Annotated in this window: 64 protein-coding genes (1 of these 64 running past the window's edge); 17 read left to right on the top strand and 47 right to left on the bottom strand. The window is 41.2% G+C overall.

All coding sequences use genetic code 11. The features are described from left to right. The 3 genes from B5X77_RS12585 to B5X77_RS12575 form a co-directional block, all read right to left on the bottom strand. Nucleotides 1-1525: the 5' portion of an acyl-CoA carboxylase subunit beta gene (locus B5X77_RS12585; protein WP_079508336.1), read on the bottom strand. Its footprint begins 17 nt before the window's first position; the window shows 1525 of its 1542 coding nt (coding positions 1-1525); the start codon lies at nt 1523-1525; the stop codon falls past the left edge of the window. 234 nt (nt 1526-1759) lie between these two features. Then, on the bottom strand, nt 1760-1972 hold the full coding sequence (locus B5X77_RS12580) for an acetyl-CoA carboxylase biotin carboxyl carrier protein subunit (protein WP_079508335.1): 213 nt from the start codon (nt 1970-1972) through the stop codon (nt 1760-1762). A 12-nt stretch (nt 1973-1984) separates the two neighbouring features. Further along, nucleotides 1985-3328, bottom strand: coding sequence for an acetyl-CoA carboxylase biotin carboxylase subunit (locus B5X77_RS12575; protein WP_079508334.1), 1344 nt, complete (start codon nt 3326-3328; stop codon nt 1985-1987). Nucleotides 3329-3573: 245 nt separating this feature from the next. Between B5X77_RS12575 and B5X77_RS12570 the strand changes: the two genes are divergently transcribed. Beyond that, a complete protein-coding gene (locus B5X77_RS12570; RefSeq protein ID WP_079508333.1) occupies nt 3574-4047 on the top strand; it encodes an N-acetyltransferase in 474 nt (157 codons plus the stop codon). 50 nt (nt 4048-4097) lie between these two features. Here B5X77_RS12570 and B5X77_RS12565 read toward each other — a convergent pair whose 3' ends face one another. From B5X77_RS12565 to B5X77_RS12550, 4 genes are all read right to left on the bottom strand, one after another. Continuing rightward, complete coding sequence (locus tag B5X77_RS12565; protein WP_079508332.1) at nt 4098-4718, bottom strand: RsfA family transcriptional regulator; 621 nt, start codon at nt 4716-4718, stop codon at nt 4098-4100. 78 nt (nt 4719-4796) lie between these two features. Further along, nucleotides 4797-5564 carry an enoyl-CoA hydratase/isomerase family protein gene (locus tag B5X77_RS12560; protein ID WP_079508331.1) on the bottom strand — a complete coding sequence of 256 codons (768 nt, stop codon included), beginning with the start codon at nt 5562-5564 and terminating at the stop codon, nt 4797-4799. 130 nt (nt 5565-5694) lie between these two features. After that, nucleotides 5695-5868, bottom strand: coding sequence for a 50S ribosomal protein L32 (rpmF, locus tag B5X77_RS12555; protein ID WP_023615018.1), 174 nt, complete (start codon nt 5866-5868; stop codon nt 5695-5697). 80 nt (nt 5869-5948) lie between these two features. Next, on the bottom strand, nt 5949-6473 hold the full coding sequence (locus B5X77_RS12550; protein WP_079508330.1) for a YceD family protein: 525 nt from the start codon (nt 6471-6473) through the stop codon (nt 5949-5951). A 146-nt stretch (nt 6474-6619) separates the two neighbouring features. Here B5X77_RS12550 and B5X77_RS12545 point away from each other — a divergent pair, with 146 nt between their 5' ends. Then, nucleotides 6620-7837, top strand: coding sequence for a nucleotidyltransferase (locus tag B5X77_RS12545; RefSeq protein WP_079508329.1), 1218 nt, complete (start codon nt 6620-6622; stop codon nt 7835-7837). Nucleotides 7838-7852: 15 nt separating this feature from the next. On the opposite strand, the gene B5X77_RS12540 is transcribed toward B5X77_RS12545, so the two are convergent. Beyond that, nucleotides 7853-8878, bottom strand: a complete 1026-nt coding sequence (locus B5X77_RS12540) for a SepM family pheromone-processing serine protease (RefSeq protein WP_079508328.1) — start codon at nt 8876-8878, stop codon at nt 7853-7855. Continuing rightward, a complete protein-coding gene (locus B5X77_RS12535) occupies nt 8875-9690 on the bottom strand; it encodes a patatin-like phospholipase family protein (RefSeq protein WP_079508327.1) in 816 nt (271 codons plus the stop codon). The genes B5X77_RS12540 and B5X77_RS12535 overlap by 4 nt, the downstream gene beginning before the upstream one ends. A gap of 282 nt (nt 9691-9972) precedes the next feature. Between B5X77_RS12535 and ylbJ the strand changes: the two genes are divergently transcribed. Next, nucleotides 9973-11199, top strand: a complete 1227-nt coding sequence (gene ylbJ / locus B5X77_RS12530; RefSeq protein WP_079508326.1) for a sporulation integral membrane protein YlbJ — start codon at nt 9973-9975, stop codon at nt 11197-11199. A gap of 16 nt (nt 11200-11215) precedes the next feature. Here ylbJ and coaD read toward each other — a convergent pair whose 3' ends face one another. The 3 genes from coaD to B5X77_RS12515 all read right to left on the bottom strand — a co-directional run bounded on the left by coaD (nt 11216) and on the right by B5X77_RS12515 (nt 14243). After that, nucleotides 11216-11707: a pantetheine-phosphate adenylyltransferase gene (gene coaD / locus B5X77_RS12525; protein WP_079508325.1), complete on the bottom strand. Its 492-nt coding sequence runs from the start codon at nt 11705-11707 to the stop codon at nt 11216-11218. Next, a complete protein-coding gene (rsmD, locus tag B5X77_RS12520; RefSeq protein ID WP_079508324.1) occupies nt 11708-12280 on the bottom strand; it encodes a 16S rRNA (guanine(966)-N(2))-methyltransferase RsmD in 573 nt (190 codons plus the stop codon). Between the two features lie 571 nt (nt 12281-12851). Next, nucleotides 12852-14243, bottom strand: coding sequence for a hypothetical protein (locus tag B5X77_RS12515; RefSeq protein WP_079508323.1), 1392 nt, complete (start codon nt 14241-14243; stop codon nt 12852-12854). A 158-nt stretch (nt 14244-14401) separates the two neighbouring features. On the opposite strand from B5X77_RS12515, the gene B5X77_RS12510 reads away from it, so the two are divergent. Continuing rightward, nucleotides 14402-14791 carry a DUF7147 family protein gene (locus tag B5X77_RS12510; protein WP_079510225.1) on the top strand — a complete coding sequence of 130 codons (390 nt, stop codon included), beginning with the start codon at nt 14402-14404 and terminating at the stop codon, nt 14789-14791. Nucleotides 14792-14843: 52 nt separating this feature from the next. On the opposite strand, the gene B5X77_RS12505 is transcribed toward B5X77_RS12510, so the two are convergent. From B5X77_RS12505 to B5X77_RS12490, 4 genes are all read right to left on the bottom strand, one after another. Next, nucleotides 14844-15119: a YlbG family protein gene (locus tag B5X77_RS12505; protein ID WP_079508322.1), complete on the bottom strand. Its 276-nt coding sequence runs from the start codon at nt 15117-15119 to the stop codon at nt 14844-14846. Between the two features lie 467 nt (nt 15120-15586). Further along, a complete protein-coding gene (locus B5X77_RS12500; protein WP_079508321.1) occupies nt 15587-16054 on the bottom strand; it encodes a YlbF/YmcA family competence regulator in 468 nt (155 codons plus the stop codon). Nucleotides 16055-16161: 107 nt separating this feature from the next. Then, nucleotides 16162-16401, bottom strand: a complete 240-nt coding sequence (locus B5X77_RS12495; RefSeq protein WP_079508320.1) for a YlbE-like family protein — start codon at nt 16399-16401, stop codon at nt 16162-16164. Nucleotides 16402-16414: 13 nt separating this feature from the next. Then, nucleotides 16415-16816: a YlbD family protein gene (locus B5X77_RS12490; RefSeq protein ID WP_079508319.1), complete on the bottom strand. Its 402-nt coding sequence runs from the start codon at nt 16814-16816 to the stop codon at nt 16415-16417. Nucleotides 16817-17021: 205 nt separating this feature from the next. Here B5X77_RS12490 and B5X77_RS12485 point away from each other — a divergent pair, with 205 nt between their 5' ends. Further along, nucleotides 17022-17513: a PaaI family thioesterase gene (locus tag B5X77_RS12485; protein WP_079508318.1), complete on the top strand. Its 492-nt coding sequence runs from the start codon at nt 17022-17024 to the stop codon at nt 17511-17513. 11 nt (nt 17514-17524) lie between these two features. Further along, entirely contained in the window at nt 17525-17890 is a 366-nt protein-coding gene (locus B5X77_RS12480) for a hypothetical protein (RefSeq protein ID WP_079508317.1), read from the top strand. 48 nt (nt 17891-17938) lie between these two features. Here B5X77_RS12480 and B5X77_RS12475 read toward each other — a convergent pair whose 3' ends face one another. Beyond that, nucleotides 17939-18952 (bottom strand): CAP domain-containing protein, encoded by a 1014-nt coding sequence (locus B5X77_RS12475; RefSeq protein ID WP_257391805.1) that lies wholly within the window; start codon nt 18950-18952, stop codon nt 17939-17941. A gap of 383 nt (nt 18953-19335) precedes the next feature. Continuing rightward, nucleotides 19336-19764: a CBS domain-containing protein gene (locus B5X77_RS12470; protein ID WP_139378350.1), complete on the bottom strand. Its 429-nt coding sequence runs from the start codon at nt 19762-19764 to the stop codon at nt 19336-19338. A 246-nt stretch (nt 19765-20010) separates the two neighbouring features. On the opposite strand from B5X77_RS12470, the gene B5X77_RS12465 reads away from it, so the two are divergent. Next, nucleotides 20011-20370 (top strand): YugN family protein, encoded by a 360-nt coding sequence (locus B5X77_RS12465; RefSeq protein WP_079508316.1) that lies wholly within the window; start codon nt 20011-20013, stop codon nt 20368-20370. 20 nt (nt 20371-20390) lie between these two features. Here B5X77_RS12465 and B5X77_RS12460 read toward each other — a convergent pair whose 3' ends face one another. Continuing rightward, nucleotides 20391-20747 carry an Asp23/Gls24 family envelope stress response protein gene (locus B5X77_RS12460; RefSeq protein ID WP_079508315.1) on the bottom strand — a complete coding sequence of 119 codons (357 nt, stop codon included), beginning with the start codon at nt 20745-20747 and terminating at the stop codon, nt 20391-20393. Between the two features lie 348 nt (nt 20748-21095). Between B5X77_RS12460 and ytvI the strand changes: the two genes are divergently transcribed. After that, the gene (gene ytvI / locus B5X77_RS12455) at nt 21096-22154 is read left to right on the top strand and encodes a sporulation integral membrane protein YtvI (RefSeq protein WP_079508314.1); all 1059 of its coding nucleotides are present in this window, start codon (nt 21096-21098) and stop codon (nt 22152-22154) included. Nucleotides 22155-22210: 56 nt separating this feature from the next. On the opposite strand, the gene B5X77_RS12450 is transcribed toward ytvI, so the two are convergent. The 8 genes from B5X77_RS12450 to cyoE all read right to left on the bottom strand — a co-directional run bounded on the left by B5X77_RS12450 (nt 22211) and on the right by cyoE (nt 30358). After that, nucleotides 22211-23389, bottom strand: coding sequence for a GNAT family N-acetyltransferase (locus tag B5X77_RS12450; RefSeq protein WP_079508313.1), 1179 nt, complete (start codon nt 23387-23389; stop codon nt 22211-22213). A 158-nt stretch (nt 23390-23547) separates the two neighbouring features. Next, nucleotides 23548-24012, bottom strand: coding sequence for a DUF420 domain-containing protein (locus B5X77_RS12445; RefSeq protein WP_079508312.1), 465 nt, complete (start codon nt 24010-24012; stop codon nt 23548-23550). Between the two features lie 304 nt (nt 24013-24316). Beyond that, nucleotides 24317-25228 (bottom strand): cytochrome c oxidase assembly factor CtaG, encoded by a 912-nt coding sequence (gene ctaG, locus B5X77_RS12440; RefSeq protein WP_079508311.1) that lies wholly within the window; start codon nt 25226-25228, stop codon nt 24317-24319. 156 nt (nt 25229-25384) lie between these two features. Next, on the bottom strand, nt 25385-25720 hold the full coding sequence (gene ctaF / locus B5X77_RS12435; protein WP_079508310.1) for a cytochrome c oxidase subunit IVB: 336 nt from the start codon (nt 25718-25720) through the stop codon (nt 25385-25387). Between the two features lie 4 nt (nt 25721-25724). Continuing rightward, nucleotides 25725-26354 (bottom strand): cytochrome (ubi)quinol oxidase subunit III, encoded by a 630-nt coding sequence (locus B5X77_RS12430; protein WP_079508309.1) that lies wholly within the window; start codon nt 26352-26354, stop codon nt 25725-25727. After that, entirely contained in the window at nt 26354-28225 is a 1872-nt protein-coding gene (gene ctaD / locus B5X77_RS12425) for a cytochrome c oxidase subunit I (RefSeq protein WP_079508308.1), read from the bottom strand. Before ctaD ends, B5X77_RS12430 begins: the two co-directional genes overlap by 1 nt. 32 nt (nt 28226-28257) lie before the next feature. Beyond that, on the bottom strand, nt 28258-29331 hold the full coding sequence (gene coxB, locus B5X77_RS12420) for a cytochrome c oxidase subunit II (RefSeq protein ID WP_079508307.1): 1074 nt from the start codon (nt 29329-29331) through the stop codon (nt 28258-28260). Between the two features lie 100 nt (nt 29332-29431). Then, nucleotides 29432-30358 (bottom strand): heme o synthase, encoded by a 927-nt coding sequence (gene cyoE / locus B5X77_RS12415; protein WP_079508306.1) that lies wholly within the window; start codon nt 30356-30358, stop codon nt 29432-29434. 614 nt (nt 30359-30972) lie between these two features. Between cyoE and B5X77_RS12410 the strand changes: the two genes are divergently transcribed. Next, nucleotides 30973-31929, top strand: coding sequence for a COX15/CtaA family protein (locus B5X77_RS12410; RefSeq protein WP_079508305.1), 957 nt, complete (start codon nt 30973-30975; stop codon nt 31927-31929). A 39-nt stretch (nt 31930-31968) separates the two neighbouring features. On the opposite strand, the gene B5X77_RS12405 is transcribed toward B5X77_RS12410, so the two are convergent. Together B5X77_RS12405 and B5X77_RS12400 are read right to left on the bottom strand one after the other, a co-directional pair. Next, nucleotides 31969-33177, bottom strand: coding sequence for an FtsW/RodA/SpoVE family cell cycle protein (locus B5X77_RS12405; RefSeq protein ID WP_079508304.1), 1209 nt, complete (start codon nt 33175-33177; stop codon nt 31969-31971). 180 nt (nt 33178-33357) lie between these two features. Further along, nucleotides 33358-33639 carry an Fpa/YlaN family protein gene (locus B5X77_RS12400; protein WP_079508303.1) on the bottom strand — a complete coding sequence of 94 codons (282 nt, stop codon included), beginning with the start codon at nt 33637-33639 and terminating at the stop codon, nt 33358-33360. Between the two features lie 188 nt (nt 33640-33827). Between B5X77_RS12400 and B5X77_RS12395 the strand changes: the two genes are divergently transcribed. Continuing rightward, nucleotides 33828-34328, top strand: coding sequence for a molybdopterin-binding protein (locus tag B5X77_RS12395; protein WP_079508302.1), 501 nt, complete (start codon nt 33828-33830; stop codon nt 34326-34328). Nucleotides 34329-34417: 89 nt separating this feature from the next. Here B5X77_RS12395 and B5X77_RS12390 read toward each other — a convergent pair whose 3' ends face one another. After that, the gene (locus B5X77_RS12390) at nt 34418-35758 is read right to left on the bottom strand and encodes a PhoH family protein (protein WP_079508301.1); all 1341 of its coding nucleotides are present in this window, start codon (nt 35756-35758) and stop codon (nt 34418-34420) included. Nucleotides 35759-35953: 195 nt separating this feature from the next. Between B5X77_RS12390 and B5X77_RS12385 the strand changes: the two genes are divergently transcribed. Beyond that, nucleotides 35954-36538 carry a YhcN/YlaJ family sporulation lipoprotein gene (locus B5X77_RS12385; RefSeq protein WP_079508300.1) on the top strand — a complete coding sequence of 195 codons (585 nt, stop codon included), beginning with the start codon at nt 35954-35956 and terminating at the stop codon, nt 36536-36538. A 29-nt stretch (nt 36539-36567) separates the two neighbouring features. Here B5X77_RS12385 and B5X77_RS12380 read toward each other — a convergent pair whose 3' ends face one another. After that, the gene (locus tag B5X77_RS12380) at nt 36568-37023 is read right to left on the bottom strand and encodes a pyridoxamine 5'-phosphate oxidase family protein (RefSeq protein WP_079508299.1); all 456 of its coding nucleotides are present in this window, start codon (nt 37021-37023) and stop codon (nt 36568-36570) included. A gap of 154 nt (nt 37024-37177) precedes the next feature. Here B5X77_RS12380 and B5X77_RS12375 point away from each other — a divergent pair, with 154 nt between their 5' ends. Further along, nucleotides 37178-37378, top strand: a complete 201-nt coding sequence (locus B5X77_RS12375) for a YlaI family protein (RefSeq protein WP_079508298.1) — start codon at nt 37178-37180, stop codon at nt 37376-37378. 434 nt (nt 37379-37812) lie between these two features. Here B5X77_RS12375 and B5X77_RS12370 read toward each other — a convergent pair whose 3' ends face one another. The 3 genes from B5X77_RS12370 to typA are packed head-to-tail and all read right to left on the bottom strand — an operon-like array spanning nt 37813 to nt 40287. After that, the gene (locus tag B5X77_RS12370) at nt 37813-38106 is read right to left on the bottom strand and encodes a hypothetical protein (protein WP_079508297.1); all 294 of its coding nucleotides are present in this window, start codon (nt 38104-38106) and stop codon (nt 37813-37815) included. An 11-nt stretch (nt 38107-38117) separates the two neighbouring features. Continuing rightward, on the bottom strand, nt 38118-38432 hold the full coding sequence (locus B5X77_RS12365; protein ID WP_079508296.1) for a YlaH-like family protein: 315 nt from the start codon (nt 38430-38432) through the stop codon (nt 38118-38120). 19 nt (nt 38433-38451) lie between these two features. Beyond that, entirely contained in the window at nt 38452-40287 is a 1836-nt protein-coding gene (typA, locus tag B5X77_RS12360; RefSeq protein WP_079508295.1) for a translational GTPase TypA, read from the bottom strand. Between the two features lie 152 nt (nt 40288-40439). Between typA and B5X77_RS12355 the strand changes: the two genes are divergently transcribed. After that, entirely contained in the window at nt 40440-40625 is a 186-nt protein-coding gene (locus B5X77_RS12355; RefSeq protein ID WP_079508294.1) for a YlaF family protein, read from the top strand. A 34-nt stretch (nt 40626-40659) separates the two neighbouring features. Here the strand turns inward: B5X77_RS12355 and B5X77_RS12350 are convergent, their stop codons facing one another. The 3 genes from B5X77_RS12350 to B5X77_RS12340 all read right to left on the bottom strand — a co-directional run bounded on the left by B5X77_RS12350 (nt 40660) and on the right by B5X77_RS12340 (nt 42374). Continuing rightward, nucleotides 40660-41121, bottom strand: a complete 462-nt coding sequence (locus B5X77_RS12350) for a hypothetical protein (protein ID WP_079508293.1) — start codon at nt 41119-41121, stop codon at nt 40660-40662. Further along, nucleotides 41115-41918, bottom strand: coding sequence for an inositol monophosphatase family protein (locus tag B5X77_RS12345; protein ID WP_079508292.1), 804 nt, complete (start codon nt 41916-41918; stop codon nt 41115-41117). Before B5X77_RS12345 ends, B5X77_RS12350 begins: the two co-directional genes overlap by 7 nt. Before the next feature lie 261 nt (nt 41919-42179). After that, on the bottom strand, nt 42180-42374 hold the full coding sequence (locus B5X77_RS12340) for a hypothetical protein (protein ID WP_079508291.1): 195 nt from the start codon (nt 42372-42374) through the stop codon (nt 42180-42182). Nucleotides 42375-42541: 167 nt separating this feature from the next. On the opposite strand from B5X77_RS12340, the gene B5X77_RS12335 reads away from it, so the two are divergent. Beyond that, entirely contained in the window at nt 42542-43162 is a 621-nt protein-coding gene (locus tag B5X77_RS12335) for a YktB family protein (RefSeq protein WP_079508290.1), read from the top strand. A gap of 347 nt (nt 43163-43509) precedes the next feature. On the opposite strand, the gene B5X77_RS12330 is transcribed toward B5X77_RS12335, so the two are convergent. After that, nucleotides 43510-43800: a UPF0223 family protein gene (locus B5X77_RS12330; RefSeq protein WP_079508288.1), complete on the bottom strand. Its 291-nt coding sequence runs from the start codon at nt 43798-43800 to the stop codon at nt 43510-43512. Nucleotides 43801-43904: 104 nt separating this feature from the next. Further along, a complete protein-coding gene (locus B5X77_RS12325; protein ID WP_079508286.1) occupies nt 43905-44864 on the bottom strand; it encodes an NAD(P)H-dependent flavin oxidoreductase in 960 nt (319 codons plus the stop codon). Between the two features lie 213 nt (nt 44865-45077). Here B5X77_RS12325 and B5X77_RS12320 point away from each other — a divergent pair, with 213 nt between their 5' ends. Then, nucleotides 45078-46547, top strand: a complete 1470-nt coding sequence (locus B5X77_RS12320) for an aminotransferase class I/II-fold pyridoxal phosphate-dependent enzyme (RefSeq protein ID WP_079508285.1) — start codon at nt 45078-45080, stop codon at nt 46545-46547. A 38-nt stretch (nt 46548-46585) separates the two neighbouring features. Here the strand turns inward: B5X77_RS12320 and B5X77_RS12315 are convergent, their stop codons facing one another. Then, nucleotides 46586-46708, bottom strand: a complete 123-nt coding sequence (locus B5X77_RS12315; RefSeq protein WP_079508283.1) for a GapA-binding peptide SR1P — start codon at nt 46706-46708, stop codon at nt 46586-46588. Nucleotides 46709-46979: 271 nt separating this feature from the next. Then, on the bottom strand, nt 46980-47279 hold the full coding sequence (locus B5X77_RS12310; protein ID WP_079508282.1) for a DUF3055 domain-containing protein: 300 nt from the start codon (nt 47277-47279) through the stop codon (nt 46980-46982). A 157-nt stretch (nt 47280-47436) separates the two neighbouring features. Between B5X77_RS12310 and B5X77_RS12305 the strand changes: the two genes are divergently transcribed. Then, nucleotides 47437-47871, top strand: a complete 435-nt coding sequence (locus B5X77_RS12305; RefSeq protein ID WP_079508281.1) for a DUF1885 family protein — start codon at nt 47437-47439, stop codon at nt 47869-47871. A 26-nt stretch (nt 47872-47897) separates the two neighbouring features. Here B5X77_RS12305 and B5X77_RS12300 read toward each other — a convergent pair whose 3' ends face one another. After that, entirely contained in the window at nt 47898-48767 is an 870-nt protein-coding gene (locus B5X77_RS12300) for a polysaccharide deacetylase family protein (RefSeq protein WP_079508280.1), read from the bottom strand. A gap of 531 nt (nt 48768-49298) precedes the next feature. On the opposite strand from B5X77_RS12300, the gene B5X77_RS12290 reads away from it, so the two are divergent. Continuing rightward, entirely contained in the window at nt 49299-49676 is a 378-nt protein-coding gene (locus B5X77_RS12290; RefSeq protein WP_257391804.1) for a small peptidoglycan-associated lipoprotein, read from the top strand. Between the two features lie 37 nt (nt 49677-49713). On the opposite strand, the gene lpdA is transcribed toward B5X77_RS12290, so the two are convergent. The 5 genes from lpdA to B5X77_RS12265 all read right to left on the bottom strand — a co-directional run bounded on the left by lpdA (nt 49714) and on the right by B5X77_RS12265 (nt 55874). Next, nucleotides 49714-51123: a dihydrolipoyl dehydrogenase gene (gene lpdA, locus B5X77_RS12285; protein WP_079508277.1), complete on the bottom strand. Its 1410-nt coding sequence runs from the start codon at nt 51121-51123 to the stop codon at nt 49714-49716. 3 nt (nt 51124-51126) lie between these two features. Beyond that, nucleotides 51127-52494 carry a dihydrolipoamide acetyltransferase family protein gene (locus tag B5X77_RS12280; RefSeq protein WP_079508276.1) on the bottom strand — a complete coding sequence of 456 codons (1368 nt, stop codon included), beginning with the start codon at nt 52492-52494 and terminating at the stop codon, nt 51127-51129. Between the two features lie 43 nt (nt 52495-52537). Then, nucleotides 52538-53515: an alpha-ketoacid dehydrogenase subunit beta gene (locus B5X77_RS12275; RefSeq protein WP_079508275.1), complete on the bottom strand. Its 978-nt coding sequence runs from the start codon at nt 53513-53515 to the stop codon at nt 52538-52540. Nucleotides 53516-53518: 3 nt separating this feature from the next. Beyond that, nucleotides 53519-54634 carry a pyruvate dehydrogenase (acetyl-transferring) E1 component subunit alpha gene (pdhA, locus tag B5X77_RS12270; RefSeq protein ID WP_079508274.1) on the bottom strand — a complete coding sequence of 372 codons (1116 nt, stop codon included), beginning with the start codon at nt 54632-54634 and terminating at the stop codon, nt 53519-53521. 565 nt (nt 54635-55199) lie between these two features. Then, entirely contained in the window at nt 55200-55874 is a 675-nt protein-coding gene (locus B5X77_RS12265) for a YkyA family protein (RefSeq protein ID WP_257391803.1), read from the bottom strand. Nucleotides 55875-56084 lie beyond the last annotated feature (210 nt).

Raw genomic sequence — 56084 nt, 5'->3', positions numbered from 1 at the left:
GGTGTTTCCTAACGCTGAATTCCATGTCTTTTGTTTCATATAATTTGAATCGATCAATCAGAGCATTCCTCAAATCGTTTGCTGCGACTATATCATCTACGATTAGTTCGGACGCCAGCTTATAAATATCAATGCTCTCTTTATATTCCTGGTGCTTCTGCTGGACAAAAGCGATTTTTTCTTTCTGGTCTTCGATTTGATTGATTTTATTCGAGTATACCGCGTTCACTGCGGCTTCTGGTCCCATGACCGCAATCTGAGCAGTTGGAAGGGCAATACAGCAATCTGGTTCGAACGCTGGACCTGCCATCGCATACAAACCTGCTCCGTATGCCTTTCTGACAATAACCGAAATTTTTGGTACAGTAGCTGAACTCATCGCAGCAATCAGCTTTGCGCCATGACGGATGATACCAGCCCTTTCAACTTTTGTGCCAATCATGAAGCCCGGTACATCAGCCAGGAAGAGCAAAGGAATATGGAAGGCATCGCAGAGTGTAATGAATTTTGCCGCCTTATCGGCTGAATCTACAAACAAGACTCCGCCTTTCACCTTTGGCTGGTTTGCAATGATTCCTACCGCCCGGCCATCAATGCGGGCCAGGCCGGTGATAATTTCAGGAGCGAAAAGCTTCTTGATTTCAAAGAAACTGCCTTCATCAATCAACGCATCGATTCCTTCATACATGTCGAAAGGAGCGTTCTGGTTCAACGGGACAATCTCTTCAAGGCTTCTTCCTATTTTTGGAGCCACGCCTTCGATGACTTCCGTCCTGGATTGGAAGTTGGAAGGGAAATAACTCAAATAACGTTTCGCTGCTTCGATGGCTTCTTGCTCACTATATACAAGCATATCCCCAACACCGCTTACAGAGCAATGCATGCGTGCGCCGCCCATTTCTTCTAAGGTTACTTTTTCACCAATTACTTTTTCCGCCATCCTAGGAGATCCAAGGTACATTGAAGCATTTTGGTCCACCATGATAACGATATCGCAGAATGCAGGGATATATGCCCCGCCGGCTGCGGATGGCCCGAATAGAAGACAGATCTGCGGGATTACCCCGGATAATTTAACCTGATTGTAAAATATCTTTCCAGCGCCCCTTCTGTTCGGGAACATATCTAGCTGATCTGTAATACGGGCACCTGCTGAATCGACTAGATACAATAAAGGCACTTTCAGCTTTTCGGCAGTTTCCTGGATCCTGATAATCTTTTCGACCGTTCTTGCGCCCCATGAGCCAGCTTTTACTGTTGAATCATTCGCCATGACACAAACAGTCTGGCCGCCGATCTTACCTATAGCTGTCACCACGCCATCAGCAGGCAGATCCCCAGCCTGGAAATTGGCGAACTTTCCATCTTCCTCGTAGGTTCCGCCGTCAAACAAAAGATTCAAACGATCGCGCACGAACATTTTATTTTGCTCAGCCAGCTTGTCATGATATTTCTGTTGGCCGCCAGCTTCGATTTGCTGAACTTTCTCTTGTAATGTATCCGTTAAAGTCTTTGCAGTAGTCATTGTTCCCCTCCTAAAAACTATTTGATCATGGCCTTTTCCCTTTTAAAAGGGTTCATTTAACATTAATTGCCCCCTTATGCTGCTTTGCTGCTCTTCATAAGGGTCCTTTTCGACACTTATTGCGCCCTTATATGGCCTTGCTCCTCTTCATAAGGGTCCTTTTCTACCCTTATTGCACCCTTATGCAGCCTTGCTGCTCTTCATAAGGGTCCTTTTCGGCATCAGTTTGGGTTATTATTCTAGTACCAGCAGTACGTCGCCTTCATTCACGAAGTCGCCGATGTTAACCTTTACTTCAGCAACCTGGCCTGCCCCCTGGCTTTCAACAGGGATTTCCATCTTCATCGATTCAAGCATCATTACTTCCTGGCCTTCTGTAATTGAATCTCCAGCAGATACCATTACGTTGAGTACTGTTCCTGCCATATTTGCTGTAATTTCTTTCATGTTCGTTTCCTCCTATTTAGATGTTAATTTTCTTTCTGTTAAATATGCAGTTGTATAATTACCAGATTTAAAGCCGTCTTCACTTAGGATTTCTGCAAACAATGGAGCATTCGATTTTATTCCCTCTAGCTTCAGGCTTCCGAAAAATTCCTGAGCGATCTGGATGGCTTCTTCTCGGTTACTTCCTGCAACGATGCATTTCGCAACCATTGGGTCATAGAAAGGTGTTACAGTAGAACCCGATTCATAGCCGCCATCGACTCGTACTCCTTCTCTACCCTCCCATGAAAACTCCTTGATTTTACCTGGTGAAGGAAGGAATCTGACAGGGTCTTCAGCATAGAGTCGGAATTCAATGGCCCACCCCTTTTTCTCAATTTCATCCTGGAGCAAAGGCAGTTTTTCACCTCGAGCAGCTAGAATTTGCCACTTCACCAGGTCCAGGCCTGTAATTGTTTCGGTGACCGGATGTTCCACTTGTAATCTGGTATTCATTTCAAGAAAATAGAAATTTTCGTTTTCATCTACAATGAATTCCACAGTTCCCGCGTTCACATAATCCACAGCCCTGGCTGCTGTTACTGCTGTTTCATACATTTTCTGCCGCGCTTCATCTCTTAAGAAGGGTGAAGGTGCCTCTTCAATCACTTTTTGGTGGCGGCGCTGGATGGAGCAATCACGTTCAAACATATGCACATGATTGCCATGGGTATCGCCAAAAATCTGGACCTCGACATGGCGGGCATTTTTGATGTACTTTTCAATAAAAACCTCATCCGAACCAAAATAGGCTTTTGCTCTGCCTTTGGTAGAATCAAAATTCTTAGCGAGCGCTTGCTCATTTTCACAAAGCACCATGCCAATGCCGCCCCCGCCGCCGCTAGCCTTCAGCATGATAGGGTAGCCAATTTCACCAGCAAGTTCGATGGCATCCTCAAGTGTCTTTAAACCCTGGTGACTACCCGGGACGACAGGTACCCCTGCTTCTTCCATCGTTGTTCTCGCGACAATTTTGTCTCCCATTTTTTCAATCGTTTCGGGTGTTGGTCCGATGAATGTCAAACCTGCTTCATTCACTTTACGGGCAAACTCTGCGTTTTCCGATAAAAAGCCATAACCAGGATGAATTCCATCTACATTTTCTTCTTTTGCAATTCTTAAAATTTCATCTGAATTAAGATAAGATTTTTGAACAGGCGGCTCACCAATTCTGAAAGCACTGTCAGCTTCTTTAACAAATGGCAGCTCCTGATCAGCATCAGAATAGACCGCCACCGTTTCAATCCCAAGCTCACGGCAAGTGCGGATAATGCGAAGCGCTATTTCCCCTCTGTTTGCAACTAATATTTTTTGCACGCTTTTTCCCCTTTCCCGTAAAAAATACGCTCACTATATCAAATTCTACAATATTCTGTATATTTCCTGCAAAAATTGGAACCGCTTTCTAAAATTCAAATGCAGAATTTTTCATGTTTTTATAATATAATAAAAACAGAAGGGATAATACACATAATTTTCAGCTGCCTTTTTTATATCTAAAGGGCTTAGGAAAAGAATCATGAATAAAATATTGATTTGCGGCATGATAGGGGGAGTGTTTTATGGTGAAAAAAGTGGAGAAACTGAAAATCAATTATAAGACATTAGAAGAATTCAAGAAGTTCAAGGAATACGGCCACCAGGAGCTTTCTATGCTGGAGGATTTAGAAGCGAATATTGTGGAGAATGATAGTGATTCACCATTCTACGGTATTTATTTTGGCGACAAGCTTGTTGCAAGGATGAGCCTTTATCAGGTAAAAAAACAGTTTGACCGCTATTTCGAGCCTCCTCAGGATTATCTGGAACTCTGGAAACTTGAAGTACTTCCAGATTATCAGGGCAAGGGCTATGGGAAGGCGCTTGTTGAATTTGCAAAGAGCTTTGGCCTGCCAATCAAGACAAATCCAAGGGTAAAATCCCAGGACTTCTGGGACAGGATGGACTTCACACCTGTTCATTATGATGTGGAGAGAGACCGCGGTGAAAATCCGCTTGTCTGGTATCCTGCTGGTGTTACCGAACAGTTGCAATAACCTCAATAAATTAGCGCCTCCCGGGGGGTCCGGCAGGCGCTTCTTATTGTTTATTTTTCAACCTTCTCCAGGTTCCCTTTTCCTTCAACCTGGAAATTAATTTTATGCTGTTTTTCTTCGTCTTTAGGCCCTACTCTTTTTTTTGCCCGCTCCATGATATCGATCAATGCTCGATAGTCTTCTTCCATTGAACGCAATTTTGTCTCCAATTTTTCATTTTCAGCAGACAAGTAATAGATTTGTTTTTCCAGTCCGCGTATTTTCTCTTTATGTTTATCTTGGCTTGTGAGCGCTCCCGCTTTTTCATAGAGGTCATCAAGATATTGTTTTACGGCTTCTATGCTCAGATTTGAGCGTAGTTCCTGGTTTTCCCTCGCTGTGCTTTGCGCTTCGTTAACTTGTGTTTGGGACGCTTCTGTTTTCTCTTGTGACTTTGCCTGTTTCTTTGCTTCTTTTCTTTGTTTCTTTGCCAGTTCTATACCTGATTTATATTGCTTCCTTACATAGGAATTCCAGCGAAAACCGCAGGCAGCACCTGTTCTGGACAGTTGTTTGCCTACCTCTTCAAAAGCTTTTAATTGAGTACCGCCTTCACGGATATTACGCAATACTACTTCAGCAAGTAACAAGTCTTCGTCCTGTGACCATGCATCCTGACGGGTAAGTGGCATCAGAAAACCCCTCCTATTGTTTTTTATTCATTCTTATGCATCTAATAGGAAAGATAGACTGATATCATCCAATCACGGTCAATTATTTTTATTTTTTTTGCTCATGAATTCGTCCACTTTTTTGTGATGGGCATCATCTTCCCATAGCACAGCACATCTTGCCGCTTCTGCTTCCATCCTTTCTTTCATTGATAATAACTCCCATTTTTTGTTCATTAATGATTTATAAGCTTCTAATACGGACGTCTCTTTTTTCAAACTTTCATTCATGAATGAGAGACAGGCATCAATAGGGTCTTCTTTATAAATATAGTTCAGGAATCCAAGTTCCAAAAGTTCTTCTGCAGAATGGACTTTTGCATCCATCAACATTTTCATCGCGGCATGAGGAAGCCTTTCCAGGAGAATGGAGCCGCCTCCCCAGCCAGTGGTGATCGCCAGGTTTGCCTGAACGAATCCGGCTTTCATTCCCGCCCTTCCAATCCTGAAATCGCAAGAAGTAGCTATTTCACAACCTCCTCCTACAGCAGAACCATTCAGGATTGCAATGGTTGGTTTCTGCAGGGTCAGCAGCTTATATAAAATACCCGCCATCCTTGAAAGCATCCCATATGCCTGTTCTTCTGTCTTCAATTGATGAAAGGCAGACAGATCGCCACCAGAGCAGAAAGCCTGGTCACCTGCCCCAGTAATGGCCAAAATTTTAACATCGTGGTTCTCAGCCATCCCGATTGCTTTTTCCAGTCCTTCCATTACCTCAAAATTAATTGCATTTCTTCTATCAGGCCTGTTGATTATAAAAAACAGTATCCCGTTTTTTTCTTTTGAAATTATGTAAGAATCCATTATGCTCCTCCTAAAATACTAGTCCTATGAATTGTATCAATTTTCTGTATAAGGCATCAAATTTTCAAAAATGAGTACAAAAAAAAGCACAGGGACGCATTTGCATCCTGTGCTTTCTTCTGATAGAAAATTAGTCGTTAACAACTTCTTTTCCTTTGTATGTTCCGCAAGCTTTGCACACACGGTGAGCAAGTTTCATTTCACCGCAGTTAGGGCATGCTACCATACCCGGAACTTGTAATTTAAAATGAGTACGGCGTTTTCTTTTCGCAGTTTTAGATGTTCTTCTAAATGGTACAGCCATTCTTCCCACCTCCTTAAAAGGAATAAGAAAGTTTATGAAGGCCAGTCCTTTTCTGGACCTCCACGCTCTTTTTTAATCAATTAGTCAGAGGAATCCTTGGAATCCTCAAAGAATTTTGCAAGTCCGGCAAGTCGGGGATCAAGTTTTTCGGATTTCTCCTGTTCCTCGATTACTTCCCAATCCTTACCTGACTGGGGTGCGCCTTCTTGGCCAGCGCTATCATCACAGAATACTTGCATCGGCACTTCCACTAGCAAGATCTCCCTGATGATGGGTTCAAGATCAATGACATCGCCTGTTACTTGATGAACTTCCTCATCAGCCTCATAGTCATGGCTGTTTAACATGAAAGTTTCAGTTGTTTCCACATCAATCGGATATTTTACATCAACCAGTGTCCGTGAACAAGGAAGGATTAAATGACCGTCAATCCTGACATGGAATGTCACTCGTGTAGCGCTGATGTCAGCCCTTCCAGTAAGATGGATGGGAGATACCTCACGGATTGTCGGATCAATTTCCTTAATCGAATCCATTCGGACAAACTCGTCAATCAGAAAGTCCTTGTTTCGATGTTTTTGTATCTGACTTATTGTCCATTTCATAGAATCACCCCAAGGCAACAAAGGTAATTATAGACCTTCGCATAATCATTTGTCAATATTTTTTCTTTACACTATAATTTACATAAATACATTAATCTAAACTTCCAAACAATGCAATATACATCTTAACACGAAGGGGTACAAGAATGAAAGCTGTTGGTGTCGTCGTTGAATATAATCCTTTCCACAATGGACATCTATTCCATGTCCAGCAGGCCAAAAAACAATCTGGTGCTGATATAGCCATTGCAGCAATGAGCGGAAACTTCCTTCAGCGGGGAGAACCTGCGCTCGTCTCCAAATGGGCCAGGACAAAGATGGCTCTTGAGGCGGGTGTAGATATTGTGTTTGAGCTTCCCTACCGGTACGCGACACAGCATGCTGAAATTTTTGCTGAAGGTGCTGTTTCAATCCTGTCTGCAGCCAGGGCAGACATTCTCTGTTTCGGAAGTGAATCAGGAGATCTGGAAGCTTTCAAACGAACGATTGCCTATCTTGCAGATAACAATGATCGATTCCAGGAAAATATCAGGTCATTTACAGCGGAAGGAAATAGCTACCCTAAATCAATTGCCCTTGCCTTTCAATCCCTTTCACCTTTAGAAAGCTTCATTGATATTTCACAGCCAAATAACATTTTAGGAATGCATTACATACAGGCCATCCTAAGACAAGATAGTCCAATGGAAGCACATACCATTACGAGAAAAAGTGCCGGCTACCATGATGAGTATTTTGCTTCTGCAACCATTGCCAGTGCAACCAGCATCCGTAAGGCATTATTCGGTGCCGCTGGTGACATGGACACCATCAAGCAATACGTTCCCGAAACCACCTATAACCACTTAATCAGCTACAAGAGTGAATATGGAGGATTTCATTCTTGGGAAAATTACTGGCCGTTATTAAAATACAGGTTAATGCAAAGCAGCCCTGAAGAGCTTAAAGAGTTTTATGAAGTAGAAGAGGGCCTTGAAAATAGATTGCTTGCAGCTGCTGCTGCCTCAAACACATTCCAGCAATTCATGGAAGCCATTAAAACAAAACGATATACATGGACCAGGCTGCAAAGGGTCTGTCTTCACATTTTAACCAATACGCGAAAGAATCAAATGGCAACCCTCAAAAGAACAGCAGAATATTTGAGATTATTAGGGGCAACAAAAAAAGGACGAGCGTACTTGAACCATAAGAAAAAGGATTTCAGCCTGCCTCTTGTCTCCAGGTTATCCGCATATTCAGGACCTGATATTGATCTCGATACCAAAGCTGCCAGAATTTATGCACTCGGCCAAAATGGCAGCGGCCAGGAAAAGCTGCTTGCTGAAGAGTTCGCCCAGCCGCCTATTATGTTAAAAAGCTAAAAAAATCACGCTGGCTCAGCGTGATTTTTCTTTTAGATTCTCTAGATAGGATACAGCTTCATCGAAAGTATCGACTGGGACGATTTTCATTTTTGTTTTTATATCTTTCGCAGCGATCAGTGCTTCTTCATAGTTCGAGCCTTTCACGCCTTTTTCAAATGGCGCAAGGAAAATTTCGGCGCCAGCCTTATCTGCAGCTACTACTTTCTGCTGGATCCCGCCAATTCTACCAATTGTTCCATCGGGGCTCATCGTCCCTGTACCTGCTATTTGATATCCTTTTGTCAAATCTTCCTCATTCAATTGATTGTATATCTCTAATGAAAACATTAGCCCAGCTGATGGTCCGCCTATCTCATCCGATTGCACTGTAACATCAGGCTCCACTTCAATTTCTTTATCGTCTACAAGCTGGATGCCTACTACCGGACGATTGCTCCCGTCATCAAGTTCTTTAAGAGGGATTTGTACTTTATTCGCTTTCCCATTACGTTTATAATCCAGTTCAACAATATCGCCTGGTTTCTTCGAACTAATATATTTTATGAATTCTTCTGATGAATTAAAAGGATTGCCATCAACCTTGAAGACGAGATCCCCTGGCATCAGTTTTCCATCTGCCGGCATTCCCTCCATGGTCCTTAGTACATAAACCCCTTTATAAGTATAATCCACTTGTTTTCCAGCTTTTTCATAGGCAACCTCGATAGCTGCTGTCTTAGAGTTATCCATCATGTGCAGCTGTCTGATATTGTATTCTTCATCCGATTCATTCTCTGCCCTGATCTCTTCCACTGGGTATAATTCCTGGTATTTGCTGAACTTGGCAATGATATAGGCATATATATTAGCTCTGCCCATCCTGACTGTCGTCAGCATGAAATTGCCTTCTTCATCATAGCCATCTTCAACCTCGACTATTGGTTCAAGCTCTTTAGCCATTCCCGGCTTTGTTACATAGTATGGCAAGTAGTAAAATGCGCTCGCCATTAATAGAATAGCTCCTAATATAGAAAGTCCTATGGACGTTTTTCTGTTCATTCTGTTTGCTGCTCCTTCCATTGTCCGATACATTTTTTAATCTTATTGATATGCTTCTTCGCCTCTTCTTCCCCAATCGCAATAATTTCTTCTATATTAGTAAATGCTTTTGAATTGTACATTTCAACTGGCGGCCGGAGCATCACATCGGAAGCAACCTCCCGATTAGCGACAAGCTCCATTTGCATGATATCAATACTTTGCATGATAACATCAAAAATTGAAGTAACATCCTCATTGATTTTCACACTAGAAACGTCTACTGCAATGACGATATCTGCTCCCATCTCCTTGGCGACAGAGACAGGAATGCGGTCAACGACCCCTCCATCAACGAATAATCTGCCATCTAGCTTCTCAGGTACAAATATTCCCGGTATGGCAATGGATGCCCTGACAGCCTCTGCAACAGGACCTTGTTTGAAAACCACCTTCTCTCCCGACATTAAGTCTGTGGCGACAATTCCAATCGGGATATCCAGTTCCTCGATCATTTTGCCATGGGTAAAAATTCTGATTAGCTCTTTTACCCTTTTCCCGGCGATAAATCCCATCTTCGGAACCGTAAAGTCAAGATAGTATTTCCTTTTGAAAACGCGAGAAAGCTTATACAGCCGGTCAACATCAAGTCCGGCACCATAAAATGATGCCACAAGTGCCCCCATGCTGCTGCCAGCTATTAAATCAATAGGAATGCCTTCTTCCCTGAGAACCTTTATGACACCCAGATGGGCAAATCCTCTTGCTCCACCTGAACCCAGAGCTAAACCGATCTTTGGACTTGCCAAAGCTTTTTCCTCCCTTAAACCCATGTTTTTGTCGATACATACTAAACTTGGTCTAATTTGAAGTTCAGCGAGTATATTGATTTATATGAGGACAAGGCTGAGAACTAATCATATTTTATGTGATTTTTAGGCAAAAAATTGATTTTAATAAAATCGGCATCCCATTAAACAAGGCCTTTCGCAAATATGACAGCATGGCAGGTAAATAAAAAATGTGTTGGGAAATAACCCCACCGTTAAGTTTTTCTCTATTTTACCACTGATTAAAAAAGTTTCACAGCAAGACCGGAGGAAGGAGAATTTTAAGTGCTAAAATCCAGATTGAAAACACTATTCCTTGCAGCAGCCGTCACCTTAATGGCTGTTTCGCTCATTTCATTTCCCCAGCAATCCTTTGATGCTTCCATCAGGGGATTGAATATGTGGTGGGAAATCGTCTTTCCCTCGCTCCTTCCTTTTTTCATAGTATCAGAAATGCTAATTGGGTTCGGCGTTGTCCGTTTTATCGGTGTTCTTCTCGAGCCTTTGATGAGACCCCTTTTCAAGGTACCGGGTGTAGGAGGATTTGTCTGGGCAATGGGAATGGCCTCAGGCTTTCCGGCAGGGGCAAAGCTGACGGCCAGGATGCGCCAGGAAGGGCAGCTGACAAAAATCGAAGCAGAAAGACTAGTATCATTCACAAACTCTTCTAATCCTCTTTTCATATTCGGGGCTGTATCAGTTGGTTTTTTTTACCATGTACAGCTCGGTGTCATACTTGCTCTTGCTCATTATCTTGGCAACATTAGTGTTGGGCTTATCATGAGGTTCTATGGGAGCAGCGATGAAGAAAGTACCGCAAAGGATAAAGATAGAAATTTATCCATCAGAGAGGCATTTGCAGCCTTGCACAGAACAAGGATAAAGGACAACCGCCCAATTGGAAAGCTGCTTGGCGATGCCGTGATGTCTTCCATCCAGACCCTCTTGATGATCGGGGGCTTTATTATCCTGTTTTCTGTTATAAACAAATTATTATTTCATCTTAATATTACTGGTTTCCTCGCAGAGTTCATTGAACTTCTACTTGTAATGCTGGGAATGACTGATATGCTAAGCCTTCCATTTATTTCAGGACTATTCGAAATCACACTTGGAAGTCAAATGACCAGTCAGGTCCAGGATGCCACATTAATGCATCAGGCTGTCATAACCAGCTTCATTCTTGCGTTCAGCGGTTTTAGTGTACAGGCACAGGTTGCGAGTATTCTTGCTCAGACAGACATCCGTTTCAAGCCTTTCTTCTTTGCAAGAATCATTCATGGGATATTTTCTGCTTTCTATGCTTTCATCCTTTGGAATCCAGTTTATGAACGTTTTTTCCAGGATGGCCAGCCATCAAATGCCATGCCGGTAATGGAATACCTTTCTTCGGAAGGAAGCCGCCTGGCAGAGGTTTACAGCTTGTTAGTTACAGTGGGGCCATTGTTTACGATTGGCAGCTTGCTCATTTATATCTGGATATTGGGAAGCCGGATCATACAAGAAAAATAACGGGCATCTCTGCCCGTTATTTTTCTTCTTCATTGAATTTTTTCAGTAAAGCTTCCTCTACTTCCCGCGGAACCAATTCTGAGATTTTCCCGTCATACTTGGCAACCTCTTTAACAATACTCGAACTCAAAAATGAGTACTGATTGTTTGTCATGATGAAAAAGGTTTCAATTTTATCACTCAATACCCTGTTCATCGATGTGATTTGCATTTCGTACTCAAAATCTGAAACGGCCCTCAATCCCCTGATAATTGCGTTGGCATTGACGCTTTCAGCATAATCAACCAGCAAGCCCTGAAAGGAATCCACTTTTACATTCGGGATATTCTTTGTGACCTGATCGATGAGGTCAATTCTTTCTTCTACTGAAAACAGCGGTTTTTTTGATGAGTTATTCAAAACGACTACATAAAGCTCATCGAAGACTTTCGCTGCTCTTGTAATAATATCTAAATGACCGTATGTAATTGGGTCGAAACTGCCTGGACAAACAGCAACTCTAGCCACTTAAACTTCCCCCTCATTGTTTCCATCAACGTTAAAAAGAGTTATTCCGATAATACCATATTTTTCATTTCTGGTTTGTGCAAGTTTCCCTATTTTTTCAGGCAGACTGAAATCTGAAGCATGCTCGCAGATTATCAATCCCTCTTGATGGATAAGCCCCTCGTTTTCAATCATTTCCAACAGCTTAACCAGCTGCTGTTTTTTGTAAGGAGGATCCAGAAAAATATAATCGAAGACCAGGCCTCTTTTTTGAATAGCCTTTAACGCCCTGACAGCATCATTCCTGTATACTTCTGCTTTCCCTTCCAAATCGCATGATTTAAGGTTCTCATTTATAACATGTATGGCCTTTCCTTCACGGTCAACAAAAATCACCTGATCCAGCCCTCTGCTAAGAGCCTCGATTCCCAGGCCTCCGCTTCCTGCAAACAAATCCAGTCCCAGACCTCCTGTAAAGTAAGGACCGATCATATTAAACAATGCTTCCTTCACTTTATCAGTGGTAGGTCTTGTAGACGTCCCAGGTACCGCCTTTAAAGCACGGCCCTTTAATTCACCTGATACAACTCTCATCTTTATACTCCTCAAATATGCAAGCTTTTTCCTCATGAATGTGTAAATTACTCCCTTATCCTACCACACATTCAAAAAATTAACCAAATCAGTGTATATCCCTTCCTAATGTGGAAATAATGATGATTAACAACATCAATTTGAGGATGTTGTTGCCAACCGCGGAGAAGACTTACGTTTCCCCATAAGTTTTCCTCCGGTTTCTCCTCTCCCTTTGCCTTCTGCACTTTTAAAGTGCATGGAAGGAAGCCTTGAGCCTTTATGGTTCAAGGCTTTGTTTTTGTTTAAGGCTGTTTTCGTAAGATTGTTGTTAAAATCCTAAAGCCGATTAACGTAATAAAAGCCATTTTGCAGGTCGGTACTAAGTTGGCAAGCTCTTTTCTCTTAATAAGTTTGATTTTCTGAAGAAATTTAGGTAATTCCATCCTATTTTGTAGTCAATAGCAACAAAGTTTAAGAAAAGAGCCTTGTTTAAAAATCTTTTCCTGCAACTCTTTGGCAGCGGGGATCATTCTTTTTACAAACATTCACCACTTTCCTTTTTATTGTACTCCTTTATCTTTTTCAAATCCTATATATCAAGAAGGATCCTGTCTTTGTCTTCTGAAACCCTAACCTTGAAAATTGCCTCCAGCCAATATTTCTCCAAAAACCATTCTCCATTCAGTTTCTGGAATGGCAATTCCAATAGACCGTAGCTCTGGCCGTCCAGGGTGAATGTCTTATCCTTTATGTTGAAAGAGTATTTTTTATAGGCTGAGGAGATTTCGAGCGGTACGAGCTCCGGACCGGCTTTGGTCACCATACCAATGGCCGACATTGTCTTAGTTAACGGAAACAATGTTTGATCATCTTTTATGATTACATCCAGCCCATCAGTTTCAACCCCGTTGATGAGGACGCTCCTTGTGTCGGTAAAAAGCATTGGTATAAACTCAGCTTCATTTCGGCTGTTGGATTTGAAAAAGCTTGTATTCAACCCAATGATTTTTGATAAGTATCCGTCAAGAAACTCCTCTCCAATCATTTTCTCTTTGGAGAAATTGGCAATAAAATCCGTTAATTGTTCCTCAGTCAATATGTTCCTCAACTCCTCCAACATTGCCTTACTCTTTGGAGTATCCGTTTCCTGCCTGGTCACAAGTAAAGCCAGTACCTCATTGATCACATCCAGGTCCGGCTCATCCCCTATTAATTTCGTTGATAAAAAAGCCTTAGCTGCCAGCTTCTCAATTGCTTTATCAGAATGCCGGTTTCCTGTTACAAGAAGCCCGTTGCCGAGGGCTGGCCGATAATCATCAGTAATAATTACGGATAAATGGTTATCTCTCGAGAGTGTATTCAGATTGTCAAACCGGTAAATGAGCTGGTCCGTGCGGGAGGAATAATAATCGATTCCCTTTTGACCAGAACTTTTTGCCAGCGGTTTCTCCTGCCAGTACAACGACGGGCTAGGATTAAAACCTGCAAAGACATAATAATTCAGAAGCTCCGTTTGCTTATAGCCTTTTAGAGGAACTCCTGTCACCCATGTTCCTTTTCTGTAAAATTTGTCCACCACTTCGATTCTAGTATTTTTAACTCCTGTATTCTTTAGGACAATAAGCCAATCATTCAAAAATAGCGAATTTCCCTGCGCGGATGGTATATTGTACTCAAAACGCAGCTCTTTTGTTTTAGTCATATTCTTAACACACCGATTTCCGTTTCCTTTGCTGCACTTTAAGCCAGTGGCCTCCACCGGTATGGATGCCTGGTACTCTTGACTGCTGTCCAGATTATTGAACACTTGCTTTATGTTAAGCCCTTTTTCATCCACCATCACTACAGCAGCTACTGTGATTTCTTCTCCAGATTCAGCTTTGCTTATATTACTGTCTGAAAAAGTCCTCCACTGCCAAATAACGGCTGCGCATATCATCAAAGTTAATCCAGCGGCTATCAGAAATGAAACTTTTTTCATTCAAAACTCTCCTATCTACTCTTACTACTAAAATAGCAAAAAACAAAGCAAGAGAGTAAGACCTATTTTTAAAAGACGGCTATAGACAGAACAGCTTCAAATTTAGGACTGCAAATGGTAAAGTATGATGGAAGGATAAGTTGGAAGGGGAATTAGAAGTGATTCAACGTTTTATCGAGCTTGGAGAAGGCTATTCGGACCTGTACGAATTGGTCGAGATGGCAAGGGCAAATCAACACCGATTGATGCACTTAATGGCCATCCACACAAAAATAAATGGCAAAGATGTCAGTTCTCTAATTATTGTACTTAAGCCGACAAACCCAGGTAGCTTTCAGGCATTATACATCTGCAGAGAGGGAATTCCAAACCCTCATGTACTAAATAACAAACGCTTTGATATGTTCAGAGAGCTGGCTGAAGAACTGGACAAAACCATTATTGAATTCGATGCAAAACCATCGACAATGTTCCCCGAAAAAGAATTGTACTATCAGCATTTAATTGGAATCTTAAGATTAAACCATTACATTCCACCACTGCAATAGCCTAAACATACAAAAAAGGCGGGGGCCTCCCCTCGCCTTTTTTGCATGCATACTATATTCCCATCTTATAGTCGTATTCTTTTGCCTTGTCAGGGGAAGAGTTTTCGAATTCCATCTTTAAGAATGGTTTATAAGAAGGTTCCACCTTTTTTACAAACGAATAGGACTTGATCTTTTCCATAAGTCCTTCTGCCTCTTCAAGATTGCAATAAATTACGGCATATTTCAGTCTTTTTGAGACAAAATGAACATTTCCAAATCTTCTGAGCATCTTGGCCTGCTTCAAAGAATACAGCCAGACGATGATTCCCTGCCTCTGTCCTATCATATTCTTTTCCCCTTTGGTAAACGTTTGCTTTGTACTAGTCTAGCACATAAAAACCAGTCTTTTCAATCATCAATCACGGCGAAGCAAAATACAAGCGCCTCAATAGAAACTCAAATGGGTTTCCCCGCTCAAATATAGCCAGTTGCTTTTAACCGATTCAATTAATAGTCTCTCTTCCGAATCAGCTATCTATTGGCTTTTCCCATTTTCTAGACGATCTTCTCTATAGGAAAAACAACTGCTCTACTTTTATTTTGAATACTCTTCCTCTTTTTCGATAAATGTAACCACTGTGCTTTGCCGTTCTAGCAATACTATTTCTTTTTACGGTTGATGCAGCGATCATATCGAGCAAAAAATCCCCATATCTATTACTGAAAAGTATCCAGTAATCATAAAAAAACTGCACCCCCCATTGTTAGCAATGTCTAACAATAGGGGTGCAGTTCACATACCATGCGTCCATATTACGCTGAGCATCCACAGCTTCCTCCGCTGCCGCAGCCTCCACCGCATGAACTTTCAAAAAATGGGTTGCCGGTTGGCACTTTTACGCTGTCGGAAACGGATCTGCCTATGATGACACTCACTTCGTCAAGGAGGCTTTGCAAGTCATTTTCCGCTTTCTTGAATTCGGCAATTGACTCATCCATATCAAGCTCTCTTTTGACAATTCTGATTTTGCCCATGATTTCCTTGTAGTCAGGGTGGTATTTTCCGAAGCGCTGGACCTCTTCATAGCGCTCCTTCATGTCGACAAATTCACGGACCTTCCTTTGTGTCTCCGCATTGTTTTTAACATTATATAAACATTCCCGATAATATTCGGCAATATCCGATTGTAAGATCATGCTGACTAACTGTTCAGCTTCTTCCAATAGTAAAACTCTTTCTGATGTAACAGCAAGCAATGCTGGCTCACCTCCGAACCTCATTTTACCATGAAACTCCCAGAAAAGCTAAGTATTCTGAATCGATCACATCTGGGAATCAGACATTCGGGTTAAAAAACAAAGCTTCCTTCAAAAAGAAGAAAGCTTTGTCATGATTGGGAATTCATGCTTGAGAACATATGCATCATCATTGAGGCCATCTGGACGTTGTTTGAAAACTTCTGAACCTTGTGCGGAATGGTTTTTTCGAAATGATGCAGCGCTGCAATTTGGGCGGAATGAAGATCCCTTGGATCACGGCTCAGCTTCCTGTACCAGTGAGGCTGGGCTCGGACGAACTCAATCAATTCCTTATTCGATCGCAATTGCTCCATGATATCTCTTCGCATACTTAGCCTCCTTTTAATCTTTCCTGAAGGAAAAAGGGTGTGAAGGCCCTGTGTTGCTTGGCCCCGGTGTTCCGCCTGATTTCCCCTGGAACTGGGAAAGCACTCCCTGAATCGCCCCAAGTGCCTGGCTTATATTTTGAATCTGGCCTTGTACCTGGTCAGGATCCATTTTTTTTACTGCGCCCATGATCGTCCCCAGCCAATCCGTTTTCTGTTCCTTCTCATCATTTTTTTTGCTTTTTTTATTGTCTGCTTTGGTATTCCATCTTGGATCATCCTCACCGAGCAAGTACCAATCCTCAAACATCTCCTGCCAGGTCGTGTTTCCCTTTCGAACTTCCTGCGCGAGTTCCGGGTGTGCTTTTACAAATTCCTTGAACTTTTCAACAGAGGGATGAAGTTTCTTCTTGGCCATGCCTTTCACCTCACAGTGTAACAAATGCCTATAATAGCATATGAAAATCAACATGAATGGTGATGGCCATCACGGAAAACTTCAAATTTGAAAACAAACTTCATCTCTATTTTCTAAAGTGTTAAAATAGAGAACAGAGTAAAAGGCTTTTCTAATATAATGATAAAGATGAAGAATGAGCCAATTGGAAAGAGGTATAAATATAGTGGAAAAAGAATTGCATCAGCTATTGGACGAATGTATCTCGCTATCAGGGGAACCGGAATTAGAAGCACTCAGAACTGTTTTGGCCGGGGTTAAAAATAAACTTAACGGCAGGAATAGTACGTATATCGACGGCCTTCTGCATATGGACAGAAAACTGGACGACCAAACATGTGAAATTAATATTCCCATAACAAGTGTATTGGACAATACACTTGGAATCGTTCATGGCGGATTTACCGCCACAATATTGGATACGGCTATGGGGACACTTGCGAACAGGCTGTTGCCAGAAGGATACGCTGCTGTCACGTCACAGCTTAACATCCATTTCCTTGCCCCTGGAATCGGCGAAAATCTTCATTGTAAAGCCACACTGATCCACAAAGGAAGAAGCACTGTAGTTCTGGAGGCCGATGTGGTCAGGTCAGATGGCAAAAGAATAGCCCATTCTTCTGGAAGTTTTTTTGTTATTGAAAAGCAGCATAAATAAGGGGAATATGCATGGTTACAGCGATCGCGATTCCAATTATCCTAGCCTATTTTTATTGGGTGACAAAAAAAGAAATGCAGCGGAATTATCAGGAATGGATCGAACTGGAGGAAGTTGCTGAAGAAGCAATCGTAAGCGGTAAAATTCTAGAGATCCACGAACACAAGGAGCGGTTTTATTATCACAGGTTCAACCATGTTACAGTTTTAAAAATCAATACCGGCATAAAAGAATTGATGGTGAAAAAGGTTAGCCCACTCAGAAAAGGGGCTGTTCCTCCTACATTCAGGGAAGGGGAAACGATTTATCTTTATGGCAATTGGAAACATGGCTATTTTTCCATCAACAGGGCAGTACGGAAAGAAAAAGGAGCATGACAGGTGATATGCTCCTTTTCTGTAAATTATAAGGGAGTAAAATTGCAATTACTGCTGCTTCCACATTTTTAAAAAGTTCTGGGTATAGTGCTTCTGATACACTCCGACTCCAAGATGAGAGAATTCTTCGTTCAACAGCGCCTCACGGTGAGATTCACTATTCAGCCAGCCTTCTACCACTGCTGGTGCATCCGTATAGTTGGCAGCTATGTTTTCCCCTGCCACTTCATACAGTATATCCGCTGATTTTAATCTCTTTGAAAGATCACCGTATTTTTCCGATTCATGGGAAAAATAATCTTCAACTGCCATATCCTTACTGTGAGCATAGGCTACTTCAGATGTTTTTTCGTCCCACTCCAAAAGTTGCAGTTCATGTCTTATTCTAATCGCATTCGTAATATCAAGGATTTGTTTCTCGATCCCTGCTTCAATCCTGACCCAATCTCCTTCACTTAATACAGGAGGTTCGACCAGCGTACCTCTGTAAACCATTTCATACGGCCGCTGTTTGATAATTGTTTCCTTGTCCATATACCGGATGCTCGAAACGGAACTCGTGAATTTATCAATATAAAGCTGCACAAAATATTCGCCCATCTTAATGACCGGCCGCGTGTTCATATCCTGTTCTGAAAGCTCGAACTTGTAGGAGCTTCCATTATGTTCGAATGTCACTTCAGGCTCAATGACATTCATGGAAAATATTTCTTCGATGTGCTGACCAATTTTAAATGGTTGTACATCTACCGCAGGCCCAATACCATAAGCGGTCACAACCTTGCCATTCAGGACACCCGCCTGGATATATTGGTCAGGTTGATTGTTGAAAATCCACCAATGAAACCCGTAAGCAGAAAGGTCAACCCTGGATGGATTTCCTAAAAGCCCCTTCAATGAATCTATATCCTTTCCCAAAAGGGAGGCTACACCCTGTTGTGGCTGGTCAATGCCTTCACTAAGATTTTGTTCTTCGATATCATCTTCAAGAGATTCATCCACTTTCGGAATCGACTTCTGTTCTATTACCAAAGCATCATTATTTTCTTTGTTATAGCCCAAATATAAACCTATAAATAAAAATATTGCCGCAAAAATCAAAATCCTTCCAATTGTTCGCAGATGTTTCCCCCCCTTTATTAAAACTTTGGATTCAAGTTTATTAAATACAAGATATAGTAAAAAAGAAACGATTCTCTCTATCACTATATGAGCGATTTTTGAATTTATTATACCATTTATCTTCTTCTTTTTAATAGAGGCTGTTTTCTCTGCTTTAAAGATACGAAGTCACACTTTTTTTGCGAAAATCAACCCAGGTGCAACTTATCTTTTCATTAAAAACGCCACTATTTCGTCCTTTCCTACATCCGGTATTCCGTACTCCTCTGGACTTTTAGCCTTAATGAAAAAAGGCACCCCTTATGCAGGAGTGCCTTACAGAATTATTGCATAGGGTTCTGTGACTCTGAGATTTGTGACAGAGCGTGCTGAGCCTGCTCATCTGTCATTTCATTGACAGCAAAGTCACCCAGCGCCACGATTCCTACCAATTTTTCTCCTTCTACTACTGGCAGCCTTCTGATTTGATGTTCCGCCATAAGGCTTGTTGCCTCTTTGGTGGTCATGTCTGGCGATGCTGTAACCAGATGGTCACTCATTACACTTTCAACTTTAGACGATGGCGGATGTTTTTCGGCTATCCCTCTAATGACAATGTCCCGATCGGTGATCATGCCTACAAGTTTATCTTGGTCAACGATGGGAATGGCCCCAACATTCAGTTCCTTCATTTTCACCGCTACTTCGAAAACATTATCCAGCAAGGTGCATGTCTCTACATCGCTTGTCATAATATCACGGATTTTGCGCACTTGATTTTCCTCCTTATGAATCAAAGCTTATTCTGCTCAATAATAGGGTTGCCGTGAACATGTGAATTATGCCATATTCATAAAATTCTTATTCAGAATAAGATGCCTATGAAGTATCCCATGAAAACACTTAAAATCCCTTTTATATTCATTGCAACTTAATGATATTTTTACTATTATTAAATTTGAGATATACTCTATTTTAAGCGTTAATTTTGCAGTGTGTTTTTTTAGGAGGGAAAAAGGATGAAATTCGAAAATACAGGTATCGAAAACCTGAAGGCGGATTTGAATCGTCTTGATGAGGTTATGCTTGAGCATGGTCTTGTACGTGAAGGACAGTGGGACTATGAGCGAGTGACTTATGACAAGAAGCTAGTTGTCAAGGAAGGTACATATTATCTGCGTGTCCAAGGTCATGTCCACGAGGGTGATGTTGGCTCACACAAAGCAATCATTCAGTTGATGACCCCTCTGCTGGGCAAACATTATTATCCGCATGGCGTCGAATACGGTGAGGGTGAACACTTCCCAAAATCACTTGTTAGCCAATGTGAAAAACTTTTGAATGAAGTGAAAGCTGAAGTAGAGACATTCGCAATCTAATCTTTTTAAAAAAGACGCATTCACTGCGTCTTTTTTACTTTTATGCCTGTAATGATGACATCTATTTCTTCTGGTAAAAGGGAGGTAAACAGCAAGATTTCCTCAGCTATACGGTGCTGAAGCTCCATTGCATTATGATAGATTGAATGCTCTCCAACAATTGTTGTAACAAATAACTTTATTTTCACATTTTCCTCATCAAGTTCACAAATCACCCCATTATCCGCAAAAGAAAATTTGCGCAAGGCTGGTATCCTACTTTTAGTCACAGATTGATAAAAAAACCGGTTATCATTAATATTTGCATGCACAATCGCACAAATGGCTCGGCACAACTCTTTAAAATGTACAGGAATGGCCTCCCTTGAATTCTTCATAGCCTCACCCCCAGATGTCTAAAGTGATTAAACTAATGTACTTACAATTGGGTAATCTTTTGGCTAATTTACGGTCAGAAATAACTTTGTTATTACACTCTTCTCAGTGAATCAAATGATTAAAATTTCCTAATATTTATTAAAAGTCCGGGATAGATTTTTAACTCTGTCAAAATTTAAGAAGATCCTTTTAAAAAGCGATGGATTAAAGCCGATTTTTGTTGTTTCTTATATTAAATGCGTACTATAATTTAAGTGTTAAGGAAATTTATATTTTTTGCTTAATTCGCCTTAACTCAAAGCTTTTTAGAGGTATATACTCTTCAAGGGTATAGAAAGGAGTTACACTTGTCCGGTATTTTCACGAAACGAACGATCATATTTGCATTAATTACTTTCTTAGTGGCAGCAATTCTTTTTATTATCATTCCGGTTTCTATTCCGTTGATTGCCGCTTTGATCACTGCTCTTTTCCTGGAGCCTGCTGTGGTTTACTTTCAGAAAAGATTCCGGAGCGGACGCCGTCTGGCTGTTCTGGCGATATTCCTCCTTTTTGTCTTGCTTATTGTAATTGCAGGCTTTTTCCTCACTACAACTGCGGTCACCGAAGCAATTGATTTGATTGATAATACTCCAACCTACATTAATGAAATTACAAACGCCTGGTACAAGGCCGAAAATAGTTTTGTAGAAGCAGCGAACGACCTTCCAAAAGAGGTAGTCACTGAAATCAGCAACCGGGCCGAGGATTTTTTGAATAACCTCAAGAATGACATGATTGCTTTTATCAATATAGATAATTTAAAAGCATTGTTAACATATATTCCGAATTTCCTGATCAGCTTTCTTGTCTATTTGATTGCCTTATTTCTATTCTTGCTGGAGCTGCCTTCTTTAAGGCAAAGTGTCGATCGTCATATGACCGAAAGAACAGCAGACAAAGTGCACTTTATGACTTCTCGCCTTTCATACGTCGTTTTCGGTTTTCTTAAAGCGCAATTTTTAGTAAGTGTCATTATATTTATCGTTGCTCTCATCGGATTGCTCTTCATTACTCCGGAGTACGCGATTGTCATGTCAGCAATCATCTGGCTGATTGATTTCATTCCGCTGATTGGCTCAATCATTATCCTTGCACCCTGGTCCATATTCCATTTGATAACAGGAAATATCGCGCTTGGAACCCAGCTTGCTGTACTGGCGGTTATCCTGCTGATTATCAGGCGTACAGTCGAGCCTAAAGTAATGGGCAGCCATATTGGTCTTTCTCCGCTATCAACACTAATTGCCATGTATCTTGGCCTGAAAATCTTTGGTTTCTTGGGTTTTATCATCGGGCCGCTTCTATTGATCGGGTTCAATTCAGCGAAAGAAGCGGGCATCATTAAATTGAAGTTCAAAATTTAATCAAAAAATAACCCGGGAAGATTGATCCCGGGTTTTACTTTTATCCGTATGAATGATCAAAAGAAATCATAAAAGAATGGCTTGAATTCAGGAACCATTTTCTCAAGTTGTTCAACTTCATCTATAACCCCTTTTATCAAACCAATTTCAAACAGCTCCTTAGGCCGTTTGTAACCGAACAGTATCGCCGTTAAGGAATTAATCGACAAATGCAATCCCCGTTTTGGAGCTGTAATACATGAACCGCCTTCTTTCACAGGATAAAACTTTATTCCATCACTGCCGATCAAATATGCCCCTGTATTCCATGGAGCCGAGCTGTCTTCAAGGTGGAGAAAAATATCCCTGCTGATATCTCTGGTTTCGAATGGATAACTGGATAAGGCTCTTTCTGCATTTACTACCCTCCCCATAAAATACGGGGAAATTTCCGTCTTAAGCTTAGGTTGTTTTAAAAAATACGGAAAAGGGTCATGTACGGATAAATTCACTTCAACTCTATCTACCATCGAATCGTGCTGGCAGATAAAGTTCCATAGTCCTTTTCTTGCCTCATGGGTTAATGAAACATATTCCTCGACCTTAAGTATATTATCCTTTACCTCGTATAATAGATATCCAGCTGCTTGATTATTTGAATCATAATAAACCGCTGCTGTTTGGGAACCGTAAATATTAGACTTCCACCATTCTGGATTTCTCACCAGCATTCCGCTGTGTAAGCTGGCATATTGTGCATATACCTTCTCCATATCAGTGGTATGGCCTTCTTCAGTATGACGCTTTACCCTTCCAGTTTGACTTTCCGTTGGATATAAATCTATTTTTTCGACGATTACCTTCCTGTTGTCCGAAACAACCTCCCAGCCAAAGCGCCTGTAAAAATCAATCTGGAAAGGATGAAGGAAAGAAACGAGATCCCCCTCTTGATTCATTTCCTCTAATGCTTTTTTCATCAAGGCATTCACATGGCCTTTGCGACGAAATTCAGGATAAGTAGCAACACCGGCGATTCCGCCCATTTTCCATTCAGTTTCACCCAGCATCACTTTTAAAGAAAGAATGTGCAGCTTTGATGCGAGTTCATTTCCTTCAAATATCCCAAGCAAACGCTGTTTCTTCAGTGTTTCCAGTCTTTTAGGAATATCACTTTCCGGCACTTTATATTGAAAGGCATACATTGATAATTTCATTGACTGTAAAAAATGGTCTTCAGTTAAAATTTTAATCTCCATGAAATTCCTTCCCCCTTTATACAACCTTATAAATTCGCCTAAAAGTGCAAGAATACCTGCATGTATATCAAAAAATAGCCTGTAAACTAGACTCATTTAAGACAATACGATAACAAAGAAAAAGAAAAAAACATTGCTTATCGCAATGCTTTTCAAAGTTATGTTCCGAGTATTGCTTTAATGACTGATGTGGTTTCTCCACCCTTATAAAATACATAAAGAAGCAGATAGACAGCAACACCGGTAATTCCGGTAAAAAACCAAGTAATACTTGTTACAGGTCCCAATTTACGATGGCGCTCCAGCTTGTTCTTGTATCCTGTGTAAAGAGAGATGATTCCAAGGACTGCTCCAATAGTTGCGAGTGAAATATGGAAAATCAAGAACAAAGTGTAGTAGATTTTGATTTCATCAGGACCACCAAAGGAGGTGTTTCCGATGAAGATGGTCCTTGAAGCGTAAATTACAAAGAAAATGATGGCAAAAACACCCGCAAGTGTCATTGTCTTTCGATGCTGATCAATCTTCCGTTTTTTTATCTGGGCCCAGCCAATTGCCACAGTAATGGCACTCAGGACAATAAAGGTCGTGCTGATCGTAGGCAGAATCGGTAAATTCGACATTTCTTTTCCCTCTCATTCATTATTTCTCCATAAGATTAATTGTAGGTGACCTGTCCCTATTTTTCAATCTTTGATTGCCTAATTGACAATAATAATACTGGCTTATGTTAAATAAATAGGCTCTTTTCTGGAAACTTTGCTGCTATTGACTACACAATAGGATGGAATTACCTAAGTTATTAAGAGAAAGAGCCCGCCAACTCAGTACTGACCTGAAAATGGATTTTATCACGTTAAACAACAATCTTTACGAAAACAGCCAATAAATAAAAGCTCCCTTTTAAAGGAAGCTTTTAGGGGACGTTTATTTTAGCGGCTGTGGTGCGCTCGCAAGGTTAATTGCATCCTGTTCTGCCTGTCGGTCTTCTTCGTTCCGGAACCATTGGAAGAATGCATATCCAAGGAAGATTCCATAGACAATTTCCTGGATTACCTTCATGATAACCCCACCGAGCTGCTGGTCATGCAGCAGGGAAATTGAACTGAATGTTTCTGGACCGCTAAGATTCAAGGATGAAAGCATCGTTGGCGGGACACATAATTTCAAAGCTTCTCCCCACGCATTTGGGTCTGAAAAAGTAGCATACATAGGCGTGTCTGCAAAGATGATCAATGCACAGGCTGGAGTAATTAAGACACCATCTGCAAAGATATATCCCATCTTTTTTACACCTGATAATGTTTGATATTCTTCCAATTTATTAACAAGCGGCCACCACATGAACATCGCAAGGACAAAAAGCATCGAAGTATAGCCTGCATGCAGCCACATATCGGTTTTAACGAAGTCAAAAATCAGCGGAATATGGTAAATTGAAAATATCCCATTGAACATGATCAAGGCAATTAGCGGCTTCGTAAAGAAACGAAATAACGAGTCCACTACAGGAAGAGACAGGAATGACCGCCATAGCCAGTCTGGCAGACCAAAAATCAATAGTGGAGGAACCACAAGGTAAAGGACAGCCATTTGAATCATATGCATATAAAACGTAATATGGGCCATTAAATCGACAGGAGACCCCTTAATGATATACATCACAATTATTGCAGATGTAAAGTAAACAGCCTGTTTGCGTGATGCAGGTACACCATTTTTGAAACGATCAAAGTATTTGAAGACAATTAGATAATAAGCGACTAATAGAGCTGCCATCACCAGAAAAAATACTGGGCTCCAAAGGGCTCTGAACCCGAATATATCTAGAGTAAGCATCGTTTTTCACCCCGTCCAGTTTTAGAACTTTACTCTCATTATACTTTTATTGGTATGCAACATCAACGAAACGGAACTTCCATTAAATACTAACTTCCCATGCATCATAGAAAAAATCGGCTTTTTACAGCCGATTTTTTCATCAAAGTATAAGGTTTACCACCAGATAATTGTAGTGAAAGCCAGGATTGTTATGGCTCCTACAAGTACTCCTGAATACAGGAATAATGATGGTGCTTCATGCCCTTTATGGCTCATATGCATGAAATAGTATAGCTGGAAGATTACCTGAACTACGGCAAGCAGAAGGATAAACGGAACTGTAAACCAGCCTGAAAATCCTTCATATCCAACTGCAACAAAGGCAACGATTGTCAAGAAAATCATTAATGCGAAGGAAACGATTTGGTATCTCATCTCTTCGGCGCTTTTTTTGCGGCGATACGCGACGTCTACTCTTGGGTTCCCTGAACTTGGTTGTTGATTAGCCATCAGTTTATCCCACCATTCCCATTAGATATACTACCGTGAAGATGAATACCCACACAACGTCGATGAAGTGCCAGTATAGGCTGGCTACGTAGAACTTAGGAGCGTTGTACAGATTCAAACCACGTTTTGAATTACGGACCATCAATGTGGTGATCCAAAGCAAACCGAATGCCACGTGTCCACCATGGAAACCAACAAGCGTGTAGAAGGCTGAGCCGAACGCACTGCTTGTGAAGGTATGGTGGAACTGATGTACATAGTGATTGAATTCATAAATTTCAAGCGCAAGGAAGGCTGCACCTAAAGCTACTGTCAACCCGAGCCATAGCTGCATCTTCTTGAAATTAAAGTTCTTCATGTGATACATCGCATATACACTTGTCAAAGAACTCGTTAATAGAAGCATTGTCGCTGCAAAAGCAAGCGGAATTTCAAAAATATCCTTGGCCAGTGCATGATCTGCATTAGGCACCTTATCTTTTAATGCCAGGTATGTTGCAAACAAAGTTGCAAACAAAACTGTCTCTCCGCCAAGGAAGAACCAGAAGCCCAAAAATTTGTTCTTTGCTTCAAGGGTGGCTTTTTCAGGCTCCGCAGGCCATGTTTCATATGTGAATTTTTCTTCAGCTTGCATTATGCCTTTACCCCCTTATCGTTATTATCATCCATTAAATCTTCTTTATGAATATGGAATCCATGATCATCTTTAATAGAACGAACGAACATTGCTCCTAAAGTTACTGCCATACCGAGGATCAATACTAGCAGTCCCCAGCTTGTTTCTGCACGGTACATTGCACCGAATGCTGCAATGAAAAGACCAAGTGAGATAACAAAAGGAATGAAAGAGTTATTCGGCATATGGATATCGCCAAGCGGCTCTGCAGGCGTCATCTCCGTCTTGCCTTCCATTTTCTCCAGCCAGTAAGCATCCAGTCCGCGAACAAGCGGAAGCTGTTTGAAGTTGTAGAATGGCGGCGGAGATGCAATAGCCCACTCAAGTGTTCGGCCATCACCCCATGGATCATTTCCAACTTTTTCATTTTTAACTTGTGTCATGATGACGTTAATTAAAAGAACTACTACTGCTACTGCCATGAAGATGGCACCTATAGAACTGATCAAGTTTCCAGTTTCAAGTCCCTGTCCAGGAAGGAATGTGAAGATACGACGTGGCATACCCATCAATCCCAAGAAATGCTGGATGAAGAATGTAAGGTGGAAACCAATCAGGAATAACCAGAAAGTGATTTTACCAAGAGTTTCATTTAACATTGTGCCAAACATTTTTGGCCAGTACAGGTGTGCACCTGCAAATAGAGCGAAAACTACCCCGCCAACAATAACGTAGTGGAAGTGAGCGACAACGAAATAGCTGTCGTGGTACTGATAGTCAGCCGCAGCAGATGCTAGCATGACACCAGTTACACCACCTGCAACGAATGAAGGAATGAAGGCTACCGCCCAAAGCATCGGAGTTGTGAACTTGATGCTTCCTCCCCACATCGTAAACATCCAGTTGAAGATTTTGATACCTGTCGGAACGGCAATCGCCATTGTTGCAACAGCAAAGATTGCATTCGCGATTGGTCCAAGACCTGTTGTGAACATATGGTGAGCCCAAACCATGAATCCTAGGAAACCGATCAGGACAGTTGCGAATACCATGGATGAATATCCGAAAAGACGCTTTCTTGAGAAGATGGCAAAAATCTCAGAGAATATACCGAAAGCCGGCAAAATCAGGATATAAACTTCTGGGTGTCCAAAAATCCAGAAAAGGTGTTCCCAGATAATCGTGTTACCGCCATTTGCAGTAATAAAGAAATTAGATCCGAACATACGGTCAAAAATCAGTAAGAACAATCCAACAGTCAATGGAGGGAATGCGAAAAGGATAAGAGCTGATGTTACAAAAGTTGCCCAAGTAAACATCGGCATACGCATGTAAGTCATTCCCGGAGCACGCATGTTAATGATTGTAACCAGGAAGTTAATACCCCCCATTAAAGTACCAGCACCGGAAATTTGCAATCCAAGTGCATAAAAATCGATACCATGGGTCTCTGACGCAATAGATAATGATGCATATGAAGTCCATCCTGCATCAGGAGCTCCCCCTAGGAACCATGAAAGGTTCAGGAAAACACCACCAAAGAAGAAAAGCCAAAAACTTAAAGAGTTCATGAACGGGAACGCAACGTCACGCGCACCAATTTGAAGTGGCATAACAGCATTCATAAATGCAAATACAAGTGGCATCGCTGCAAGGAATATCATTGTTGTTCCATGCATCGTCAGGATTTCATTGTAGAATCCTGCGCTTACAAAATCATTGTTTGGTACAGCCAGCTGAATACGGATGAACAAAGCTTCAAGTCCGCCAAGGACAAAGAAGAATCCGCCAGCGATAAGATAAAGGATTGCGATTTTCTTATGGTCAACCGTTGTCAGGTAGTCCCATAATGTAGCGCCAAATCCCTTTTTCTGAGCATAGGTACTCACAGTTTTACCTCCCTTTCAAACAAATCCCCTTATTATTTCTGGACTTTCAAGCCCATTAGATATTCAGTTAACGCATCCAGTTCTTCAGTTGAAAGCTCAGGATACTTGCCAGTCATCTTGTTGCCTGGCTTATAAGCTTCTGGGTCTTCAAGCCATTTCTTCAGGTTCTCTGGAGAATGGTCAAGAACACCAGCAACACGTGAACGTTCACCGAAGTTAGTCAGGTTTGGACCTACACGTGCAGCTTCAGGCGCAGTGTTTGCCGGAGTAACGGCATGGCACCCGATACAGCTGTTATTGAAGATTTCCTGTCCTTGCTGTGCAGCTGCACTTTCAGCCTTTGCAGGTTCTTTTACTGCTTGCATGCCTGCTACCCATTGATCGAATTCAGCGCGAGGCATTGCCTTTACTTTGAAGTCCATCAATGCGTGTGAAGGTCCGCATAGCTCAGCACATTTTCCATAGAAAAGGCCGCCAGCTTCGTCTGCACCTTTGCTATCAAACTCAAGCCAGAATTTATTGACGTTATCCGTATTGGTATCCATCTTTCCTCCAACGGAAGGAATCCAGAAAGAGTGCTTAACATCAGATGCCTTAAGGTTAAAGTAAACCTTTTCATCTGTTGGCACTACCAACTCCTGGCTAGTGATGACTTCTTCATTTGGATATTCGAATTCCCACCAATAAAGGTTAGCTCGGACATTAACCACTAGGGCATCCGTCTTTCCTTCGGCATTTTTCTTTTCCATAGGAGAAACATCCGCAAGTTTGAATGTCGCAGCAACTGTAGGAACTGCAAGAATGAGTAGCAATAAGATCGGGATAACAGTCCAAAGGATCTCAAGCTTGTGGCTTCCTTCAACCTGCTTTGGAACTTCGTTGTCATTCTTCCTGCGGAATTTCATAACAACATAAATAAAAATGATCGTGACGACAGCAATTACTCCCACCATAATCGCCGTGCTCAATAACATGAGTTCATACTGGGATTGAGCAACTTCACCTGCAGGTCTTAATGTAGACAGGTATGGCTCACCACAGCCGGACAAGACTAATGCCATCAAAGTGAACAATGACAGCAGACGCCATTTAGCAAGCATCTTCATAGCTTAATTAAACCCCTCTTTCGTAAAAAATCTTATTAATTTGGTTTTTAAATATATGGAAAAATCCTCTCTCAACAAAGAGTGAATCTCCTAACAAAGGTTAGATGAGTGTGACAATTACCATAGCGACAAACATGACTGTTAAGTATTGTAATGAGTATACAAACATCAGTTTTGCCCATTTTATATCATCTTTAAGCTTTTCAAGATAGATTCCCAATACGATCCAGCCAATATTCAGGATGGTTGCCAGGATCATAAACGGCATTCCCAGTTCAGGAAGGAAGAATGGTAATGGAAGCAAAGCGGTGATCCAAAGGTAAATAGATCTTTTTGTCGCTTTAAATCCTTTGACAACTGGAAGCATTGGAATTCCGGCTGCCCTGTATTCTTCTGCTCTCCTCATGGCCAATGCATAGAAATGGGGAGGCTGCCATGCAAAAACGATGGCAAAAAGCATCCAAGCCATTATATCGAGATTTGCGTCAACAGCTGCCCAGCCAATTAATGGCGGTACTGCTCCCGAGATACTTCCAACAATTGTGTTGGATACATATTGTCTCTTTGACCATAAAGTATACAGAACTACATAACTAAAAACTCCAAACAGTCCAATTACAGCAGCTGTAATGGTAGTTGTAAGCAAAAATCCCGTGCCAATCCCAATCAACAGGAAGCTCATCAAAGCTACTTTACCCGGCTGGACTTTCCCGGTTACAGTCGGCCTGTCTTTTGTCCTCTCCATTAAATGGTCGATATCCCGGTCGATATAGTTATTCAGGCTGCAGGAACCTGCCACAATCAAGGATGAACCAATCAATGTAGCAAGAATCAAATCAATACTGTCCAGGAATCGCGCACCGCTAAAATGAAGCGCAAGCCATAACCCAGTAAAAGTCGTCATCGCATTTGAATTTACAATTCCCACTTTAATTAATGCAAGAAAATCTTTCATCATCGATTTCTCCACGACTGCAGGCTGTCCGTTTTCTATTACAGCTTCTGAAAAAGCTTTTGAATTAGACATCCAGTATCCTCCTCCATCCCCTTTTCTTTCAAACCCGCATTCGAATTTTTACAAAAAAAAGAAGAGTATTTTAAATTTATATCCCCAATGGTTTTCACTATTTTTAACGTGTTTAGACTGTTAAATGTTTGTGTAGAAAAATAAAGCCTACGTTGTATATTAAATCACACTTCACAACTTTTTTGTGAATTTTTTTTGAACAGAATTTGACTAATTTGTGTCTTACCGCCATTATCCTTAAAGTTCATTTTTATTGCAAGGAATTTCCTCTAGAAATGAAAGTTTGTTAATAAGGATGCTTAAGACCTATTTATACATATTTTTGGATAATATTTTTCGGGAAGTTAAATATGCTGCTATGTAATAATGATCTGCCATGATACAGCTAACATGAGCATTTTACTGATAAAACTGATTAATGTCCATCATCTATCATTAGTATTGAAAATAATCTTTATATTGTGTAGTATCTAAAGTATTGTTTTCTATCCTTTTTCGTCAAAATTCGTTATTATAGGGATAGAATTTTTTTATTTTCTACAAGTTTCTTTCATTATACATGTCAAGTTTATAATTTGACAACTTATCGAACTTTGAATGAGCAGGTGATGATCATGAATCGTTCCCTTAAGTGGCTGGCTGTTTTAACCACGATTGGGATGCTTTTTGTTTTGCTCGGCGGAGCATTGGTTACGAAAACTGAATCTGGAATGGGCTGTGGGAAGTCGTGGCCGCTTTGCAATGGTGAATTTGTCCCAACCGATATAACACCAGAGCTTGTCATTGAGCTGGCACACAGATTGGTCTCAGGAAGCGTGGGCATCATGGTACTGATTTTATCCATTTGGACATGGAAAACCATCGGACACATCCGGGAAACAAAATTTTTGGCCATTTTGTCATTTTTCTTTTTAGCTCTGCAGGCTTTAATCGGCGCCGCAGCTGTTGTCTGGGGGCAATCCGATTTTGTCCTGGCTTTGCACTTCGGCATTTCACTTATTTCTTTTGCATCTGTACTATTGTTGACCTTACTAATATTTGAGGTCGATAAAAAGTTCGAGGCAGAGAAATTAGTGATTGATAAAAGAATGAGATTCCATATTATTGGACTCGCAGTCTACAGTTATATGGTCGTATACACCGGTGCGCTTGTCAGACATATGAACGCGAGCCTGGTTTGCAAAGATTGGCCGTTGTGTTCGAATGGCGGTTCCTTCCTCCCTTCCAATATCTACGAATGGGTGCAGATGGGCCACAGGGCTGCTGCAGGATTCATTTTTATTTGGATCGCTTATGTAACCTATATTGCCGTAAAACATTATAAGCATGAAAGAGTATTATACTGGGGATGGATTATTTCCATGGTCCTCGTTTCACTGCAGGTTATCGCCGGGGCTTTGATTATCTATACAAGACTTAATTTGTATATTGCCCTGGGACACGCCTTCTTCATCTCAGTATTATTTGGGGTATTCAGTTACTTCTTGCTTCTTGTTTCCAGAAGCAAGAAGAATGCCGCAAGCGTACAAAAACCTTCAGCAGTTGACCTATCTCCGGCAACCGTAAAATAAGAAGCTGCAGCATTCGCTGCAGCTTCTTTTTCTTTATATTTATGACCTGAACTTAAACGTATTCTGATTCACCATGGAAGGTGAAGGGTTCGGCTGGGAAGCTTTGTCCTTCTTATATTTTTCTTCGTAATTAACAAACATCGATACATTGACCAAAATACCGGTTGCAATTGCAAGCTGAATCAATGAAGAACCTCCATAACTCACAAATGGCAGTGGCACCCCTGTCAACGGGATGACACCTGAAGCACCACCCAGGTTGACAAATGACTGTATACCGATCATGCTCGAAATTCCAATGGCAAGCAAACTTCCAAAAGGATCTTTACACTTAAGACCAATATGGATCCCTTTTAGGACTATGAATGCAAGGCTCAGCAATACGAAACTTACTCCGAATATACCAAGTTCCTCTGATATGACGGCAATGATGAAGTCTGTGTGCGGCTCGGGAAGATACCCAAGCTTTTGTACACTTTCCCCAAGGCCTAAACCTTTTATCCCGCCGGAGCCAATTGCGTAATATGAATTGGCCAGATGATAACCAGTATTTTGCTCATCCGTAAACGGGTTGCTGTAGGCTGTAAATCTGCCAATCCTTGTTTCAGAAAAAATTTCATCCTGCAGAAATATCACAAATGGGGTCAAAAATGCCAGTCCGAATAAAATCAGCTTGGTGATATTTTTCAGATTCATTCCAGAAGAAATGATGATTGTGGCAGCAATAGCAAAAATAATGGCTGCAGTACCGAAGTCAGGCTGGATGGCAACAAGCATGCAAACCAGGATCAAATATACAAGGGGCGGAACTACTCCTTTATTGAACTGGTTTATGTAGGACTGTTTTTTGGCATATACCGCAGATAGATAAATAATAACGCTCAATTTGGCAAATTCAGATGGCTGAAGGCTCCTAGCCCCAAGTTCAAACCAACTTAACGCATTGTTCGTCACTTTCCCGAATAAAAACAATGCACCAAGTCCTCCCAGGATAAATACGACCATTGGAAGCAACAATTTTGTGCTTTTCATCGCTTTATAGGGGAATATTGCCGCAATAATGAACAAGACCGAAGCTACTAACAAATTGATCTTTTGCTTTTGAAAGAAAAAATCACTAGGATAGTCATACCTTTGAATGGCAGTGACCATGCTGGCACTGTATACCATGACAAGTCCGAATAAGCATAAGAGCACCACAACAATGATCAATGAATAGTCATAGGATTTCAGTATTTTTTTAAACATTGTCTCTTCCCCATCTTCTAAGTTGTTTAATCTATTCTACTATAAGTTGAAATATCCTGCCTTCGTTTATGGAAAAGTTATGGAACTGTAATAAAGTCATACCTCTCTTAATTAAAACTTAAAGAAAATACTTCACAAAAAAACTCAAACATCCGCCGGGATCGTTTGAGTTTTTAGGATTTATTTTTTTAACGAAGCTTCATGCAAGATGGAAAGTTCTCTCTCTAATTGTTCAAGAATTACTTTCCCATCTGATTCTTCGATTAAGCCGAGCCTTACTGCAAAGTCTATCTCTCTCGATAATCCAAACATCTGCGTATCTAGAACCTCTTCATAAAGAGGGCATTGAGGCATTGTAAGGTTATCCATTTGCACTTTGATCAGCCTTAAAATTTTATCAGCGTCAGCCTTTAATAAGGCATGGGCTTTTTCCTGATGGTTAATAATCATATCAGACGCCAACTTGATCCCCCCGTTTCCGAGCGATTACCCAATCCTATCTATAAATTTTACCCTTATGCGGACAAAAAAGCAAGAATATTAGGGAGGAAGAAATAAATGATCCTGTCATTCGGGATAGACGAAATGACATTCGTCCCAAATATCGGTATACTTGATTGTAACATGCAGAACAAAGGCAGGAGGAAAACATGGAAACGATTATCCCTATCAAAGGAAAAGTTAAATTCAAAATCACATTGGATCCGGGCGTGTGGATTTTCGATGACAGAAAAGTAGATTTAAATACATATTTTACTGAAAAGCATGAAAGCGAAGATCATATTGAACGATATACGAAGGCAGTTTCTAAGCATTGGGACCGTGAAATCATGGAAGGAGCTGTTTATCCCCCGACACTTAAGACTGAAGTAAAGTTCGAGAAAGAAAAAGCCTTAACTGGTACATTCGGCATTCCTTTCAAATCATTTCTTGAAAACGCTGAACCAGAACCCGAGTCGAAAAAAGTAGTGATTGAATACGGTGAAAACGATCAGGCAGTGCTTTCTATCGAAGAGGCTACTGGGATTATCCTCGGTTTTTCAAAGGACGGCAAACCCTTAAAAGAAGATGGGCCACTGCATGTATATTACAAAGATGGGTCTAATAAGGATCATCCAATCAAAAATGTTACCGGTTTTACCGTCGAATGATATGTAAGGCACACCAACGGGCATCCAGCAGGATGCCCGTTATTTACTTTTCTTAGCTCATTCGTCACTGATGCAAAAGTTCATTCGGCTTATTTTAATATATCGGCAGCCAACTGGGCTAGAGGCGACCTTTCTCCTTTGACCAGTTGTACATGGCCTGAAATTTGCTGGTCCTTGAACTTTTCGACGACATAAGTCAAACCGTTATTATATGCATCCAGGTAGGGGTGATCAATCTGGTCAGGGTCCCCCATCAGGACAATTTTGCTCCGCTCCCCGACCCTGGTCAGGATTGTTTTCACCTCATGTTTTGTCAGGTTTTGAGCTTCATCAATAATGATAAATTGATCCGGAATACTTCTTCCTCTAATATAGGTTAGTGCTTCGACTTCTATTGATCCCATTCCAGCGAGGATTGCATCCAGCTCACCTGGTTTTTTCGTATTGAATAGGAACTCAAGATTGTCATAAATTGGCTGTATCCACGGCCTGAGCTTTTCCTGTTTTTCGCCAGGCAAATATCCAAGATCCTTCCCGACGGGCACAATCGGTCTGGCGACAAGAAGCTTTTTAAAGATGCCCAGGTCCTCAGTCTGGAGCAGACCTGATGCCAAAGCCAGCAAGGTTTTGCCTGTACCTGCGCGGCCTATCAATGTAACGAGGGGCATGTCTTTCCGTAAAAGCAATTCCATTGCCATTATTTGCTGTACATTTCTCGGCCGGATCCCCCAGGTATGTTTCCCTTCGTGCTCGAATACAAGCTTTTTCACCTTTTTATTTTTGGTATCTACCATTCCTATCGCAGATGCTGAACTGCCAAGAATATCTTTCATGATCACAAATTGATTCGGATAAAAAAAATTTTGCCCTTTTAATTCAGCGAAACCAAGTTCGCCTTTTTCATAAAAACGGTTCAAAACCTCAATTTCAAGATATACTTCTGCATAACCAGAATAGAGGTGATTCATATCAACAACCCTGTCGCTCAAAAAGTCCTCAGCGATCAACCCAATCGCATCAGCTTTTACCCGGACGAGTGCGTCTTTGCTGACAAGGATTACCGGACGCCCATCCTCTTTGGTTTCTTCTTCGAGGCTCAGGTTTTTTGCCACTGCGAGGATTCGGTTGTCATTCGTTTTTTCAACAAAGATCTCCTGAAGTTGATGGAAGGAGCGATGGTTCAACTCAATCCTGAGTGTACCTCCGCCTTCTAGATTGATTTTCTCGTGAAGCTTCCCAGTTTCCCTCATGCCGTCTATTAGCCTTGAAACCTGGCGTGCATTCCGCCCAATCTCATCCATATATCTTTTCTTTGAATCCACTTCCTCCAGAACTACAGCAGGTATGACAACTTCATTGTCTTGAAAGGAAAAAATTGCGTGCGGATCCTGTAGTAAGACGTTTGTATCCAGTACGTATATTTTACTCAAATTGATGCCTCCCGCCTTATTGATCTCGACTTTGGCCAACTCGGCAGCCTTGGCCGGGACTTTGGTAAAATATATGACTTTCTGAATAAAGATAGAAGATGTTTTGCACAATAACCTTTGAGCATTTGTTTTTTTATATAACATTACAGAATGTTTAATGGTGTTTTCAGATTAAATATCCGGAGGGATTTAATAATGATAAGATTGGTTGCTGCAATAACGTTCATTTTTCTATTGACTGCATGTAATGGGCAGAATAACGCTAACCAGAATGGCAATAATCATGAGGTCAAGGTGCAAAATAGTGTGATTGAGGATGTTGACCGCCAATCAGGACAGAAGATTTCCCGCCATCTTGTAAATTTAACAACCCATATCCCGAATGTAGAGGATGCCGCTGCTGTGGTTATTGGCCCTTATGCTATTGTCGGAATAGACGTAAATGATAATATGGAGCGGTCGGAAGTAGATACAGTAAAATATACGGTGGCCGAGGCTTTAAAGAAAGATCCTCATGGTGCCAGTGCTGTTGTGATAGCAGACCCGGATATCACTGCTAGATTGAAGGAAATTGGAGAGGACATAAAAAGTGGACAGCCGCTCAGGGGAATCCTGAATGAACTTTCCGATATTACAGGAAGGATCATGCCAGAGGTCCCTGCGGATATGATTGACCCGCAAACAAAGAGTCCGACAGAGGAACCAAAGAAGCAACTGAATCAGGGCGAGAGAAAACAGCTGGAGAAAGATCAGGAACAACAATCAAATTATCATAAATAGGGCAGGATTGAAAAAAGCTTAGTCTTCGACTAAGCTTTTCTCATTGCATCCATTACTTGCTTATCGAGGCGGGCTGCCGCATCCTTATCATATGTCTTGTCATATTGTGGTTCTGCTACGATTTTCGAACCATAGAACATGACGTCTCTTACTTCGCTGATCTTGATTTCGACTAATGCCAGCTTCAGCGGTACTCCTTCAAGCTTTTCCTGTTTAACACTTGCAGTGCCGCTGATTGAGTATGTAGATTCATTCGCAATCAGATTGATTACTGCCTTATGATTGCTTTTGATGTTCTCGATGATTCGAGATCTGTTATCCACTGCGAAATAAACAGTTTCCTCGTCCTTTGCAAGTACCCATGAAATGGCGCTGACATTTGGTCCGCCAGTTTCATGATCAACCGTCGCCAAGGTGACAAAACGCTCTTTTTGAAGTTCATCGAACAATGGTTTAATTAGTTTAGGTTCTACTTGATTTGCCATATTCACCCTCCTTAAACTATCATAATATTACTACGAACCGATTATTCGGAGCAAATCAAACGATTCCCCTTTTCCCGGTTTTAAACCATGATATACTATAATAAATCTAAACTCAAATAAGCTATGTAAGCTAATTATCGATAAGAGGTGCAGTATGAGAGTCAAGTGTGTTTTATGCGACAAAATTGAAAATATCAATAGTGATACTCTTCAGGCAAAGAGGCTTCGAAATCGTCCAATCCATACATATATGTGTGATAACTGTAATGAGAGAATTGCCGAGAAAACAAACAACCGTATCGCCACGGGCAATTTCAAACTGTATCGAAGCCGGGTTAAAAAGGATGACTGGTGATTGCCATGCTATACCCAGGACTAAAAACAGGAGCATGAGTGGAGGATTTTGACAGCATTTTACGGTTCGCTTCCAGGCTGTCATTATTTAAGGTGGATTTTGACAGCTTTTCTGCTTTCCTTCACTCACCTGTCTTAACACAGGGATTATCTGATAGCTTCGGTGCTATCTTCTTCAAACCTGTCTGAATTCTGGACTTTTTTTGACAGCTTCGGCGCTTTTTTCCTCCTGTCTGTCTTAATACTGGACTTATCTTGACAGCTTCGGTGCTTTCTTCCTCCTGCCTGTCTTAATCCTTGACTTATCTTGACAGCTTCCTCCTCCTACCTGTCTTAATCAAGGATAATTTGAATGCTTATGGTTGTTCTTTCTTCTCAATAACATCCCGAACCTCACGAAACATCAAAAAATCCGCCCATCGCTGGGCGGATTTTTTAGTCTTGCTCTGGATAGTTCGCGTATTTGTCTGGTTCCTGTCTGATCTGGTCAAGCATGACTTCAATCAGGTCGCGGGGGAAACGGTATTCCTTGGAGTTTCCTTGTTGGACGACAGTGACATAATACATCAGTGCATCACGTTTCAGTTCTTTTGACTCAACTTGATGTTCCTCGGCAAGAATTTGCTCGAACAATTGGGTAGTTTCCTGGGCTGCTGTATCTTCTGGTCTAGCGTCGCTGACGATTTTGATAGTCAGCCAATTATAAATTGCATCCTGGAGTGATTTCATTTCCCCAACTCCTATTTGACATTCGCTTCTGCTTTTTTATGCTGGCGCAGCCTGAGTTTGTAAATGATCAGGATGAGTGCAGCGACCACAAGTCCTTCCGCAATCGGAAGGAAAATAGCAAGGAAGGTAAGGACTGTAGAGCCTAGCAATAAAAACATGTAGATGATGATACTTTTCAGCAACGGCAGCTTTTGTGCAAATCCGAGTTTATAAACAAGGATACTTAAAGCGGCAATCGTTAAATAAAGTAACCACATTCCGACTGTTGGGTTCTCATCTACCCTGAATAATGCAGCAAAAAATGATAATCTCTGGCTTACATCCATACTTCTTCCCCCTACTTAATTAAGCTTCAGCGTATTTTTTCTTTTTCGCCTGTCTTTCACGCTCATTCTTATCAAGAATCTTTTTACGGAGTCTGATTGATTCAGGTGTTACTTCACAATACTCATCATCGTTCAAGTATTCCAAAGATTCCTCAAGCGTCATGATTCTTGGCTTCTTGATGACAGAAGTTTGATCCTTGTTAGCAGAACGAATATTAGTAGCTGCTTTCACCTTAGTGATATTTACTGTAATATCATTTTCACGAGTGTGCTCACCAACAATCATGCCCTCGTAAATTTCAGTTCCTGGCTCAACAAAAATAGTACCGCGGTCTTCTACCTGCATGATACCGTATGTTGATGATTTTCCAGATTCCATTGATACAAGAACACCCTGGCGGCGTCCGCCAACCTGGCCTTGAAGCATTGGCTGATAGCTGTCAAATGTATGGTTAATGATACCATATCCGCGAGTCAATGTTAAAAATTCTGTTGTGTATCCAATAAGTCCACGTGCTGGTACGTTGAAAATCAATCGAACCTGGCCGCTTCCATTGTTGATCATATCGAGCATTTCGCCTTTACGTGCACCAATTGATTCCATGATGGATCCTGTATGTTCTTCAGGAACATCGATTTGAACTCGTTCAACCGGTTCACATCTCACTCCGTCGATTTCCCTTACGATAACTTCCGGTTTAGACACTTGAAGCTCATAGCCTTCACGACGCATGTTTTCAATCAGGATAGACAGGTGCAGTTCTCCACGTCCGGAAACGATCCAGGCATCAGGGGAATCAGTGTTGTCTACTCTAAGACTAACATCAGTTTGCAGCTGCGCGCGAAGTCTTTCTTCGATTTTCCTGGCAGTAAGGTATTTACCCTCACGGCCAGCGAACGGACTGTTATTGACAAGGAATGTCATTTGAAGTGTCGGCTCATCAATACGTAAAACCGGCAGCGGATCCTGGTTGTCGAATGGACATACTGTTTCACCGACATTGATGTCTTCCATACCAGATACTGCGATTAGGTCCCCAGCATATGCTTCCTGGATTTCCTGACGCTTCAATCCGAAGAATCCAAAGATTTTTGTGACACGGAATTGTTTTACTGAACCGTCAAGCTTCATAAGTGCTACCTGTTGGCCGACTTTCATGGTTCCGCGGAAGACACGGCCGATTCCGATTCTGCCTACATAGTCATTATAATCAAGAAGGGCAACCTGGAATTGAAGTGGCTCTTCACGATTATCAACAGGAGCAGGGATGTGGTCAATGATTGACTCGTACAATGCCTGCATGTTTTCATCCTGTTTATCAGGATCCATACTTGCAGTTCCGTTGATACCAGATGCATAAACAACCGGGAACTCAAGCTGGTCCTCATCTGCGCCTAGTTCGATGAACAAGTCAAGGACTTCATCAACTACCTCTGAAGGACGGGCAAAGTCACGGTCGATTTTATTTACAACCACGATTGGGGTTAAATGCTGTTCCAATGCTTTCTTTAAAACAAAGCGTGTTTGAGGCATGCAGCCTTCATATGCGTCAACAACAAGCAATACGCCGTCTACCATCTTCATGATACGCTCTACTTCGCCGCCAAAGTCAGCGTGACCAGGAGTATCAAGAATGTTAATACGTGTATCTTTATATGAAATAGCTGTATTTTTCGCGAGGATGGTGATTCCCCGTTCTCTTTCAAGGTCGTTGGAATCCATTGCACGCTCTTCAACGTGTTCATTGGAACGGAATGTACCCGACTGCTTTAGGAGCTGGTCAACCAATGTCGTTTTACCATGGTCAACGTGTGCAATGATTGCTATATTTCTAATATCTTCTCTTAATTTCAAAAAAGTCACCCTGCCTTTAATTCGTAATTTATCGATTGGCTTTTTACACAACTTACATATTATAACACAATAAGAGTAGAAACCTAAAAGCATTTTAATGTACAATTAAATATATTATTATTTGCACCAAATGTCGAATGGGGGGAAACACCTTGAAGCAGATAAAATGGCCATTATTATTTTTCGCATTTGCAGCCGCTTCATGCATGATTGGGATTGGGATCGCCATAGGTGAACGAAGTGTTGCCGGCGCTATAGCTTGTATCATTGCGCTTGTATTAGTTATGGGATTCGGATTTAAGAAAAAAAAGAAGATGAGAGAAGCAGGAGAGCTTTAAAATACAATAGCAAAACCGGCTGGAATACAGCCGGTCATTCAAGAGGGCGGACCATGATTAAAAAGGTTTCGTCCTTATTTTCTTCTGTTTTGAATTGTTCGAAACCGCAGTCAGCCAAAAAGTTGGACCATTCATATTCATCAATAGGAACACCCGCAAAAAGTGCCTTATTCCCTTTTGCCTTCATTTCGTTTGAAAGTATGTCCAAAATGGCAGAGGCGAAACCACATCGCCGTTCCTCAGCTTTTACCAGTATCGTCCCTAACCACGGTTTTTTATTCGAAGGAGCCGAATCGACATGGAAAGTAACAGAAACAGGGCTGCCCCCTTTTTCCCATACCCTCCACTCACCTGATATATCCTCATACTGGTTTAAGTAATCCCCGAGGCTCATTCCTTTTAATTCATTTTTTATCCATTTTGGACTGGTTGCCACAAGCTGTTGAAGAAGTTCCGAATCTGAACCCCGATATGGCCGTGATATTAACTTTACCATTTTCCATCTTTAAGGTAATTCGTTAAAATTTCACCGTGAAGGCCAGGCTTTGAAACAAACAGAGAATTCTGCTTCAGCATATCCAGTTTTTCTCCTCTGAGGTTCGTGGCTTCTCCGCCAAGCTCCTTGATCATGATAATGCCTGCAGCGATATCCCATGGAGCAAGCCTGGGTGTCATATAAGCATCGATCCTGCCAGTTGCGACATAGACCATTTCCATCGCGGCTGAACCATATGAGCGTGTCCCTCTTACGTCCTTTACAAGAGGAATAAGCAATTGGTGATCGATTCGTTTATTTGGGGCAACCCAGATAGCATTAAGGGCAATAATCGCTTCACTGACCTTTGCTTCTGTCAGTGTTGGAATCGACTTTTCATTTAAATACACTCCGTTGCCCTTTATACAATGGTATAGTTCATCATGGACTACATCGTATATAAGGCCGATCATTCCCTCTCCATCAATATAAATGCCAATTGAAATGGCAAAATTCCGCTGTTGGTGGACAAAATTCATCGTTCCATCTATAGGGTCTATTATCCAGACGACACCTGATAAATCAGTGACCTCGTCGCCGTAACCTTCTTCACCCATAATCTTATGGTCCGGGTATGTTTCTTTAATTTTTTTTATAAAATATTGCTCTGTTGCTTGATCTATATCTGTAACCAGATCATTAGGATTCGATTTAGACGTTACATTCAAAGTCTTGGGAAAGGAATCCCTAATATTCTCTCCGGCCTCTTTTATCCATTCTTTCGCGTATGTATCAATTTCTTTCAGATTATATTCCATTCAGCTTTCCCCCGTTCTAATAATTTTACCATCAATCAAGCTTTAGGAATCTACTTAAGCTTATCCAATTCACTTCGTTTCCATCAAGTATTAGGATTTCCCTTGTCAACTGATTAACATGCAAGTTCTATTCGTTATGTTTAAGACATAAGAAACGAACTCCATCAGCATCAAGGGAGTTCGTTAAGTGTCTGGATCACCGCAGTATTTCATTTTCCTGATCATTTGCTATCTTCTTCCTTCAAAGTACGTTTTCGACAATTACAATGCCTTTAAACGAAGTAATTCTTGTCGAATTCTTTCTAATTTTTGTTTGCATTCTTTCATTTTCGGTTTATCTGATTCCGTCATGGCATCAAAAAGTGTCGCTAATTCATAATCCATTTCAAGTCTTAAGACAGCGGTTCTCTGCAGTTCACCATTTCTTTTCCTTGTTGAATTTATAAGTTGTTTCATTTATTTTACACTCCTCTATTAATTTAAGTTTTTTCTTCATTGTATGAAGTTTCATTTGGCTGTGGTACAAATATGTGCGGATACCCAGGTCCCGAAAAAGACCTGTCGCTTCTATTTTCGAAAAGCTTTTGCTACAATATTTGACAAAGCATTAGGAGGTTTTTATATTGTCATTTCAAGGATTCGATAAAGCAGATTTCGATGTTTTTAAAATTAACGGTCTCGATGAACGAATGGAGGCTTTAAAATCCCATATTCGCCCGAAGCTTGAACAACTCGGCCAGCATTTCGCTCCTACCCTTTCAAGCATTGCCGGCGAAGAGATGCATTACCATGTAGCCAAACATGCCAGACGGACGAAGAATCCGCCAAAGGATACATGGGTCGCTTTTGCCAGCAATCCGAGGGGGTACAAAATGCTGCCGCACTTCCAGATTGGCCTGTGGGAAACGCATGTCTTTATCTGGTTCGCCGTAATATACGAGGCACCTGATAAGGAAGTCATCGGCAAGAAACTGGAAAATAACCTTGATTCTATTTTTTCTCGGACTCCTAAGAATTTCTATTGGTCAGCCGATCATATGAAACCAGAAGCGACCATGCATGGAGAGCTTTCTAAGGAAGACCTTCTGTCGATGTTCCAACGTCTCCAAACCGTTAAGAAAGCTGAAATCCTTTGTGGATTAAACATTCCTCGCGAGGAAGCCGTCAAGCTTAGCAGTGATGAAATGCTTTCGAAAATTGAGTTTGTATTTAAAGAAACATTACCCCTATATAGATTGGCATAAACCATTTAAAGCGTAGGCGACTGCCCAATTTCGACAAGGGCTGCTGTCCTAAATAAAACATTTTGGAGTTGCCGGATGCAGTACATCGTGTTTTCTCTAAGGACCTGACAGCGCATTTGTTCTTTGACTACATAAACATGACCTAAATCGAAAAGTACAGCTGATGTCAGAAACGCAGAAACTTGAGGACTCTGACAAAGGTGTTTTTATGCTGGAGCTGGCGGAGGGCAAGTTTCAGAGTTTCTAGGCTACGACATTAGACATGCGTTTTGAGTAATTAGGGGCCGCACCTTGACAATAAGAAAGAGCCCATTCTTATATGGGCTCTCTCTTATTGTTTCAGCAAATTACCTTTTTAACTTTTTTGAGGCGACCTTAATCTTCTCACCGGTAGCGGTTTCTTTAATTGCTTTTACTGCCTGAAATGAGACGTAGCCGCTAACTTCCTCAAATTCATTGAAAAGTGTTTTTTCCTGTGCTTTAGCAGGGACAATTTCTTTAAAACGCCTGTATGCCTCAAGCAAAGCATCGCGATCAATCCCTTTTTCGTAGGCTTGCTCAATACATTCATAAAAATGAATGACGTCGACAATTTCATCAGTTGACCATGTATAGTCTATCGGATATTGGTATTCCATCTGTGCTCACCTGCTTTTATGCTGTATCCGGGATGTCCCAGACATCGTTTTTATGTTAATCGATTGTACAGTTATTTCCTAGAGAGCGCAAGCAATGAGGGTCTTTATCTGCTCCAGGATGTTCTGATTTCTTCTGCTTCTTTAATGATCCTGTCAAACAGCTCAGACACTGTAGGCGAATCTTTGATTAATCCCATTACCTGGCCGGCCCAGCCAAAGCCGTTTTCCTGATCGCCTTCATAAATATACTTCCTGTTAGCTGCTCCGCTGATCATTTCTTTCAAGTCTTCATATTTGCCGCCCTGTTTCTCTATTTCAAGAATTCTATCAGTCAATGGGTTGGAGATGGCCCTTGCAGGCATGCCTAATGTTCTTTTTATCACGGTTGTATCATTCTCTGTACCTTCAATTAGCCTTTGCTTGTATAACTCGCTAGCATGAACGCACTCTTTTGTAGCAATGAAACGTGTACCCATCTCTATTCCCTTCGCACCCAAGCTTAAAGCCGCCATAAGGCCCCTGCCATCCCCAATTCCTCCTGAAGCGATAACCGGAATATTTACTGCATCCACGACTGAAGGAATCAGTACCATTGTGCCAATATCACTCTTCCCGAGATGTCCTCCTCCTTCCTGTCCGACCACCATTACGGCATCCGCTCCCAGCTCCTCTGCTTTTTGGGCCTGTCTTTTAGCGGCCACCAGTACAAGTTTTTTTGTATTGGTTCCTTTTAACTGCTCAAAAATTGGTGCGGGATTTCCTCCTGTCATTGAAATAACAGGAACACCTTCTTCAATGGCTACATCCAGGTAATGAGAAAATGGCCTTCCGTGCTGGCCGATTGCGAAATTCACTCCAAATGGCTTGTCCGTAAGTTCTCTTACTTTATGTATCTCTGCTCTTAGGGCATCCGGGTCAGGAAGTGACATTGCGGTAATCTGACCCAATCCTCCTGCATTCGATACAGCTGCAGCCAGGTCAGAATAAGCCAGATAAGCCAGTCCTCCCTGGACAATTGGATATTGAATTCCTAAAAGGTTCGTAACATCATTATTCCAGTTCATATTCCCTCTCCTTCGCAATGCTTGTATCGTTAATACTTCTATTAAAAGAACCCTAATTCCTTTTTCTTTTAAACTGGATCCCCGTCATTTTGAAATTCTTTGCAAACACCTTGATTAGTGCTATAATGCATGTGTTTTATTTTTTTAAAAGCTGAAAAATACTCATAACCTATAAAAAGGGAATCCAATACAATAAAGAGGTGTGATCATCAATTGTCACAATACGAAACACCATTATTTACAAGTCTGTTAAAACATGCAGAAAAAAACCCGGTCCAGTTTCATATTCCCGGGCATAAGAAGGGCAGCGGGATTGATCCTGAGTTCAGGGAGTTCATTGGGGATAATGCTCTCTCCATTGATTTAATCAATATCGGTCCGCTGGACGACCTGCATTCTCCAAAAGGAATCATTAAGCAGGCTCAGGAGCTCGCGGCTGAAGCTTTTGGCGCAGATCATACCTTTTTTTCAGTACAGGGGACAAGCGGCGCAATCATGACTATGATCATGACTGTCTGCGGACCTGGAGACAAAATCATTGTTCCGAGGAACGTTCACAAATCCATTATGTCTGCGATTGTGTTTTCTGGTGCGATCCCTATTTTCATTCATCCTGAAATCGATAAAAAACTGGGAATTTCCCACGGTATTTCAACTGATTCCGTTGAAAAAGCACTCGAGCAGCATCCGGATGCCAAAGGTTTGCTCGTAATAAATCCAACTTACTTCGGCTTTGCTGCCGATTTAAAGAAAATCGTTGAAATTGCCCATTCTTATCATGTACCTGTGTTAGTCGATGAAGCACACGGTGTCCATATCCACTTCCATGAGGAACTTCCGCTCTCAGCAATGCAGGCAGGAGCGGATATGGCAGCCACGAGCGTGCATAAGCTTGGTGGTTCGATGACGCAAAGCTCCATCCTTAATGTAAAAGAAGGACTGGTTTCGGCAAAACGTGTCCAATCCATCATCAGCATGCTGACGACAACTTCTACTTCATATCTATTGCTCGCGTCACTGGATACTGCAAGAAGAAGGCTGGCAACTGAAGGAAGGGACATTATCGACAGGACAATCAAGCTTGCTCAATGGATTCGTAACCAGGTAAACGAAATTGAACATCTTTACTGCCCGGGCGAGGACCTGCTTGGTACTAATGCGACTTATGATTTTGATCCAACAAAAGTACTCATTAGCATTAAAGATTTAAACATTACAGGATATGAAGTCGAAAAATGGCTGCGTGAAAAATACAATATCGAAGTTGAACTTTCAGATTTGTATAATATCCTGTGCATCATCACACCTGGTGACACCCAAAAAGAAGCTGATATCCTTGTGCAAGCATTGCGTGAGCTTTCAAAGGAATTCCATCATTTAGCAGAAAAAGTCCATGCCGAGGTCATGCTTCCAGATATTCCTTTATTGGCTTTGACACCTAGAGATGCATTTTACGCAGATACAGAGGTAATCCCGGTTGAGGAGTCAGAAGGACGGATCATTGCCGAATTCGTCATGGTTTATCCGCCAGGGATACCAATTTTTATTCCAGGGGAAATTATTACTAAAGAGAACCTGCTGTATATTAAGACGAATATGGAAGCTGGGCTCCCTGTACAAGGACCAGAGGATGATGAGCTTAAATCATTCAGAGTTATCAAAGAACACAAAGCAATCAGATAAAAAAAGAAGGGCATGCATCGCATGCCCTTTTGTCTATTCTATCTTTCTTCCGCACCTTCATGGTCGCAGCAATTGCATTTTTTTGAATATAACACTGTTACTTTCTCATCTTCGAAATGGTCAATTGTAGAATTGCATGTTTGACATACGATAGTTCCCATCATTTCAAACTCCTTTTCGTTATGAATTTTGAAAGCGCTTCATCAACTTCTAAATATATAATAATATAACACTATTTATATTTCAAGCCTAAATTGTATAACACTTTTATTTTTTAACGGGGAATTTGTGTTAACATAAATTAAATTATATGTCCCTTTTTAAATTAGTATGACACTTTTCTCGTTTTTCCTAACAATCACTAAAAGGAATCGGTATCGTGAATGATCAAAATTAAAAACAGGCCTGCAATTGGCCTGCTTTTACATAACCTTATTCGTATTGGGTCTGGAAAGGGGCTGTTGGCAGTTCTTCATTAAAAAACAGCGCAAGGTCCTCTGCCTGCCGGACTTCTGAAATATGAAATGCTTTCTGTAAATATTCTACGTCTTCTATGTCCTTTGGGTCGAGGAGTGCCGAACGCCCTGTCTGCATGCAGACTACTAGAGGTTTTCCGAAAAACATATTGGTATACACGATCCCAAAGTCATAACGAGTGTCATAAGTGGTGAACCCAACAAACCTGACCTGAACCTTTTCGTGCTCATCATAAAGCTTTTCGAACAGTTCCATATGCCTCCTCCTTTAAATTAAATATTTAGAATATTATTATAATTCTTATTTGAGAAAAAGGCAAGTAACACAAAACTAAAAACCTTTTATTCTATTGTCAATGCTTTTTCAGGAGTGATAAAATGGTGGAGAATAGATAGGAAAAGGGGATTGGACAATGTCTAGTAATGCATATATCAAACTTGTTCCATCATCATCTCAGCAAGCCATTTCCACGGAAGAACTGAAAGATTTATTTAATTATTATAAGGAAATCACTGCAAAAACAGGCGACCAGGTAGACTGGAACTACGAAAACTCAGCGTTCCCTTACGATTTAAAGGAAAAAGAAGACGGAAAAGGAACCTGGTTCTACCTTCAATCATCCCAGGATCGTTATAATACCATTCTTATTGGTGTTGACAATGAAAAGGTTGTTCAAGAAGACGGCTCTGAACGAGAGCAATCCTACATACAAATCACACTGCCTCCTTCAGCAACAGCTGGCGATAAAGGAAAGGCCAATGAGTTCAGCAAATTCATTGGTAAAAAGTTGCAGGGGGAACTCCATTTATTCAATGGGAGAGTCATGTACTTCTATCCTCGGAAATAAAGTTATAGCTAACCAGAAAACGGCTGCTAATGAGCAGCCGTTTCTTGATTTACTGGTGTTTCTATAAGTGAAGGGTCAACAATCTTAAACCCTTTATTCTGAAGGCCATTTACTATGTCCCTTAATGCCTCGCTTGTCCATTTTCTGTCGTGCATCAGCAAATTGGCTCCGTTCCTAAGCAAAGGTGTGTTGACCATGATATCAGCCAATGCTTCTTTTGATTGATATTCTTTCTCCCAATCATATCCATAAGTCCAGTTCATGACGAGCATCTTTTCCTCAGCAGCAAGCTTCATACTGTAATCCGTATTCATACCAAATGGAGCTCTGAAAAATCTAGGCCTTTCGCCTATTAACTCCTCAACTTTGTCGTTAAGGTCGATAATCTCTCTTCTTTGCTGTTCAACGGGTAAATCCTTCAATGTTTTGTGATTATATGTATGATTGCCAATTGGAAAGCCCATTCGATGAATTTCCTTTAAAACTTCCCCTTCTTCAGGAGTATTAAGAAAATGTCCATTCACAAAAAAGATTGCTTTAACATTTAATTCCTTTAATGTTTTTGCCATCTCCAGTGCATTTTTGTCAGGTGCGTCGTCTATTGTCAACAAAACAATTTTTTCATCGGGGTTCTTGATATTTTCAATTGAAAAATCAGTTTTCATTCTATACTGAGGAGTTACCTGGGCTGCCTCTTCACTGACCGAATCTTCTTCAGGCGATTTATTTACTGGTTCTGATTCATTGCTTTTTGGTGTCTGTTCCGCAACTTTTTCCTCTGTAACGATTTGTTCTTTCTCTTTATTTGATCCTTTTGTCTTCTGTACATTTTCTGCTGTGCTGCAGCCAGTTAACAATAATGCTGCTAAAAGTGCAAGTAAGAAAACTTTATCCAATCCCTTCCCCTCCTGCTAGTACGTCTTTGCTGACAATGATGATGGATTTCAGGCATTCATCTCGGTGAAATGTCAAATTTTATATGATAAAAGACATTGTAAAATGAAAAGATACATATATAACAAGACTTAAAATGGTAATTAAGAAAGTCTTTCTTGCAGATTTCATTATATAATTACCTATTATAATTGCCAGATAAAAAAACACCATAAACATAATTCCATTATAAATCGGATGATCGTGTTTGGATAGCCATTCCATTAAGGTATACCCACTCCAGATTATTGATTGAAGCAATAAAACAGTATAGACCTTCAAATCCTCCACCACCATGTCTAAATTATCTTTCCCCAGCAACAGACTGCTAAACATCTGTTGTTTTTACTAGTATATGTATTGTAATGGTGGATATTTTTCATTTATATAACAATTCAATAACATTCCATTCTTTTGGAAATTGCTATGATAGAATATGGACAACTAGTTAGCCAGTGCGAAACATAATTTTAAAAAAAGTGAGGCAAAGATAAATGAAATGTTTGTCTTTTGTTTTTGTCGCTACATTCCTTTTCCTTACAGCTTCATGCAATCCGGTTAACGATTCTGATGGACTGGAGCTTGATGAAAATATTAAACAGGTTGTCTTCTTCTCAGATGAAGAGAATTATAAGCATGAATCCTCCTACTATGACGCAATCATAGAATTAAAAAAGGAATACCCTTCGGAATTCGATAATATTGTTGTCATTCCGGCTGCGAATGCGAATAAATACTATGACCTCTTTGAGGTGGAAAAGTTTCCGGCCATCTTGATTGTCCATCGTGACCAGGTTCTCGCAAATGTAAATGGAAGTGCAACAAAAGAACAGATTATCGAGCCTCTCTCTGCTGTTTTGAATAGTAATTAAAAAAATCCTTCCCAAGCTGGGAAGGATTTTTTTTGCTTTATTTTACGATATGAATCGGATTTCCAAGCGCTACTTCTGCAGCTTCCATCGTGATTTCACCTAATGTTGGGTGAGCGTGGATAGTCATTGCCAAGTCTTCCGCAGTCATGCCAGCTTCAATTGCAAGACCAAGTTCTGCAATCATATCAGAGGCATTAGGACCTGCAATTTGCGCACCGATGACAATATCATCTTCCTTGCGAGTGATTAGCTTCAGGAAGCCATCAGTCTGGTTAAGTGAAAGTGCACGGCCGTTTGCAGCAAACGGAAACTTCGCTGCCTTAATATCGATGCCAGCATCTTTTGCTTCTTTTTCAGAATAACCAACCGACGCCAATTCTGGGTCAGAGAACACAACAGCCGGGATTGCCAGATAATCGATTTCAGAAGGGTGTCCAGCAATAGCCTCAGCAGCAATTTTCCCTTCGTAAGATGCTTTATGAGCCAGCGGCGGTCCTTCTACAATGTCGCCGATTGCGTAAATATTGCTCACATTTGTGCGGCATTGTTTGTCAATTTTGATAACACCACGGTCTGTCATCTCGATTCCTACTTGTTCAAGGCCAAGTTCATCAGTGTTTGGCTTTCTGCCTACCATGACAAATACGTAGTCCGCTTCGACTTTTTGCACTTCACCTTTAACCTCATAGGTCACAGTTACGCCAGTTTCACTTTCTTCAACACCTTTAGCAAGAGCCTTCGTGATTATTTCAGCACCCTTTTTCTTAAGGTTCTTTTTCACTAGTGATGACATTTGCTTTTCGAATCCATTAAGAATTTCGTCAGCACCTTCAAGGATTGTAACCTTAGTGCCAAAGCTTGCATAGGCACCGCCAAGCTCTGTACCGATATAACCTCCGCCGATTACAACAATGCTTTCAGGCAGTTCCTGAAGATTCAATGCACCAGTGGAATCCAATACACGCTTTGAAAATTTGAATGCTGGAATTTCGATTGGACGGGATCCAGTCGCCAGGATTGCATTTTTGAATGTATATGTCTGCGCTGAATTTTCGTCCATAACACGAATTGTGTTAGCATCAACGAAATAAGCTTCGCCTCTAACAATGTCAACCTTGTTGCCTTTCAATAGACCCTCAACGCCGCCTGTCAATTTTTTGACGACTCCAGCCTTGAATTCCTGGACCTTTGAAAAATCAAGTGTTACGTTTTCAGCTATGACTCCCATATCCTCCGAATGCTTTGCATTCTCGAATCTGTGACCAGCTGAAATCAAAGCTTTCGAAGGGATACATCCGACGTTCAAGCAAACTCCGCCAAGAGTTGCTTTTTCAACGATCGTTACCTTCTGGCCCAGCTGGGCAGCGCGAATGGCTGCCACGTATCCGCCAGGGCCGGCACCAATGACAAGAGTATCAGTTTCGATTGGAAAATCTCCTACTACCATTTATTACCCCTCCATTAACAATAGTTCTGGATCGTTCAACAGGCGCTTAATGTGATTCAATGCATGCTGTGCAGTTGCACCGTCGATCATGCGGTGATCGAAGCTTAAGGATAGCGCAAGTACTGGAGCAGCTACAATCTCTCCATCCTTGACCACAGGCTTTTCTGCGATACGTCCAATTCCAAGGATGGCAACTTCCGGATGGTTAATAACCGGAGTAAACCATTGTCCGCCAGCAGATCCGATGTTCGTGATTGTGCAAGAAGCACCTTTCATTTCATCTGGAGCAAGTTTGCCATCACGTGCTTTTCCTGCAAGTTCGTTAATTTCATTTGAAATTGAGAATACAGACTTGCGGTCAGCATCTTTAACGACAGGTACGAGCAATCCTTTTTCAGTATCAGCTGCAATACCAATATTGTAATAGTGCTTGTGAATGATTTCGCTTGTTGCATCATCTAAAGATGTGTTAAGAGCTGGATATTCACGTAAAGCACTTGTTAATGCCTTTACCACATATGGAAGGAATGTAAGCTTGATTCCTTTCGCTGCTGCCACTTCTTTGAACTTCTTGCGGTGAGCAACAAGTTTCGTTACATCTATTTCGTCCATCAAAGTAACGTGTGGAGCTGTATGCTTGGAGTTAACCATTGCTTTGGCAATTGCTTTTCTTATGCCGCTCATCTTTTCGCGAGTTTCAGGATATTGTCCTTCAGGAATCGCTTGAGCTGCTGCCGCTTTAGGAGCTGCCTCAGTTTCAGCCGCCTGAACTTGCTCAGCCTGTGGTGCAGCAGCAGGAGCTCCTCCGCTCATGAAGCTATCAATATCACCTTTAAGGATGCGGCCGTTCTTGCCTGAACCAGCAACCTGGCGGATTTCTACACCTTTTTCGCGGGCATATTTGCGGACAGATGGCATAGCTACAATACGGCGGTTAGGGTCGACCTCTGCTTGTGGTGCAGCCGCTGCGCCAGCACCAGTAGCACCTGCAGGAGCCGGAGCATCTGCTGCCTCTTTTTTCACGTCCTGGCCAGATTCTAATGTAGACTGTACCTGAGCTTCTGTCTTTTCCTGTTTAGACTGGTCAGCAGGTGCATCTTCTTCTTCGCCTTTGAACTTAAGGTCCTCGTAGCCTGGTGCATCAAATGTTATAAGAACTTGTCCTACTGTTGCTACTGTTCCTTCTTCTACTAAAACTTCTTCGACTGTACCAGCGACAGGTGAAGGAATTTCTACAACTGCTTTGTCATTTTGCACTTCACAAAGTACATCGTCTTCCTGAACTTTATCGCCAGGCTTTACGAACCATTTGACGATTTCACCTTCGTGAATACCTTCGCCGATATCTGGCAGTTTAAATTGGAATGCCAATGGAATTCACCCTCCTAAGTTTTATCGATCCTGTTTGCTTATTTTAGAATTCAAGAACTTTCTTCGCTGTTTCGATTACATCCTTATAGTTAGGCAGCCATACATTTTCCGCCTGGGAGAATGGAAATACTGTGTCGGGAGCAGCCACTCTTAAAACTGGGGCTTCAAGGCTAAGGATTGCACGGTCATTGATTTCTGCAACGATTTGACCAGCCATTCCAGCCTGCTTTTGTGCTTCCTGGACAACGATAGCTCTTCCTGTTTTTTCAACAGAAGCAATGATTGTTTCAATATCGAAAGGCATAACTGTCCTTAAGTCGATTACTTCCACAGAATGACCTTCTTTTTCAAGTTCTTCTGCAGCCTTCAATGATTCATGGACCATTGCCCCATAAGTAATAATAGACAAGTCTTTACCTTCACGCTTAACGTCCGCTTTTCCAAGTGGAATTGTGTACTCTTCTTCTGGAACTTCCTGGCGGAATGAACGATAAAGCTTCATGTGCTCAAGGAAAATAACTGGATCATTGTCGCGAATCGCTGAAATCAACAGACCTTTTGCATCATATGGAGTCGAAGGAATGACAACCTTCAAACCAGGCTGCTGTGCAACCATTCCTTCAAGGCTGTCAGCGTGCATTTCTGGTGTATGTACGCCTCCCCCGAATGGTGAACGAATCGTTACTGGTGAACTATAGCGGCCGCCAGAACGGTAACGCATACGTGCCATTTGTCCAGCGATTGCATCCATTACTTCGAAAACAAATCCGAAGAACTGAATTTCCGGAACAGGACGGTATCCCTGTAATGCAAGACCGATAGCGAGTCCGCCAATACCGGATTCTGCAAGCGGCGTATCAAATACGCGATCTTCCCCAAACTCATTTTGCAGGCCTTCTGTCGCACGGAATACACCGCCGTTAACACCAACGTCTTCCCCGAATACAAGTACGTTAGGGTCATTTTTCAATTCAACGCGAAGAGCGTCTGTAATTGCTTGAATCATTGTCATTTGAGCCATGGCTTACTTCGACTCCTTCTCTTTGTATATTTCATATTGTTCTTTTAGATGAACTGGCATTTCTTCATACATAATATCCATCAAGTCTGTTACTTTTTGCTTAGGAGTATCATCTGCTTCTTTGATAGCGTTTTTGATTTCTTCTTTTGCTCTTTCAATTGTTTCATTTTCCATCTCTTCAGTCCAAAGGTTTTTCTTCTCAAGGAACTTGCGGAAACGTACTAATGGATCTTTCTTTTCCCATTCGTTGTCCAGATCAGCTGTACGGTAACGAGTTGGGTCATCACCAGCCATTGTATGAGGACCATAGCGGTAAGTCATTGTCTCGATCAATGTAGGGCCTTCTCCATTAACTGCGCGCTTACGAGCCTCAAGAGTAACTGCGTATACGGCAAGCGGGTCCATTCCGTCTACCTGGATACCAGGAATACCTGCAGCAACTGCTTTCTGGGCAATTGTTTGTGCAGCAGTTTGCTTTTCTACTGGAGTAGAAATGGCGAAACGGTTATTTTGAACGAAGAAGATCGCTGGCGCTTTATATGCACCTGCAAAGTTGATACCTTCGTAGAAGTCTCCTTGAGATGAACCGCCGTCACCTGTATAGGTTACAGCAACAGCTTTTGTTCCGCGTTTCTTCATTCCAAGTGCAACACCTGCAGCCTGGATATATTGAGCACCGATTATGATTTGCGGAGAAATTACATTGACGCCTTCAGGGATTTGATTACCTTTGAAGTGGCCGCGCGAGAACAAGAATGCCTGTGTCAGCGGAAGGCCATGCCAGATCATCTGTGGTACATCACGATATCCCGGAAGGATAAAGTCTTCTTTTTCAAGTGCGAACTGAGATGCAAGCTGGGAAGCTTCCTGTCCTGCTGTAGGAGCATAGAAGCCAAGACGTCCCTGGCGGTTCAATGAAATTGAACGCTGGTCCAAAATCCTTGTGTAAACCATACGCTTCATCAATTCTTGTAATTGCTCATCCGAAAGTTCAGGCATTGCCGCTTCATTAACGACTTCGCCCTCTTCATTCAATATCTGGAACATTTCAAATTGGCTTTCGATCTTTTCGAGCTGCTTCACTGCATCAACAATGTTGTTTTTCGTTTTAGATGCCATCAGAGCCACCTCTTCCTTTCTAACTTCATAAATTTTAATTAAATATACAAAAATAGGTTACCCAATATCAGGATAAATTTCCCCGGGTTTATAAAATACCTCTTGAGCAAAATTGAGTTTAGTTAATGGGAGACACAAGTAAAGCACTCCCAGCTGAGGGCTCCATGTGAACACACCATTATGTATTTTTCCACAGATTAACTCTAAAAAAACTTTTATTTCTCCATTTCCTTTATATAAATACTGTATCAGTAAAAATATAAAATAGAGTAATACAATCCGCTCATTCGTTTTTAAGTTTACATTACTAAAATAACTCCGTCAAATACTATGTTTTATCTTTTTTGATTTTATTCACCATCATTATGTTATTATCCTAAAAAAGCATCTGTATCATTGTACTCAGATTGCTGTACTATAATAAATTACTTTTAATTCAAACTGTGTTAATGGTCAAAAACAGGCTGGAACTCGCTATTTTAAGGCGAGTTACGACATCCTAATATACTTGAGACTTTTAAGACCGCAAAAAAGCCGCTTTTGCAAAGCGGCTTTTTTGTTATTCCTATTTTTCCTTTTCAGAGCTTACTTCTATTCCAGCTTTTTTATAAAAGGCCAATTTTTCTTTGTTGTATTGATCTGTCTTATCATTGAATTCCTGATTATTTTTCAGTACCGTTTCATAAATTCCATTTACTTTATTGATTTGTTCTTCCAGTTTTTCAAAACTTAATTCTTTATCTTTTAGCATTTCATACAGTTCTTTATCATATTGATGACCTTGCTTGTAGTTTTTGTACAATTCATCATGAATTCTGTATCGTTCATTCATTGTGTCCTTCAGTTCTGTTGCCTGCTTCTTTAAACTGGAGTCCTCGATTTCTTTTATAGTTTTGTCGATTTTTTCAAATTCTTTTTCTGATTCATCGATACTTTCTTTTTCTTTATCTATATGCTCAGCTCGTTTGTCGGCTATTGCTAATGCTTCATCAGCAAGCTTTACAATTTGGTCATACTCCTTCATCCCGAGCGCAATGATTTTTTCATATATTTCCTTTTCCTTTTTTTCCAATTCTACAAGTGGATCCTGCTGATCCTCAAACTTTTTTTCCATCGAGACAACCTTCTCCAGCTCTTCGAACATCTTTTCCTCTGGTGATTGCTTGTCCAGACACCCAGCTAGGCTGAAAACTACAGCCATCACGATAAAAGCTAAACTTATTTTTTTGAATATGGACAAAATGATAACCTCCTCATAGATACCAATTTTACTATAGCGATTGCGGCGGGATTTGACAATAGATATGAAGTTTCGCATTTTTTTGTCTATCGCGGAAGTGAAATAGACTTGTCCTTTCACTAAATATATTCACAATAAAGCAATTTATGCTTTAGGCGTGCGCCTATACCTTCTAATTTCTTTTGCATAGGCTATAGCAATCGACCCGAA

The organism is Mesobacillus jeotgali, assembly GCF_900166585.1.
GTDB lineage: Bacteria > Bacillota > Bacilli > Bacillales > Cytobacillaceae > Mesobacillus > Mesobacillus jeotgali_A.
This window is presented reverse-complemented; position numbering and strand designations above follow the sequence as displayed.

Excerpts from the sequence above, each read along its gene's own strand:
- B5X77_RS12560 (WP_079508331.1), bottom strand. The coding sequence starts at position 5,564 with ATGGATTCTTACATAATTTCAAAAGAAAAAAACGGGATACTGTTTTTT.
- B5X77_RS12580 (WP_079508335.1), bottom strand. The coding sequence starts at position 1,972 with ATGAAAGAAATTACAGCAAATATGGCAGGAACAGTACTCAACGTAATG.
- B5X77_RS12500 (WP_079508321.1), bottom strand. The coding sequence starts at position 16,054 with ATGAGGTTCGGAGGTGAGCCAGCATTGCTTGCTGTTACATCAGAAAGA.
- B5X77_RS12350 (WP_079508293.1), bottom strand. The coding sequence starts at position 41,121 with ATGGTAAAGTTAATATCACGGCCATATCGGGGTTCAGATTCGGAACTT.
- B5X77_RS12570 (WP_079508333.1), top strand. The coding sequence starts at position 3,574 with ATGGTGAAAAAAGTGGAGAAACTGAAAATCAATTATAAGACATTAGAA.
- B5X77_RS12540 (WP_079508328.1), bottom strand. The coding sequence starts at position 8,878 with ATGAACAGAAAAACGTCCATAGGACTTTCTATATTAGGAGCTATTCTA.
- B5X77_RS12480 (WP_079508317.1), top strand. The coding sequence starts at position 17,525 with ATGGTTACAGCGATCGCGATTCCAATTATCCTAGCCTATTTTTATTGG.
- B5X77_RS12290 (WP_257391804.1), top strand. The coding sequence starts at position 49,299 with ATGAAATGTTTGTCTTTTGTTTTTGTCGCTACATTCCTTTTCCTTACA.
- lpdA (WP_079508277.1), bottom strand. The coding sequence starts at position 51,123 with ATGGTAGTAGGAGATTTTCCAATCGAAACTGATACTCTTGTCATTGGT.
- B5X77_RS12535 (WP_079508327.1), bottom strand. The coding sequence starts at position 9,690 with ATGGGTTTAAGGGAGGAAAAAGCTTTGGCAAGTCCAAAGATCGGTTTA.
- B5X77_RS12545 (WP_079508329.1), top strand. The coding sequence starts at position 6,620 with ATGAAAGCTGTTGGTGTCGTCGTTGAATATAATCCTTTCCACAATGGA.
- B5X77_RS12370 (WP_079508297.1), bottom strand. The coding sequence starts at position 38,106 with ATGAAATCACTCCAGGATGCAATTTATAATTGGCTGACTATCAAAATC.
- B5X77_RS12345 (WP_079508292.1), bottom strand. The coding sequence starts at position 41,918 with ATGGAATATAATCTGAAAGAAATTGATACATACGCGAAAGAATGGATA.
- B5X77_RS12330 (WP_079508288.1), bottom strand. The coding sequence starts at position 43,800 with ATGGAATACCAATATCCGATAGACTATACATGGTCAACTGATGAAATT.
- B5X77_RS12380 (WP_079508299.1), bottom strand. The coding sequence starts at position 37,023 with ATGGCAAATCAAGTAGAACCTAAACTAATTAAACCATTGTTCGATGAA.
- B5X77_RS12405 (WP_079508304.1), bottom strand. The coding sequence starts at position 33,177 with ATGTTTAAAAAAATACTGAAATCCTATGACTATTCATTGATCATTGTT.
- B5X77_RS12275 (WP_079508275.1), bottom strand. The coding sequence starts at position 53,515 with ATGGCTCAAATGACAATGATTCAAGCAATTACAGACGCTCTTCGCGTT.
- ctaF (WP_079508310.1), bottom strand. The coding sequence starts at position 25,720 with ATGGCTAATCAACAACCAAGTTCAGGGAACCCAAGAGTAGACGTCGCG.
- B5X77_RS12375 (WP_079508298.1), top strand. The coding sequence starts at position 37,178 with ATGAGAGTCAAGTGTGTTTTATGCGACAAAATTGAAAATATCAATAGT.
- B5X77_RS12495 (WP_079508320.1), bottom strand. The coding sequence starts at position 16,401 with ATGCGAAGAGATATCATGGAGCAATTGCGATCGAATAAGGAATTGATT.
- B5X77_RS12445 (WP_079508312.1), bottom strand. The coding sequence starts at position 24,012 with ATGTCGAATTTACCGATTCTGCCTACGATCAGCACGACCTTTATTGTC.
- B5X77_RS12505 (WP_079508322.1), bottom strand. The coding sequence starts at position 15,119 with ATGATAGGACAGAGGCAGGGAATCATCGTCTGGCTGTATTCTTTGAAG.
- coxB (WP_079508307.1), bottom strand. The coding sequence starts at position 29,331 with ATGAAGATGCTTGCTAAATGGCGTCTGCTGTCATTGTTCACTTTGATG.
- B5X77_RS12315 (WP_079508283.1), bottom strand. The coding sequence starts at position 46,708 with ATGGGAACTATCGTATGTCAAACATGCAATTCTACAATTGACCATTTC.
- B5X77_RS12565 (WP_079508332.1), bottom strand. The coding sequence starts at position 4,718 with ATGCCACTTACCCGTCAGGATGCATGGTCACAGGACGAAGACTTGTTA.
- B5X77_RS12430 (WP_079508309.1), bottom strand. The coding sequence starts at position 26,354 with ATGCAAGCTGAAGAAAAATTCACATATGAAACATGGCCTGCGGAGCCT.
- B5X77_RS12515 (WP_079508323.1), bottom strand. The coding sequence starts at position 14,243 with ATGAAAAAAGTTTCATTTCTGATAGCCGCTGGATTAACTTTGATGATA.
- B5X77_RS12550 (WP_079508330.1), bottom strand. The coding sequence starts at position 6,473 with ATGAAATGGACAATAAGTCAGATACAAAAACATCGAAACAAGGACTTT.
- B5X77_RS12490 (WP_079508319.1), bottom strand. The coding sequence starts at position 16,816 with ATGGCCAAGAAGAAACTTCATCCCTCTGTTGAAAAGTTCAAGGAATTT.
- B5X77_RS12325 (WP_079508286.1), bottom strand. The coding sequence starts at position 44,864 with ATGAACTGGAATAATGATGTTACGAACCTTTTAGGAATTCAATATCCA.
- B5X77_RS12385 (WP_079508300.1), top strand. The coding sequence starts at position 35,954 with ATGATAAGATTGGTTGCTGCAATAACGTTCATTTTTCTATTGACTGCA.
- rpmF (WP_023615018.1), bottom strand. The coding sequence starts at position 5,868 with ATGGCTGTACCATTTAGAAGAACATCTAAAACTGCGAAAAGAAAACGC.
- B5X77_RS12450 (WP_079508313.1), bottom strand. The coding sequence starts at position 23,389 with ATGGAGATTAAAATTTTAACTGAAGACCATTTTTTACAGTCAATGAAA.
- B5X77_RS12410 (WP_079508305.1), top strand. The coding sequence starts at position 30,973 with ATGAATCGTTCCCTTAAGTGGCTGGCTGTTTTAACCACGATTGGGATG.
- B5X77_RS12340 (WP_079508291.1), bottom strand. The coding sequence starts at position 42,374 with ATGAAACAACTTATAAATTCAACAAGGAAAAGAAATGGTGAACTGCAG.
- ctaG (WP_079508311.1), bottom strand. The coding sequence starts at position 25,228 with ATGCTTACTCTAGATATATTCGGGTTCAGAGCCCTTTGGAGCCCAGTA.
- B5X77_RS12365 (WP_079508296.1), bottom strand. The coding sequence starts at position 38,432 with ATGGATGTAAGCCAGAGATTATCATTTTTTGCTGCATTATTCAGGGTA.
- pdhA (WP_079508274.1), bottom strand. The coding sequence starts at position 54,634 with ATGGCATCTAAAACGAAAAACAACATTGTTGATGCAGTGAAGCAGCTC.
- B5X77_RS12305 (WP_079508281.1), top strand. The coding sequence starts at position 47,437 with ATGTCTAGTAATGCATATATCAAACTTGTTCCATCATCATCTCAGCAA.
- B5X77_RS12460 (WP_079508315.1), bottom strand. The coding sequence starts at position 20,747 with ATGAAGAATTCAAGGGAGGCCATTCCTGTACATTTTAAAGAGTTGTGC.
- cyoE (WP_079508306.1), bottom strand. The coding sequence starts at position 30,358 with ATGTCTAATTCAAAAGCTTTTTCAGAAGCTGTAATAGAAAACGGACAG.
- rsmD (WP_079508324.1), bottom strand. The coding sequence starts at position 12,280 with ATGAGAGTTGTATCAGGTGAATTAAAGGGCCGTGCTTTAAAGGCGGTA.
- B5X77_RS12310 (WP_079508282.1), bottom strand. The coding sequence starts at position 47,279 with ATGGAACTGTTCGAAAAGCTTTATGATGAGCACGAAAAGGTTCAGGTC.
- B5X77_RS12465 (WP_079508316.1), top strand. The coding sequence starts at position 20,011 with ATGAAATTCGAAAATACAGGTATCGAAAACCTGAAGGCGGATTTGAAT.
- B5X77_RS12395 (WP_079508302.1), top strand. The coding sequence starts at position 33,828 with ATGGAAACGATTATCCCTATCAAAGGAAAAGTTAAATTCAAAATCACA.